Below are 54663 nucleotides of genomic sequence, written 5' to 3' on the forward strand. Positions count from 1 at the left end.
TCTCGCCACGTCCGCGAGCGTCAACACCTCCGGGCCGCCCACCTCGTAGGTCGCGCCGTCGTGCTCGCCGTCGAGTCCGTCCGCGATCATGGCCACCAGATCGCCGACCCAGAGCGGCTGGAAGCGCGTCTTCCCGCCCCCGGGCAGCGCCGTCACGTACGGCGTGGTCAGCGTCTCCGTGAACGAGACGAACTCCCCGCCGTCCCCGAACACGACCGAGGGCCGGAAGATCGTCCACGCGAGCTCCGAGTCGCGCACCACCTCCTCGGCTCGCCCCTTCGCGCGGATGTACGCCGTCTCCCCGTCGGGGTCCGCTCCGAGCGCCGACAGCTGCACGATCTTCCCGACGCCGTGCTCCTCGGCGGCGTTCACGACGTTCCGCGTCCCCTCGACGTGGACCGCGAAGTGCCGCTCGTCGCCGCCCCGCGGTTTGAACAGCGGCGAGAGCGCCACGAGGTTGACGACGGCGTCTTGGCCCTCGAAGGCGCCCGCGATGGAGTCGTACGCCGTCACGTCGCCGGTCGCGGTCTCGACGCCGTCGGCGATCCGCGCGTCGCCCGGCGAGCGCGAGAGCGCGGTCACGTCGTGGCCGCGTTCGTCGAGTTCGCGGCAGAGGTGCGTCCCGATGAATCCCGTGCCGCCCGTGACGAGGACCTTCATGTCCCGAGCGTTCGCACGACACCGCCCTAAAACTACCTCCGTTTCACACCGATACCCCGGCTCGTCGGCCGGCGGCCGAGACGGCACGCCTAAACCGGCCCGTCGGGAACGACGCGTATGCTCGTCACGCTCGAAGGGATCGACGGGAGCGGCAAGACGACCGCGTGGGGGGCGCTCCGGGAGGCCCGTGGCGACGGCTACGCGTTCACCCGCGAACCCACCGACTCGTGGTATGGCGAGGCCGTCCTTCGCTCCGTCCGCGACGACGACGCCGATCCGCTCGCCGAGGCGTTCCTCTACACGGCCGACCACGCCGCCCACCTCTCGCGGACCGTCCGCCCCGCGCTGGAGCGCGGCGACGTCGTCGTCTCCGATCGCTACTCCGATTCGCGCTACGCCTATCAGGGCGTCGCCCTCGACGGCGTCGTCGACGACCCGGTCGATTTCGTCCGCCGAATTCACGCGCCGTGGACTCGCCCCCCCGATCTCACGCTCTACTTCGACGTCGATCCCGAGGTCGCCGCCGAACGCGCCGGCGCGACGAACAAGTTCGAGCAGGTCGCGTTCCTCGAACGCGTCCGCGAGAACTACGAGGCCCTGATCGCCGCCGATCCCGAGCGCTTCGTTCGGATCGACGCCGAACGGCCCGTCCACGACGTCCGCGAGCGCGTCGAGTCGGTGCTCGACGAGCGCGTCGAGTGATCCCCTAGCCTCGGCCTCTCTCCGCTCAGAGCTGATCGGCTTGCGCGTTCCCGGCCGCTCGATCCCGGAGGTCCTGGACGCCCTCGCGGTAATCGTAGCCCGGGATGATCCCCTCGAACCACGTCCCTTCGACGTAGTTCACGACGGCGAGCGCGTCGTCCCCGGCGTTCTCCGGGCGCGCGTCGATCGTCGCCTCGAAGACGACGTCGCCGTCGTCGCGCTCGACCGTCGGGTCGCCCCGCGCTTCGGCGCGCGTCACGTTCGTCGCGTCGTCGAGGCGGAGCGCCAGCGTCTCGAACCACCCGTCCTCGACCACCGGCGCCACGTCCTCGCGTTCCGTTACCGACGCCGACAGCGTCGGGACGCGCACCGTCACCGTCACCGCCCCGTCCTCTACGACCACCGTCGCGTCCCAGTCGTTCGTCGTCGGCGCGTACGCGCCGTCGCCCGCGTCCTCGAACGTCGGGTGGGCCGCGAACGCCGCTCGGATGTCTCCGTCGCTCATACGGGGGGAACGGCCGCGACGGAAATGGGCGTTGCGCTACTCCGCCGGGCGTAAGTAGGTGCCCGACGACCGTCGACGTGACCGCGGCGATGGCGTCCGCCCGAACCGCCGGGTCCGCCGGCTGATGACGCCTTCTCACACAGCCATGTCCACCGGCACCCTCACTTCCGGCCCGCTCCTCGCACGCATCGAAGTCCTCGCGCTGGTCGCCCTCGGCGGGTTCGCCGGCGCGAACTGTCGGTACGCCGTGAGCCTCGCCGTCCCCGGTCTCGGCGGCACGCTGCTCGCCAACGTCGGTGGGGCCTTCCTCCTCGGGTTCGTCCTCTACGAGTCCCGCTACGCGGGGTCACTCTCCCCCGAGACGCGCCTCGCCGTCTCCACGGGCTTCCTCTCGTCGCTCACCACGTACAGTACGTTCGCCCTCCAGAGCGCGCAGTCCCCGCCGCTCGTCCTCGTCGGCAACGTCGTCGCCACCTACGCGCTCGGCTTCGCCGCCGTCGCCGCCGGCCGCGCGCTCGCCCGTCGCAGCACCCGGGGTGAGTCCGCGTGACCCCACTCACCGACCCCGCCTACCTCGTCGGAGTCGGCGGCGCGCTCGGCGCGCTCCTCCGCACGCTCGTCGGCGAACTCGTCACCGCCGACGCCTATCCCGCGAGCACGCTCGTCGTCAACGTCGTCGGGAGCTTCTGTCTCGCCGCGCTCACCGCCGCCGGCGCGGGCGACGATCTCGTCCTCCTCCTCGGGACCGGCGCCTGCGGCTCGTTCACCACGTTCTCCTCGTTCGCCGTCGAGACCGTGCGCCTCTGGGAGGACGGCGACCGTCCCCGCGCCGCCGTCCACGCGGGCGCGAACCTCGGCGGCGCCGGGGTCGCTATCGCGCTCGCGTGGCTCCTCGTCGGCTGAGCGTCACTCCCCGACCCGGACGACCATCACCGGGACCTCGGCGTGTCGGAGGACGCGCTCCGTCACGCTCCCGAGGAGGAAGCGCTCGACGCCAGAGCGGCCGTGCGTCCCCATCACGATCGCGTCGCAGTCCTCATCCGTCACGGTGTCGAGGATGACCTCGTGGGGCGATCCCTCCGCGACGATCTTCTCGACCGGGATGCCCTCCTCGTCGCCCCGCTCGGCGACCGCCGCGACCGCTTCCTCGCCCTCCGCGTACAGTTCGTCCTGCAGCGTGGTCCACTTCGCCTCGGGTAGCGCCGTGTAGTCGCGGGTGTCGACGGCGTACAGCGCGACGACCGTCGCGCCCGTCAGCTCGGCGAGCTCCATCGCCTCGTCGATCGCGTCCTCGCTCTCCGGGCTCCCGTCCGTCGGCACTAGAATCCGATCGTACATACACTCCGACTTCACCCCCCTCCTACAAGAACGTGATCCCCAAAGCGGGAGACGACGGCCCGGTCGACGGTCGTGGCGCGCCGTCGGGGGCGCGTCGTCGACTCGACGCGTCGCTCATCAGAGTGCGAGCGGTGGGGTTCGAACCAACGTGAGACGGTCACTCCCTCCGTTCGCGCTGCAACTCGCTGGGCCGCGAATCCCTCGTCTCGACTCACGACCCCCCTCCGGTCGTCGGAGTGCGAGAGGTGGGATTCGAACCACGGTCGTTCCGCTTCGCTTCACTCACTGATTCGAATCTCACAGTCTCGATTCACTGCTCGCGTCGCTCGCAGGAATGCGAGAGGTGGGATTCGAACCCACGTACCCCTACGGGAGCGGGTCTTAAGCCCGCCGCCTTTGGCCACTCGGCCACTCTCGCGGCCGTCCCTTCACGCGGCCGGCGCAAACCGTTTTCGTTTACGTCACCAGTCGACGGAGATCGTGCCGTCGCCCTCGGGATCGGGCGCGACCTCCTCGTCCGTCCGGCGGTTGACGACGTGGATGACGCCGCGGCCCTTCTTCGCCGGGCAGGCCTCGGCGGCGGCGACGTTGTGCGCGAGGTCATCCTCGCCGAAGAAGAAGGCCACGGGACGCGCCATCCCGCTCGTGAGGTCCATCTCCCAGTTCTCGGAGACGGCGGCGCACTTCCCCGCGCCGAAGCACTTGTTCGCCTCGAAGAGCACCTTGTACGGTGCCTCCTCGATCGGCGGGGCGTCCCCCTCGCCGATCACCGCGGGGTCGAGTCCGTCCGAGTCGCTCATGTCCCTTTCTCGTGTCGCGGGCGCTTGAGCGGTTCGCTCTGGACGCCGCTCTAAACGCCGAGACCCGAGTAGTCGACGTCGCGCGTGTCGCCGTTCATCGAGACGGACTCCAGCGTGACGTCCTCTCTGGGCTCGTCGTTGCGGTCCGTCGGGACGCTCCCGATCTCCTCGACGACGTCCATCCCGTCGATCACCTGCCCGAAGACCGCGTGCCGGTCGTCGAGGTGCGGTTGGGCGTCGAGCGTGATGAAGAACTGCGAGCCGTTCGTGTTCGGCCCGGAGTTCGCCATCGAGACGGTGCCGGCGTCGTCGTGGCGGAGGTCCTCGTGGAACTCGTCGTCGAACTGATAGCCCGGGCCGCCCCGCCCCGTCCCGGTCCGGTCGCCCGTCTGGATCATGAAGTCGCTGATGATCCGGTGGAACGGCACGTCCTCGTAGTACGCCTCGTTCTCGACGACCTCGCCCGTCTCGGGGTCCTCCCACGCGATCTTCCCGTTCGAGAGCCCGACGAAGTTCCCGACCGTCGTCGGAACCTTCTCCGGGTAGAGCTCGATCTCGATGTCGCCCTCGCTCGTGTGCAGCGTCGCCGTCAGCTCGCTCATACTCGGGGATGGGTGCAAGAACGGAAAACGCCACCGGTGCGATCCGCGCGGCGACGCGCGGCCGGTCGTTCGGTCGAGGCGTCAGGGCGAGAACGCCCGCAGGTCCGCGAGGGTCTCGGCGGCCGCGCCCGTCTCGATGGTCTCGCGCGCGACGGCGATCCCCTCCTCGATGTCCGCGACGTCCTCGGCCGCGTAGAGGCGCAGCGCGGCGTTGAGCGCGACGGCGTCCGCGAAGGCGTCCGTCCGCTCGCCCGCGAGCACGCCCGCCGTGATGCGCGCTGAGTCCGCGGCGACGTCCGCGACTTCGAGGTCCGCGTTCTCGACCGCCATCCCGTACGCCTCGGTCTCGATGGTGAAGTCCTCAAGGGCGTCGCCGTCCCACTCCGCGACCGTCGTCGAGCCCGGACGGACGTCGTCGTACCCCTCCAACCCCTGGAAGAGGAGTACCCGCGAGAACTCCGCGGTCTCGCTCGTCGCGACGGTCTCGGTGAGCTTCTTGGCGAACGAGAGGTGGTAGAAACTCCCGAGGTGGACGTCCGCCCTCGCGGGGTTCGCCAGCGTCTCGACGGTGTTGACGAACGTGCGGACGCCCATCTGCTTCCGACGGTCGAGCAGGCCGTGGACGCCCGGGTTGAAGTTCGGCTGGTAGTAGAAGCCAAAGCCCACGTCGTCCGTCATCGCCGCCGAGGCGGCGGGATCGAGGTCCGTCTCCACGCCGAGCTCGTCGAGGACGTGTTTGTACGCGACGCCCTCGCCCGACGGGACGCGGTCACCCGAGTGGACGACGACGGGCGTGCCCGCGCCGGCCGCGACGAGGCCCGCCGCGACGCCGAGCAGCGCCGTTCGTCCCTTCCCGTCGTAGTTCGCCCCGCAGTCCACGGGGTCGCACTCGGGGGCCATCGAGGCCACGGAGTCGCGCGCCATCACGTCGCGGTACGCCGCGAGCTCCGTCGGCGTGTTCTTCTTCCACCGATTCGCCAGCCAGAACGCCCCCAGCGTCGTCGGATCCGGCTCCCCGCGCAGGACGCGCTCGAACGCCCCCGTCGCCTGCGCGCGCGTCATGTCCTCCGCCGATTTCGGCCCCGACCCGACGACCTCGCTCAGCAGGCGCTTCAGCGGCCACTCCCCCGACTCCTGTTCGCTCGCCATGTACGGTCGATGTGGGGCGACGGCCGTAAACGCTCCCCTCCGCGCCGGCTCAGTTCGCCCCGATGTCGACGTGGCGGAGCCACCCGTGCCAGAGGAGGAACGCCACGCCGAGATAGCCGGCGACGAAGACGACGTCCGCCACCAGCGGATAGCCCGCGCGGTTGAGGTAGTAGTGCGCCATCCCCGGTCCGAGGATTCCCACGACGGCCAACGTGGCCAGCGTCCACCGCGAGTACCGTTCGCTCATGGTCGGGCTTGGGCGTCCGCGAGGGTCAACGGTTCGGTTCAGTTCGGGAGCGACGGAGACGTATCGGAGACGGCTGGCGACACGTCAGAAAAACGAGTGGGCCAGTGCGGATTTGAACCGCAAGCCTCCACCTTATCAGAGTGGCGCTCTACCTAGTTGAGCTACTAGCCCGCGCCCGCTGCGTCCATCACTTCGTTGCCGGGTGAGAAGGTTAAGGGTTTCCTTTCGGGGGAGCCCAGGGACGCCTTGCCACGCCGTCGGGCGATCCGCTCAGTCCGTCGTCCGGCCGTCCTCGTCGTCGAACTCTACGTCGTAGGCCTCCTCGTCGATGTCGACCGTGTCGCCGTCGCGGCGTCCGCCCGGACCGCCGGAGCCCCCCGGTCTGGGACCGCTCCCGCCCATCGGTCCCATCCCGCCGTCGCCGCTCGGGAAGCCGAACGTGTAGACGTTGCCGGTGGCGAACCCGCCGGTCATCTCGTCCATCTTTGGAACGACGAATCGGGATTTGACGACGCCCCGAACGAGGCGGCGCGTCGGCGGGAAGACGAGGAGGAAGCCGACGACGTCGGTGACGAACCCGGGCGTGAGGAGGAACGCGCCGGCGGCGACGAGGAGGCCGCCGTCGACGAGTTCGTCCGTCGGCGGCTCGCCCCGCGCGAGCGAGCGCTGGATGCGCCGCAGGGTGTGTCGGCCCTCGGCGCGCACGGCCAGCATCCCGAGGAGGCCGGTGAGCACGACGAGGGCGACGATGAGCCGCCAGTCGAGGAACGCGCTCGACGCCACGAGGAGGAGCGCGTCCGCGAGCGGGATCAACAGGAGTCCCGCGATGAGGCGCTTTGCCATCTCGTCACGGACTAGGCCGCTCGCGCGTTATGGGCTTTTCGAGGCGTCGCGGCGCGACGCTCGGGTCTCCGCCCGTCGCCGTCTCCGAAGCGCTTTCCCGCGGGCCGCGCGACCCGTCGGTATGGACGAGTCCGCCGAACGGACGAAAGTGGAGTGGCGGCCCTGGGGGCCGGCGGCGTTCGACGAGGCCGAGGCGTCCGATAAGCCCGTGTTGCTCTCGCTCGTCGCGTCGTGGTCGGCGCGCTGTCGGGAGATGGACGGCGGTGCCTTCTCGGTGCCGACGGTCGCCGCGAACGTCAACGAGGAGTTCGTGCCCGTCCGCGCGGACGCCGATCGCCATCCGCGCGTCCGCGAGCGGTACAACATGGGCGGGTTCCCCTCGACGGTGTTCCTCACGCCGACGGGCGACCTCATCGCCGGCGCGACCTATCTCGAACCCGAGAGCCTTCGGGGCGTCCTCGACCGCGTCCGCGAGACGTGGGCGGAGAAGGGTGCGGAGGCGGGTCGCGTCCCGCGCGCGCTCCGCGGACAGGCGCCGCCCGCCGGTCCCGTCACCGCGGACATCGAGGCGCTCGTCGCCGGCCAACTCGGCGAGCAGTACGACGAACGCTTCGGCGGGTGGGCGACGAACCAGAAGTTCCCGCTCCCGCGGACGATCGATTTCGCGCTGAAGCGCGAGCGCCAACAGGCCCTTCGGACCTTGGAGGCCGTGAGCCGGAACCTCGCGGACGACTACGACGGGGGATTCTACCGCTTCGCGCACGCCCGCGACTGGAGCGATCCCCAGCGCGAGAAACTGCTGGCGACGAACGCCGGCCTCCTCCGCGCGTTCGCGAACGCCTACCTCTACACGGGGCGCGAGACGTACGAGGGGCCGGCGTCGAACGCCGTCGAGTACCTCACGTCGACGCTCTGGACGGGCGAGGCCTTCGCGGGCAGCCAACACCCCGGCGACTACTTCGAGCGCCCCCCCTCGGAGCGCGCCGCGGACGACGAACCCGGCGTCGACGCGACCGCGTACGCCGGACACAACGCCCGCGCGGCCGACGCGCTCCTCACGTATTACGCGTACACGGACGACCGGACGGCGCGGCGCTACGCCGAGCGCACTCTCGACTACCTCGCCGAGACGCTCGTCGAGGACGGCGTCGTCGTGCGCTACGACGACCCGGACGCGCCCCGCGGCATCCTCACCGACCACGCGGCGCTCGCGGTCGCGTTCGCCCGCGGCGCGCAGACCGTCGACCCGGACTACCTGGACGTCGCCACGGCGGTCGCCGATCACGCCGTCCGGACGCTTCAGGACGCGGCGTTCCGTGACGGTCCCGAGGAGGCGGTCGGCCTGCTCGATAAGCCGCTCCACCCGATCGACGACAACGCGACGATGGCCCACGGCCTCCTCGACCTCTCGGCGCTCACGGGCGACGACACGTACCGCGACGCCGCCCGCGACGCCATCGGCGCGTTCGCCGGTGCGGCCGACCGGATGGGCGTACAGGTCGCGGATTACGCCGCGGCCGCCTCGCGGGCCGTCGAACGCCCCCTCACGGTCCGCGTGGGCGATGCGCCCGGAACCGACCTCCACCGCGCGGCGCTCCGCGTCGCCGACCACGAGAAGGTCGTCGTCCCGGACGCGGACGGCATCGAGGACGGCGCCGCGTTCGTCGCCATCGACGGCGAGGTACACGGCCCCGCGACCGACCCCGAGGAGCTGACGGCGCTCGTCGCGGAGCACGTCTGACCCGCGCCGCGCCCGCGTGCGAGTCGCCGCCGCGGTGCGCCGTCCGACACGAGTCCGACCGGCCGGAGCGGTGCGTTATCCCGGCGTCCCGCAAACGAAACACTCGATACGTTTAACCACGACCCGACCTAGTGTTCTCGCATGCCGGATCTGACGGATCTCGGACTCTCGAAATACGAGGCCGAGGCCTATCACGCGCTCGTCGACGCCGGACCGACAACTGCCCGGGAGTTGTCCGAGGTGAGCGACGTGCCGATGGGGCGGATCTACGACGTCCTCGGGAGCATCGAGTCCCGACAGCTCGCGCGCTCACAGGACGCCAGCCGGCCGAAGAAGTACGTCGCCGTCGACCCCGATGCCGCGCTCGATCGGCTCCTCGCCGCCCGCGAACGCGAGCTCGACGCCGAAGCCGACCAGTACGCGGCCGTCGCCGACGAGCTCCGGGGTGAGCTCACCGAGCCGCCGGAGCCCGACGAGGGGTACTGGACCGCCGAAGTCGGGGCGGACGACGCGGTCGAGCGCCTCGTCGAACAGATCGACGACGCCGACGAATCGATCTATAACGTCTCGCACACCGTTCCGACCAGCATCGACGTCGACGCGGCCTCGAACCGCATCGGCGACCACCTCGTCGACGCGCTCGAACGCGGCGTCACGATCCGATTCCTCGTCTCGCCGACGCTGCTTGAGGATGTCGCCGACGATCCGAAGCTTTCCCGGCTCGAAGCGTACGAGAACTTCGAGGCGCGCGTCGGCGACTCCGTCCACGGGGACGTCACCATCGTCGACGGTGTCGAGGTCCGCCTCGACCTCCCCAATCCCATCGCGCCCGACGAGGCCTTCGCCGTCATCGACCTCACCGATCCGTCGTTCGCCACGCGCGTCCGCGAGGCCTTCGACCGCGGCTGGGTCGCCGCCGACCCAATCGACGGATAGCGGCCCGCGGCTCCCCGTCCGTACCGCTCCCTCCGTTCGCGCTACTCCAATTTGTTCAGTGCTTGGAAGAAGTCGCTCTCGGGGCCGGCGACGCGCGCGGGCTCGTCGGCGCGCGTCAGCGTGATGATCTCCGGGATCTCGACGTGATAGCGGCTCGCGCCGTCCGCGGACACCACGACCTCGTCCGCGCCGTCGACGCGCACCGTGATCTCGGCGTCCAACGGAACGACGAGCGGCGGCATCGTGTCCGTCGCGCACATGTCGTTCACGATGAATCCCGGGACGCCGGGCTGGACGAGCGGGCCGTCCTCGCTCATGTTGTACGCCGTCGACCCTGTCGGCGTCGCCACGAGCAGACCGTCCGCGTGCCCCGCCGTGTAGAGCGATCCGTCGACGCGCACCTCCATCTCGACGCCCTGGCCGTGTCCGCGTTTCGGGCCCTGCACGACCACCTCGTTCAGCGCCGGCGTCAGCGACCACTCCTGTCCCCCCTCGGCCTGTACTCGCGGGACCTCGCGGGCGCGGACCGTGCCCAGCTCGGCGACGCGCTCGACCTCCTCGTGGACCGCTGCGACCGCGTCGTCCGGCGACACCGCGTTCAGGAAGCCGACCTCGCCGAGGTTCACCCCGAGGATCGGCGTCGAACCCGCGCCGCGGGCGGCGAAGAGGAACGTGCCGTCGCCCCCGATGCTCACCACGAGGTCGCACCGGTCGAACTCCTCGACGGGCGTCCCCGCGACGTCGATGGCGTCCGCTGTCTCCGTGTCGTACCATGTCTCCGCGTCCCGCGCTGCGAGCATCTCGCCGATGTCCGCGGCGAGGTAGGCCGCACGGGCGTTTCCCCGCTGAGCGACGATCCCGACGCGCATACGAACGCCGAGGGGGCGCCCACTGAAAAAGACACACGTGTGCGACGCCGCGGGGGGAACCTTCTTGCCGTCCGCGACTGTCCGAGTACGCAATGGTGGACGCCGCGATAACGCACGGGGGAGCGCGCTGTGTCAGGTGAGGACGACGGCGGGGACGAGTTCGCCGACGCCTTCGACGGCGAGAGCCCCGACGATTTCGAAGACGCCTTCGACAGCGGTGGGAGCGACGGCAGCGACGACGGCGGGGACGAGTTCGCCGACGCCTTCAGCGGCGGTGGCGGCGGTGGTGGAGGCGGCGGCTTCGGCTTCGACGCCAGCGACGAGCCCGACCCCGGCGAGTTCGGCTTCGGCGGCGGTGGCGGCGGTGGGGGGAGCGACGACTTCGCCGACGAGGCGTTCGAGTCCGACATTCCGCGCATCGAGTTCGGCGTCGACGGCCTCGATGAGATGGTTCAGGGAGGGATCCCCGAACGCAGTCTCCTCGTCACCATCGGCGGCGCCGGGACGGGCAAGACCACCTTCGGCCTCCAGTTCCTCCAGCACGGCATCGAGAACGGTCAGAAGGGCGCGTACATCACCCTAGAGGAGAGCTACGAGCGCGTCGTCCAGAGCGCCGGCGAGAAGGGGTGGCCCTTCGAGGAACACGTCGAGAACGGCGACCTCGCCGTCGTCGACCTCGACCCCATCGAGATGGCGAACAGCCTCTCCAGCATCCGCAACGAACTCCCCCAGCTCGTCGAGGAATTCGGCGCCGAACGCCTCGTCCTCGACTCCGTCTCCCTCCTGGAGATGATGTACGACGACCAGGCCACTCGACGGACCGAGATCTACGACTTCACGAAGGCCCTCAAGAACGCCGGCGTCACCACCTTCCTCACGAGCGAGGCCAACCAGGACAACCCCTTCGCCTCCCGCCACGGCATCATCGAGTACCTCACCGACGGCGTCGTCGTCCTCCGCTACGTCCGTCCCGAGGACTTCCGCGAGACGCGCCTCGCCGTCGAGATCCAGAAGATCCGCGACGCCAACCACTCCCGCGAGACCAAACCCTACGAGATCACGAACAGCGGGATCAGCGTCTACCGACAGGCGAACATCTTCTAGGACCTCGTGCCGCGTTCGCCTCGCTCGCTGGTAAAAGCGCCGTCAAAACCCCTCGTCGGAGCCGGTGGCCCCGCCTCGGCCTCGTGGCGAAACCGCGCGGAGATCGCTTCGATCACGCTCGCTCCGCCCGCGGGTGATCGGCGTGATGAGCGTCCGCCCGGGACTACCGCTGGCGCGCGACGCCGGCTGACCGTCCGATGTAGCCACCACCTTGAACTGTGAGACATGTGAACTGTTCTCTGTGAGGGGAGATCGTCGGAGGTTACATCAGTTCGTCGAGGAACAGGCGGGGGACACGTATCGGACGATGTTCTACTACGACGAAGACGATTGGACGACGATCTACGTTCGGGACGACTTGGCGACTGAGCGCCTGCGGGACTCCGTACCGAACATCGTCGAGCGGACGCGAGAGGCGCGCGCACTCGTGAGGGAGGACGATTACGAGCGGCTCGGTGAGACGACCGCGACGACCGAAGTCCACGACTCGGGCGTCGTACTCCACTTCCCACGAGAGGACCGACGCGGAGTCATCATCTCGCTCGATCGTGAGGCGGCACGACGACTGAGCGCTTTCGTCAGCCAGTGCGCCACCATCCTTCAGTCGCCTCCCCCTTCAGCTTTCGAGGCCCGATCGGCGACTGATTAGCTCCGGGCGTCGTCAGACCAGCTACACAGACGTGCGGACAGATGGCACGCAGACCGACGGCTCCCCGACGACGAGCGCCGACGAACCGCACTCCGATGACTCGCGTTCGCACGCGACCGGCTCGTTAGAGCCCGCTCGTGCCGCGATTCACTGTGGTGACGCCGCGAGGCCGAGGCGGGGCCACCGGCCCCGACCAAGGCTTTTGTCGTAGCTTTTGCCAGCGACGGCGCGCGTAGCGCGCCGAGCGCAGCAAAACGTCCTAGCGCACGATCGTGACGGGGACGTTAGAGCGCCGGACGACGCTCTCGGCGACGCTCCCGAGGAGAACGCGCGTGACGCCGCTGCGGCCGTGGCTCCCCATGACGATGTGGTCGTAGTCGTTCTCCTCGGCGTAGTCGACGATGGTCCGCGAGGGCCGCCCGACCTCGGTGACGGTGTCGAGGGTGACGCCGTACTCGTCGGCGGCGTCCCGGGCGTCCTCGAAGAGCGCTTGGGCCTCCTCCTCGGACTGCTCGTACCACTCCTCTGAGTAGCCCGGAACGGTGGCCTGGGCGGTGTAGCCGGCCTCGATGGGGTCGATGATGTTGATGACGGTGATGTCGTCGCTCTGGAACTCATCGAGGGCGTATTCGAGGGCGGCATCGGACTGCTCGGAACCGTCGATCGGAACGAGGATTCGCGTCATGTCCCGGGGTTCGACCGCGCCCGGCAAAAGAGTGGGGGCCGTCGCTGCGCGTCACCCGCGGCCGTGGCGCGTCAGGCAGGTGGGGAGTCCGAGGAGCTCGACGGGCTCTGAGTTGTCCGGCGAGTAGACGACCATCTGACCCGTCTCCATGTAGGGCACTTTCTCGGCGAGCGCCGGGGGGATGTTGACGCTCTTGATGGCGTCCTCGTCGCCGAGGTTGAGGACGACTTTCGTGTTCACCTGCTTGAAGACGCTCTCCGCGACGTCCTGGGGGTCCTGCGTGATGAGGAAGAGCCCCAGTCGCTCCTTTCGCCCCTGTTTGGCGGCGTCCGTGAACTTCCCGACGACTTGGCGGGCCTGAACGGTGTCGGCGTCCGCGAGGAAGTTGTGCGCTTCGTCCATCCCGACGAGCAGCGGCGTGTCGGCGATCCGGGGGAATCGCGGGTCGCTGGAGAGCTTCTCGTCGACGAGGAGGCTGGCGAGCGCGAGGACGACGGTCTCCGTCGCCCGCGAGTCGCTGACGTGGTACGTGGGGACGACGGAGAGGCGTCCGGGCTTCACGAACTGTTCGACGAGGTCCGTGATCGGACGCGCGTCCTGATCGAAGACGCCGTCCGGCATCCCGCGGACGCGTCGGAAGACGGCCTCGTAGGTCGCTTCGTGGATCCGCCCGGACTCGTCGAGTTCCTCTTTGAGCGCGGGATCGTCGAGGAACGAACAGAACTCGGCGTACGTGCCGCCATCCCCGTACTGCTCGAAGAAGCGCGACAGGAGGGTCTGGAGTGCGGGATACTGGTTGTCGTTGAGGCCCGCGGAGGCGGCCAGCCACGGCCGACTCCGCACCATGCTGAACGGGACGGTGAAGGGGATCTGTTCGGCGTCGTGGTGCGCGGCGGTGTACGTCGCGTTCCCCACCGTCGGGACGAACGCGACGGTGTCGTCGTGCCCGCCGTAGGCGACGCCCTCGCGCTCCCAGCGGCGTTCGTCTTCGGCGTCGGCCGCCGGGTTGTCGTCGTGCATCTGGGCGTACTCGTCCTGCGGGTCGAACTGGACGACCGCGGCCCGCACCTCCCGGTCGCTCCCGGCCTCCACCGGGTAGGTGCGCTCCGCGGAGAGGTACTGCCGGAGGACGTTCTTCGCGGTGTGGGTCTTCCCCGATCCCGTCCCGCCGGCGACGAGCGTGTGGCGGAAGGCGAGCGGGTCGCCCGTCGCGTAGTCGTCCGTGACGCGGTAGTCGATCGTCGGCGGCGTCGCGCCCGTCCGGACCTTCTCCCCGCCGACCGCGAGGTGGCCGAGGAACACCCCGTCGTCCGGAATCTTCAGCGCCGTCTTGATCTCCTCGTCGTCGTCCGCCTCGCGCACGATCGTCTCGGGTTTCGGCACGCGATCGGGCATCCGCCGGCGCAGTTCGCCGCCGTCGCGGTAGAGGACGCTCACGGGTTCGAGGTCCGCGATGAACGTGTAGTCGTCCTCGTCGATCCCGCGCTCGCCCATCGCCCGCCGGGCGTGGATCTCGTTCGCGTCGTCGCCGTGGAAGCGCTGGCCGTACTCGAGGCCGACGATCTTGCAGAACAGCGATTCGCCGTCCGGGTAGGGCGCGACGAGGTAGCGCCCGAGGCGGACGTTCGAGCGGTTCGCGCTCGTGACGTACGCCCGGAGGCGCGTCTCGTCCTCGCGCTCGCCGATGCGCAGCCCCTCGGAGACGGCGAGGACGCCGATGCCGTCCCCGTTCGCGCCCTCGTACGCGACGCGCTCGAAGGCGTCCTCCGCCTCGCTCGCCGCGTCGGCGGTCTCGGTGCGTTCGTACCCGCGTCCCGCGTCGACGTCCGCGCCCGTCCGGTCCGGCGCGCCGGTCGACGCGTCGTCGCCGTCGCCGTCGCCGTCGCCGCCGCTCCCCCCGAAGTCGGCGAAGCTCCCGAGGTCCTCGTCGGTCATGTCACGCGAAACACCGCCCGCCCCTAAACGTCTTTTCGTCGCGTGCATCCGCGCCCGCCACACGGTTTTTCGTCGTGCGTCCCCTAGAGGAGGGCATGCTACTCGTGCGCGGCTCGGCGGCGGGCACCACACTCACCGGCACGGTGTACGAGCGCGGCGAGGACGCCCCGTCGTTCAAGGGCGCGCCCGACGAGGACGCGCCCTACGTCTGGGTCTGCGACGAGTTCTACGCCGTCGAGAGCGGCGGTCTCGTCCAGCAGGTCGACGGCGAGGACGTCAACGTCGCCTTCGAGTCGCCGATGCCGCGCGGCTTCGACACCCGGGATCAGGCGCTCTCCGCCGCCCGCGAGCACGTCCGCACGCAGTTCGCGCGCATCGGGGTCGACCCCGACGAGGTCTCCATCACCGTCGAGCGCGACCACCCGCGCTAGGCGTCGATCCCCCAGCGATCCACGTCGTACCCCTCGCGGGGCTCGGTGTCCATCGCGTCGGCCATCGCGTCCACGAGGTGTCGTTTCTCACGGACGCTGATCCGCGCGAGCTCGTCCGCGCGTCCGACCGCCGCGGGCGGCCCGCCCGCCGCCGCGACGTCCCGCACCAACTGGTCGGTGACGCGTTCGCGCGTCGCCTCGTCCTCGGCGAATATCCGGGGCAGCTCGGCCTTGTAGACGGTGTCGGTCCGCGGGTCGTGGAGGACGCAGAACGCCACCTCGTAGGCCTCCGCGTCGAGTTCGAGGTCGAGATCGAGGCGCTCGCCGAGCGTCGAGAACTCCCGATCGTACCCCGCCCGGGAGAGGAACCAGTTCGTGTACGCGAGATCGTCCGTGACGCGCTCGCCCGCGTCGTCGCGTCGTTCGAGCAGCTGGCCGAACAGCTCGGCGTCGTCGAGCCACGGCGCGTGCGTCTTGGCGTCGAGCGCGCGGACGACCCCGCGCGCGGAGACGTTCTTCACGAACCCCCCGAGGACGGTGTCCGTCTCGACCGCGCGCTCGACGAGGCCGAGGTAGTTCCGGATGACGCGCCGCGTCAGCCCGTCCTCGGCGGGGAGCGTGGCCAACTCCTCGTCGCGGTCGAGCCAGTTCGTCACGACCTTCGGATAGAGCGGGCCGTCGAGCAGGAGGAAGTCGGAGACCGCCTCGAAGTGCTCGTGGGCGTGCTCGCTCTCCGCAAGGTAGAGCGAGAGGGCGTGGACGACGGCGCGCTCGTGGCGCTCGACGTGCGGGGCCTCGATGGCCTTCCCGCGCCAGTGCCCCTCGTCCTGTCGCGTCCACGGCGTCTCCTCGAACTCCGGGAGGGTCACCGTCCGGTCGCGCGCGTGAACGGTGGCGATCACGGTGCGCTCGCGGTGGAGCGCCGTGTTCCCGGGATCCGCGCCGAGCGCCGCCTGCGCGACGTCGAGGACGAGGCCGTTCTTGAACGCCCGGGGGTTGATCGTCCCGGAGTCCAGCCCGTGGACGGCGTCGAACGCCGGGTCGCTCGCGCCCGCCTCGGTCAGGTCGGCGAGATACCGTCCCTGGTCGCCGATGGGTCTGAGGACCGCCCCGTCGTCGTACAGCGGATCGAAGTACGTCTCCCACACCGCCTCGGCGTCAGCGCGGTGTTCGGCCTCGTCGACGTCGCCACCCACGCCGCGGACGAGCTCCGGGATGCCCGCGAAGTGGACGGGGTCGAGGGTCATACTCGCGGGTGGACGCGGACGCGCTTGAACTCGGCGGTGCGATCCCCCGACGGGCCGTTCGGTTCGTCGACTCCGACGACACCGCCGCCGGAGGCGCGAGTCGCGTCGGTCGCGTCCGCGCGCCGTCAGGCGACCGCACATCCCAAAGCCTAGTTACGCGTCGGGGTCGAGGGTAGCGTATGCGAGCGGCACTCGTCATCCTGGACGGCTGGGGACTCGGCGACCACGACAGACTCGACGCGGTGAAGGCCGCGGACACGCCGAACGTCGACCGCTACACCGCCGCGGGCGCGTCCGGGACGCTCACGACGCACGGCCGGGACGTCGGCCTCCCGGACGACCAGATGGGGAACTCGGAGGTCGGCCACCTCACCATCGGCTCGGGGCGCGTCGTCCTGCAGGAGTACACGCGGATCAACGACGCCGTCGAGGCGGGCGAACTCGCCGCGAACGACGCGATCCGCGGCGCGTTCGACTACGCGGACGAGCACGGCGGGCGCGTCCACTTCATGGGCCTCGTTTCCGACGGCGGCGTCCACGCGGACCACGAACACCTGCACGCGCTCATCGAGGCCGCCGCCGACTACGGCGTCGAGGCGACGACGCACGCCTTCACGGACGGCCGCGACACCTCGCCGAAGGGCGGCGAGGGCTACCTCCACACCTTGGAGGGGGTCGTCGAGAGCTACGGGACGGGCGACGTCGCCACGGTCTCCGGCCGGTACTACGCGATGGACCGCGACCAGAACTGGGAGCGCACGAAGCGGGTCTACGACGCCATCGTCCACCGCGAGGCCGACCACCGGGTCGAGACGGCCGTCGAAGCCGTCACCGACTCCTACGACCGCGGCGACACCGACGAGTTCGTCGAACCCACCGTCGTTCGGGGCGGCGACCGCCTCTCCGACGGCGATTCGGTGGTGTTCTTCAACTTCCGCTCCGATCGCGCCCGCCAGCTCACCCGCCTCCTCGCGGACATCCGCCCCGACGACTGGGGCTTCGAGACCCACCCTCCCGGGGTCCGCGTCTCGACGATGACGGAGTACGACCAGACGTTCGATCTCCCGGTCGCCTTCGAACCGCGACAGCCCGTGCACACGCTCGGCGAAGTCGTCTCGGCGGCCGGTCGGACCCAGTTGCGCATCGCGGAGTCCGAGAAGTACGCCCACGTCACCTACTTCCTCAACGGCGGGCGCGAAGTCGAGTTCGAGGGCGAGATGCGACGGATCGTCGAGAGCCCGGACGTCCCGACGTACGACCTCCAGCCCGAGATGAGCGCGCCCGAGGTGACGGACACCGCGATCGAGACCGTCGAGGCCGAGGATCCCGACCTCCTCGTCCTCAACTACGCGAACGCGGACATGGTCGGGCACACTGGCGACTTCGACGCCGCCGTCGAGGCCGTCGAGGCCGTCGACGAGCAGGTCGGCCGCCTCGTCCCCGCGCTCCGGGAAGCGGGCGCGCACGTCCACCTCACCGCCGACCACGGGAACGCCGACGACATGGGTACTCCGGAGGACCCCCACACCGCGCACACGTTCAACCCCGTTCCGTTCGTCTACCTCGCGCCCGACGGCGACGACGGCGGCCGCGAGGTCCGCGAGGGCGGTTCGCTGCGCGACGTCGCGCCGACCTTGCTCGAACACTGCGACGTCCCGACGCCCGACGAGATGACGGGCACCGACCTCCTCGAGTAGGAGGGGAGCAGTCGAGCGGCGGCGCGGAGTGCGTGAGCGCCCATCGAAATCACGTCCGCGCCCGCCGCCGCGTACGCCGGCACGTCCGCGACGCCGATGCCCCCGCTCGCCTCCACGAGCACGGACGGCTCGAGGCGTTCGCGCGTCTCGCGCACCGTCTCGGGCGTCGCGTTGTCCACGAGGACGACGTCCGCGCCCGCGCCGGCGGCGCGTTCGGCCTCCGCCACGGTCTCCACCTCGACGTCGAACACGCGCTCGGCGGCGTCCACGCCCGCGACGACGCCGCATCCCTTCGCGACGAGGCGCGCGGTCGACTCGCCCGGGAGATCGTTCGTCACGTCGTCGTGGCCGAGGTCCGCGCGGAGCCAGCGCTCGGCGTCCGCGCGCGTCACCGGCACGGGACCCCCTCCAGCGCGTGACAGCCCGCCGGCTCGGCCTCGCGGGCGGCGCGCGCGAGCAGGAGGCCGGCCGTCGCGGCGTTCCGGAGCTCCGCAACCTCGCGCGACGGGCGCGTCCGCGCGTAGGCGTCCGTCTCGCCCTTCAGTCGGCGGAGCGCCGCGCACGCCCGCCCGAGGCCGTCGGGGTCGCGTCGGAGGCCGACGTGCTCGCCGAGCACGCGACGCAGGCGCTCGAACTTCCCGTCGACGAAGCCGTCGGGGAGCGCGGGGTCGCGCTCGGGGTGACTCGGTATCTCGGGGTCGCCGGTGACGCGCTCGCGGGTCGCGGCGTCGCGTCCCGCGCGTCGGCCCCAGACGAGGCCCTCGAGGAGGCTCGTGGAGGCGAGGCGGTTCGCGCCGTGGACGCCGGTTCGCGACACCTCGCCGACGGCGTAGAGGCGGTCGAGGCTCGTGCGGCCCCGGTCGTTGACGGCGACGCCGCCGCAGAGGAAGTGCTCGGCGGGCGCGACCGGAATCGAATCGGGGTCGTGGCCGGCGTCGCTGACGCGCTCCCGAAGCGCCGGGAACGCGCTCGCGAAGTCGACGGGCGTCGTATCGAGGACGACGCCGCCGGTGCGCTCGCGCTCGTCCGCGACGGCGCGCGCGACCACGTCCCGCGGCGCGAGCTCGGCGTCCTCGTGGACGGCGGGCATGAAGCGCTCGCCGTCGGCGTTTCGCAACACCGCGCCCGCGCCGCGCACCGCCTCGCTGACGAGCACGGGGTCGTCGCCGACCGTCGCGGTCGGGTGGAACTGGACGTACGCGAGGTCCGCGAGGTCGGCGCCGGCGCGCGCGGCCATCGCGAGGCCGTCGCCGGTCGCGGTGTCGGGGTTCGTCGAGCGCGGGAAGCACGCGCCGACGCCGCCCGTCGCGAGCACCGTCGCGTCCGCGAGCTCGGCCGTCTTCGACCCGTCCGGGCCGTCGAGGAGCGCGCCGCGAACGCGGCCCTCGTCCGTGAGCAACTCGAGCGCCGCCGTGTCCGCGTGGACCGTCACGCGCGGGTGGTCGTCGAGGTGCGCGAGGAACGGCGCGAGGATGTGTCGCCCCGTCTCCGCGCCGACGTGCCGGATGCGGTCGGCGGAGTGGGCGGCCTCGCGCCCGTAGTCGTCCGCGAAGGGGACGCCGAGGCGCTCGACGAGCACCGCCTCGACGGCGTCGTCCGCGTTCTCAACGAGCGTCTCGACGGCGTGCGGGTCACAGCGGCCGTCGCCCGCATCGAGGACATCGGCGGCGAACGCGTCGGGGTCGCCCCGCGAGACGGCGATTCCGCCCTGTGCCCAGTGCGTCGTCGTCTCCGCCGGCCGCGTGGCCTTCGTCGCGAGCACGACCTCCGCGCCGTTCTCGGCGGCGGCGAGCGCGGCGCTACACCCCGCGATGCCGCTCCCGAGGATGAGCACCCGCGTCATAGTTCGAGCATCCGGTCGAGGGCGACTTCGGCGCTGCGCGCGACGTCGGGGTCGACGCTGACGACGTTGCGATCGACGCCGTCCGCGAGCCCCTCCAGTATCCACGTGAGGTAGTTCGGGTCGACCTGTCGCATCGCGTTGCAGTCCATGCAGGCGTCACCGCAGAGCGCGACGACGTCCGTCTCGTGCCACCGGTCGAGGTGCTCGACGAGGTGGATCTCGGTGCCGACGACCACCGTCTCCTCGCGGTCGGCATCCGCGACGGTCTCGCTGATGGTCGCGGTGCTCCCCGTCTCGTCGGCGGCGGCGACGACCTCGGGGCGACACTCGGGGTGGACGACCACGGTCGCGTCCGGGTGGGCGTCGCGGGCGTCCGCGACGTGGTCGGCGGTGAAGCGCTCGTGGACCTGGCAGTAGCCGTCCCAGAGGACGGCGTCGGCGTCGCCGAGGTCGCCGCTCGACGCGTCGGCCCACGGGTCGAACTCGACGACGGAGTCGAGGCCCATCGCGTTCGCGGTGTTCCGCCCGAGGTGCTTGTCCGGGAGGAACACCACGGTGTCGCCCCGGGAGAGCGCCCACTCGAAGGCGGCGTCCGCGTTCGAGGACGTGCAGACGAGGCCGCCGTGCTCGGCACAGAACGCCTTCAGGTCCGCGTAGGAGTTCATGTAGGTGATCGGGACGACGTCGCCCTCGGTCGCGCGCTCGATGCGCTCCCACGCGGCGTCGACCTGGAGGGCCTCGGCCATCCCCGCCATCGGGCACGAGGCCTCCATCGAGGGGAGGAGGATGGTCTGCTCGTCGTCCGTGAGGAGGTCCGCGCTCTCCGCCATGAACGTCACCCCGCAGAAGACGACGTGCTCGGCGTCGGAGTCGGCGGCGTACTCGCTCAGCTGGTAGGAGTCGCCGACGTGGTCGGCGTGCTCGACGATTTCGCGGCGCTGGTAGTTGTGTCCGAGGACGAGGACATCGTCGCCCAGCACCTCGCGCGCCGCCGCGATGCGCTGTCTGCGTTCCGTCTCCGAGAGGTCGCGGTAGTCGGACGGGAGCGCTTCGAGGTTGCCGTATTTGAACAAGCTCAGTTCGCTATCGACTTCTGTCGTCTCCATCTGGACCATGGTGGGGTGCTGTCTTGCTAGCGCCATAGAGATTCTTATGTGAAAAAGATTCGTCTTCAAGCCCGTATTGAAGGAGATATCTCTTCACGTCAGCGGCGTCCCGAAGAACGAACCAACCGCCCAGTCCTCTTTTCGGTCGTTCCGACGGCGCTCGACGCGTTCGCGGGTCTCCGCCTCCGCGACCTCGCGGTCCCTCCTCGGGCCTTCGCTGCTCTCGGCCCCGACGAGAACGTAGAGGAGGAGGGCGCCCGCGACGGCGAGCGCGAACGCGAGGACGATCAGGAGTGCGGGGGCGGCGCTCACACGACGGCTACACCCGCCAAAGAATTACTGGCGCGCGTCGTGGACGACCTCGCCGTCCACGACCGTCATCGCCACGCCGACGTCGGCGATCGACTCCGCCGCCCACGGCGAGCGATCGAGGACGACGAGGTCGGCCGCCCCGCCGACCGCGAGCGTCCCGTAGCGCGCCTCGTCGCCGCCCGCGTACGCGCCCCCGTCGGTCGCCGCGCGGAGCGCATCCGTCGTCCCCACGCCGCGCTCCACCGCCGCGTCGGCGGCCGCGAGCGGATCGTACGCGCCGCGCTCGCTCGCTCTCTCGCTATCCTTCCCCCGCCCGTCGTCGCTCTCGCCTTCGCCCGCACTTCGGCTTCCGCCGAACGCGACGCGCGCGTCGGCGCTGAAGAGCGTGTCGATGGCTTCCGACCCCGGCGGGACGACCGTCACGACGCCGGTCTCGGCGAGTCGCGTCGCTATCGCGGGCGTGACGGCCTCGACGCCGACGACGCGGTGGCGCGCCCCGCCCGGGTCCGCGGTCGCGCGCTCGTAATCGTCGAGGAGGCTCGCCACGCTCGCCGAGTCGGCGGCTCGCGCCGCGATCCGGAAGCCGGCCTCGTCGGCGCGGCGCAGGACGTCGCGGCGGATCGCCGGCGTGATCTCCCCTTCGTCGTCGCCGACCGCCGGGACCGCGAGCGCGCCCGTCCACGCCCGATCGCTCCCGTGGCCGGTGCGCGCGCCCAGCGTCTCTACGGCGTCGAGCGCCTCGTACCCGTAGTCGAACGCGACGCGGAGTGGGAGCGTTCCGTCCGCGTCCAGTTCGCGGTACGCGGCCGCCCTCTCCCCCTCGACGCGATCGTGGACGGTCGTCACGCCGCGCTCGGTCGTCCGGCGTGCGGCCGCGCGGAGCGAGCGACGCGTCCCACCGCCACCGACTGCGGCGTCGACGTCGACGAACCCCGGGAGCACGACGCGGCCGTCGAGGTCGATCACGTCCGTCTCGACGCCGACGCTGAACTGCATCTCGTAGTCGCTGTCCAGTCGCGCGATCCGGCCGCCCCGCACCGCGACGGCGTCGTGCGTCTCGTCCGACTCCCCGAGCGTGTGGACCTCGCCACCGGTCAGGACGACGTCCGCGTCCGCGTGCATACGCGATCAGGGGGCCGGCGGCGGCAAGAACGTTCGGAAACCCGGCTTCCTCACGCCCGCCGGCGGAACGCGAGCGCGTAGGCGAGCAGGGCGCCGACGAGGAGCGCCGCGAAGCCCGCCCACGGGCCCTCGACCCAGCCGACCGTCGCCCGCGCGAGCGTCTGGATGGCGACGAGCGCCGCGAACGCCGCGAGGTAGAAGACGACGAGCGCCCGCGCGAGCCGCTCCGGGGCGAGCGCGCGACGGACGGCGACGACGGCCCCGCACGCGCCGGCGAGCGCCGCGCCCGCGAGACCGTACGTGATGGCGGTGAACGGGTCCGGCGGGGCGAACGGCGCGGCGAGCGCGTAGCCGACGGGCGCGGCGGCGAAACAACCGAGCACCGCGCGGAAGACGGTGGTGACGTCCGGGCGACCCATACCGGTCCTATCGACGGCCGGGGGAAGTACGCACCGATACGCATAGGCGTGTGGCTCGCACACCGTCGGGCATGACCGACGACGCTGACGCCGCCGCGCTCGCGGAGCGGGTGCGGGCCGGCGACATCCGGCTCTACGAACTCGACGATCACGCGGACGCCGCGACCGCCGCCGCGGCCCGCCGTCGCGTCCTCGAACGCGAGACCGGCGCGGCCCTCGACGCCACCGCCGACTACGCCTTCGATCCTGAGCGCGCGGCCGACGCGAACGTCGAGAACCTCGTCGGCGGCACGCAGCTCCCGCTCGGCGTCGCGGGGCCGCTCGCCGTCGACGGCGACGCCGCGAGCGACGACTACCGCCTCCCGCTCGCCACGACCGAGGGCGCGCTCGTCGCCTCGATCAACCGCGGGTGCTCCGCGATCACCGCCGCGGGCGGCGCGAACGCCCGCGTGACGAAGCGCGGGATGACGCGCGCGCCGGTCTTCCGCGTCGCCGACGTCACCGAGGGCGCCGAGGTCGCCCGCTGGGTCGAGGACAACGTCGCCGAACTCCGCGAGGCCGCAGAGGCGACGACGAGTCACGGCACGCTCGACGAGATCACGCACTACGTCGTCGGCGACAACGTCTACCTCCGCTTCGCCTACGACACCGCGGACGCGATGGGGATGAACATGGTCACCATCGCCACTCGCGCGGCCTGCGAGGTCGTCGAGTCGGAGACGCCCGCGAGCCTCGTCGCGCTCTCGGGGAACCTCTGCTCGGACAAGAAGCCGGCCGCGATCAACGCCGTCGAGGGTCGGGGGCGGACCGTCACCGCCGACGTGCGCATCCCACGCGACGTCGTCGAGGAACGCTTCGGCGTCGCGCCCGAGGCCGTCGCCGAGGTGAACACCCGGAAGAACCTCGTCGGAAGCGCGAAAGCGGGGAGCCTCGGCTTCAACGCTCACGCCGCGAACGTCGTCGCGGCCGTCTTCCTCGCCACGGGTCAGGACGCCGCGCAAGTCGTCGAGGGCTCGAACTGCATCACGACCGTCGAGGCGCGCGAGGACGAACTCTACGCCTCGGTCAACCTCGCGTCGCTCGAAGTCGGCACCGTCGGCGGCGGGACGAAGCTCCCGACACAGGCCGAAGCCCTCGACGTCCTCGGGGTTCGGGGCGGCGGCGACCCCGCGGGGTCGAACGCCGACGAACTCGCCGAGGTCATCGCCGCGGGCGCGCTCGCCGGCGAACTCTCCCTGCTCGCCGCGCTCGCCTCCCGTCACCTCTCGAGCGCGCACGAGGAGCTTGGTCGCTGAAGGCGCCGACGGCGCGCACGACGCGTCACGCCCCGCGGAGCGCGCTTGCGTCGGGGATCGAGTGCGTCCGGTGACCGAGTGCGACCGCGCACCCGCCGGCGACGAGCACGACCGCGAACCCGACGTGCGTGGGCATCGGGTACGCCACCTGACGCCGCCGGTGATGCCCGCTCAGCCGCCGGTACGAGCGCGGCTCAGAGGAGGCGGTAGGTGCCGCCCGACTCGGAGGCCTCGCCGCGGCGTGCGAGCCGATCCAGCGCCTCGCGGGCGTACGACTCGCTCACGCCGTGCTCCGCGCAGTACGCGGCGACGGCGTCCGACGTCGGGTCGTCGAGTTCGCGGACGGCCTCCCGAACCCGCTCGGTCCGCGAGACCGACCCTCCGGACGACTCCGCCCGCTCGTCCGCCGCGCGCGTCGCCGCGGGGTCGACGCCCCTCGCTTCGAGGTATTCGTCGTCGCTCACCACGTCGTCGTCGGCGCGCTCGCCCATCGCCGCGTAGGAGTCGAGATCCGCGAACGCCTCGCCGTGCCCGGAGCGGGTCGCCAGCATCGACGCGCGCACCTCCGCGGCGTGCTCGCGGTCGTCCGTCGTCACGAACTGCTTGCGCTTCGCGTGCGCCTTGCTCGTCCCGCAGCGCGGACACTCCGTGCGCTCCGGTCGCCCCTCGACCACCCAGAGCATCGAACACTCGCTGCACCCGACGACCGCGTACATACCACACCCTCGCGCGCCATCGCGTAAAAACTCGTCCCCGCCGCGAGCGCTCGCCGCACCGCACCGCGCACCGCGCGCACGGGCGTTCCCCCGAGCGGTGTCTTCGCCGGCACCCGTACCGCTCGACCCCCGTCACTCCACGGTGAATCCCATCTCTTCGAGCAGGTCCGGCACGCGGTCGGCGTGATCACCCTGAATCTCGACCGTGCCGTCGCTCACCGTCCCGCCCGCCCCCACCCGCTTTTTCAGCTTCGTGGCGACGTCGCCGAGGTCCGTCGAGTCCTCGTCGAACCCCTCGACGATCGTGACCGGCTTGTCGTACGTGCGTCGCTCGACGCGCACCGACAGCACCTCCTCGGCGCGCGCGAGGTCCTCCTCGATACCCGGGATGTCCGCGAACGGATCGTCGTCGGCCATACGCGAGCGTAGGGACGCGACGACAAAGAAGCCGGTGGCAAACGCCGCGGTCGTCGCTTTCGGGGTCGGAAGAACGGGGAGAATCGGGAGTGAAGGTCGCGTACGCGAGGTCTTCGATTGCGTCGGGCGGGGCCCGACTACCCCACGACTCGCTTACGCGAGATCGTGGATACCACTGAACTCACGGGTGAGTTCGGCGGTGAGCGGAAAATCGGAGATTTTCCGCGGAGAAGAACGCGCCGTTCAGGCGAGGTCTTCGATACTGTCGGAACGCGTCCGCGCTCCGACCGTCAAACGATCCGGATTACGACAGATCATCGATGTTCTCGACGACGTTCTCCGCGAACTCGGTCGTGGAGAGCTTCACGCCGCCCTCGATCTGGCGTTCGAGGTCGTAGGTGACTTCACCGGCGTCGATGGACGCCTCGACGGCGTCGCGGACGAGCTTCCCGGCGTCCTCCCAGCCCATGTACTCGAACATGAGACGACCGGAGAGGATCATCGCGGACGGGTTCGCCTGGTCCTGACCGGCGCGCTTGGGGGCGCTCCCGTGCACGGGTTCGGCGAGACAGCGCCCCTTGCCGAAGTTCGCGCCGGGCGCGATGCCGAGGCCGCCGATCTGGGCGCCCGCGGCGTCGGAGAGGTAGTCGCCGTTGAGGTTCGGCATCGCCAGGATGTCGAACTCGTCCGTGCGGAGCTGCATCCACTGGAGCATCGCGTCGGCGAGGCGCTCTTCGACCATGACGGCGTCCTCCGGGATGTCGACTTCGTCCTGCTCCTCCCAGAGCGAGTCGGGCGCGGCGAAGACCTCCTCGTCGGGGTACTCCTCCTCGGCGACCTCCATGCCCCACTCGCCGAACTGGCCCTCGGTGAACTTCATGATGTTCCCCTTGTGGACGAGCGTGACCTTATCGCGGTCGTTCTCGATGGCGTAGTCGATGGCCTCTCGAACGAGGCGCTTCGAGCCCTTCTCCGTGATCGGCTTGATGCCGATGCCGATCGGGCCCTCGTGCATGACGTCGTCGAAGCCCATCTCGTCCTCGACGAAGTCCCGGACCTGCTCGACGTCCTCGGTGCCGGCCTCCCACTCGATGCCGGCGTAGACGTCCTCCGTGTTCTCGCGGAACGTCACCATGTCCATCTCCTCGGGCGCCTTCATCGGGGAGGGGACGCCGTCGAGGTAGTAGGTCGGGCGGACGTTGGCGAAGAGGTCGAGCGTCTGCCGGAGCGCGACGTTCAGCGAGCGGTAGCCGGCGCCGACGGGCGTCGTGAGCGGGCCCTTGATGGCGACGCGGTGCTCACGGATGGCCTGCACCGTGTCGTCGGGGAGGTTGACGTCCTCTCCGTATCGGTCGCGGGCCGCCTGTCCGGCGTAGACGCGCATCCAGTTGATCTCGTGACCGGTCGCCTCCGCCGCCGCGGTGAGGACCTTCTGCGTCGCCGGACCGACGTCGCGGCCGATACCGTCCCCGTGCAGGATGGGGATGATCGGATTCTCGGGGACGTCGAGCTCGTCGGCGTCCTCGTCGTACGTGATCTTCTCCCCGTCCTCGGGGACCTCGATCTGCTCGTACTCGTAGCTCATCTCGTTCGGAGCGTTCAAGCGAACGCGTAAAAGGACTGCTGTTTCCGTCTCTCCCGCCACGCTCGCGGGTCGCTCCCGCGCTCGGATCGACGCGGGGGCGATGATGACGCGGGGCGAGGAGTAGGGGCGAGATTACGCGGGGGTGACGATCTTCGACTCGCTGCGCTCCTCGTGGGTCGTCTCGGGGTCGACCGCGACGAACCGATCGCCTCGATAGTCGTAGGCGGTGAGCGCGCCGCCGTAGACGCAGCCGGTGTCGAGCCCGACGGCGTGCTCGCGGACGACGGGTTCGGCGTGGACCGTGTGCCCGAAGAAGACCCGGTGGGGCCCCTCGTAGTCGTCGTACCAGAACGGGCCGTCGTACCCGTCGCCGCGCGGCGCGCGCATCGTCAACAGCTCCTCGAGCGTGTGGGCCGCGAGCGGCCGTTCGGGGTCGACGCCGCCGTGGACGACGAGCGCGTCGTCGAAGGAGATCGCCACCGGGAGCGACGCGAAGTAGTCGTGATCTCCCTCGCGGAGCCAGTCGGGGTCCTCGTCGCCGCGGACGACCTTCTGCTCGTTGTTCCCGCGCACGCTCACGAGCCGGTCGTCGCCGCGTACGAGGTCGATCACGCCGGGGCTGTCCGGGCCCTTGCGGACGAGGTCGCCGACGAAGACGACCCGGTCGTCCGCGGCGAGGGCGAGCTCGTCGAGGAGGCGTTCGAGCGCCTCGCGGCTCCCGTGAACGTCGCCGACGACGTAGACGGACGCGTCGTCGGGGACGCTGAGTCGGTCGTGGTGTGGTTCTACGTCGTCGCTGAACCGTGGTGGCGTGCGCATGGTGTGGTCGGGGGTGTGTGGGTGGAGCCGTCCGCGTCGGGCCGGGACTGCCCCGCTTCCCGGGTGCTCGACCGTCAGTAGCCGGGTGCGGGGTTAATCGGTTACTAATAGGACACCGTACGGGTATATATCTCGTCGCCGATCCGGGCCGCCCCGCGAACGCCCGGGCGTCGCGGGGAGGACGGGCGCGCCGAGAGCGCTCCGGACGGCGGAGCGGGCGACGAGCGTGGGCGCGAGTTCGAGACGCTGACGGGCGCTCGCGGTGGACACGCGGCCCGCACGGGCGGTGAGCCGCCGAGCGCGCCCACCCGACACCGTAAAAAGACGGGCGCGCGAAGCCCCGAGCATGACCGACACCGTGGAGCCCGGAAGCGAGGCGTACGAGAAGTATCACGAGGCGGGCGAGATCCTCGCGCAGGTGCTCGACGAGGCCGCAGAGCGCGTCGAGGTCGGCGCGAGCCAACTGGACGTCGCCGAGTTCGCCGAGGCGCGCATCGTGGAACTCGGCGGGAAGCCCGCGTTCCCGGTGAACATCAGCGTCGACGAGGAGGCGAGCCACGCCTCGCCCCACGGCGACGACGAGACGGCGTTCGGCGAGGAGATCGTCTGCCTCGACGTCGGCGTCCACGTCGACGGCTACATCGCGGACGCCGCGCGCACGGTCGACCTCTCGGGCAACCCCGAGCTGAAGGAGGCGGCCGAGGAGGCGCTCGACGCCGGCCTCGACGTCGTGGAGGCGGGCGCGCACACGGGCGAGATCGGCGCGGAGGTCGCGGACGTCGTCACCGCCTACGGCTATCAGCCGATCGTGAACCTCTCCGGGCACGGCCTCGAACCGTGGGACGCCCACACGGACCCGAGCGTGCCGAACCGCGGGACGGACCGCGGGACGACGCTCGAGGCCGGCGACGTCCTCGCCATCGAGCCGTTCGCGACCACGGGCTCCGGGAAGGTCACCGAGGGGTCGAAGACGGAGATCTACTCCCTCGTCGACGACCGTTCGGTGCGCGATCGCGGGGCCCGTCAGGTCCTGGAGACGGTCCGCGAGGAGTACCGGGAACTCCCGTTCGCCAAACGGTGGCTCGACGCGCCGCGCGCGGACATGGCGGTCCAGCGTCTCGAGACGCAGGGCGTCCTCCGCTCGTACCCGGTGCTCCACGAGTCGGACGGCGAACTCGTCTCGCAGGCCGAGCACACGATCATCGTCACCGAGGACGGCTACGAGATCACGACCGACCGATAAGCGCCGCTGGTCGATCGTCCGAACGGGGGGAAGCGCTGACGCCGTCGATAAATCGTGAGGGGGATCGACGACGGATCGTCGCGTCGCGTTACGCGTTGTTCATCCGGGTAGACGACTTCGCACCGCAGACGCGACACTTCGAAACGCGGTACGGTTCGCGCGAGAACTCGGCGTTCTCTTCCTTGTCGGACTCGGTCTTGAGTTCGACGGAGACAGCGTGAGGCGTCTCTTCACCGCAGTTCGCGCACGTTTCCGCCATACCGTCGGAACGAGGAGTTTTGCTTGCCATCGGAACCACCCTCGTCGCATCCGATACGCTACGCACACAAAAACCCCGTCCTCTCTATTCAGCGCGCGTAACCGCCCTGTTCCGCCGTGCCCGGCTTTCCGAAAACTACCTCCCGCCGCCCGCCGAGCGTGCCCGTATGGAACAGGTGTTCGCTCCGTGGCGGATCGAGTGGGTGAAACGCGACGACAAGAACCCGGCCGTCGAGGAGTGCGTCTTCTGCGAACTCCCGGACCGCGACGACGCCCGCGAGAACCTCGTCGTCGCCGAGAGCGACCGCGCGTTCGCCCTCCTCAACAACGCGCCGTACAACCCCGGCCACCTGATGGTCATCCCCCGCGCGCACGGCGGCGACTTCGCGGCGCTCGACGACGCGACCCTCCTCGATCACGCTCGGTTGAAACAGCGCGCGTTCGACGCCCTCGACGCCGCCTTCGAGCCCGACGCCTACAACGCCGGGCTGAACATCGGCGGCGGCGCCGCCGGCGGAAGCATCGACGACCACCTCCACACGCACGTCGTCCCGCGCTTCGAGGGCGACACGAACTTCATGCCGGTCGTCTCCGACACGAAGGTCGTCGTCGAGGGGCTCGCCGAGACGTACGACGCACTCCACGAGGCGTTCGCCGCCCAACCGGACGCGCGCGTGCCCGACCCGGACGCCGCGGTCGCTCTCGATTTCGACTGAGTCGAACTTTCGCAACGCACTTACTCCGCGACGGTCAACCCCCGACGGATGGATCGGAAGACCGCGATGCGGCGGGCGGGCGTGGTCGTGCTCGCCGCGAACGTCGCCCTCGTCCTCGCCAAGGGCGCCGTCTGGCGGTACACGGGGAGCCTCGCCGTCGGTTCCGAGGCGGTCAACAGCGCGGCCGACGCCCTCTACAGCCTCGTCGTCCTCGGCGGCCTCTACCTCACGACGCGGCCCGCCGACTTCGAGCATCCGCACGGACACGAGCGCATCGAGCCGTTCGTCTCGCTGTTCGTCGCCGTCGGCGTGTTCGCCGCCGGCGCGGGCGTCCTCTACAACGCCACGACGGCGGTGCTCACCGGCGCCTCGGGCGGGTCGGCGGGTACGGCCGGCGTCGCCGTGCTCCTCACCTCCGCCGGCGTCAAGTACGGCCTCTATCGCTACTGTCGTCGGGTCGGCGAGGCGCACGACTCCCCGGCGCTGGTCGCCGCCGCGCTCGACAACCGCAACGACATCCTCACGGCGGCCGCCGCGCTCGTCGGCGTCGTCGGCGCCGCGGCGGGCTACCCGCTCCTCGATCCGATCGCCGCCGGTCTCGTCTCCCTCGGCATCCTCTACACGGGCTACGAGATCGTCCGCGACAACGTCAACTACCTCGTCGGCGCCGCCCCGCCCGAGAAGCTGCGCCGCGAGATCCTCGAACGCGCGCTCCGCCACGACCGGGTGCGGGGCGCACACGACGTCGTCGCCCACTACGTCGGCCCCGAGGTCGACGTCAGCCTCCACATCGAAGTCGAGGGGAACCTCACGCTCTTCGAGGCCCACGAGATCGAGTCCGCGGTCGTCCGCGACATCCGCGCGATGTCCGAGGTGGACGACGTCTTCGTCCACGTCGACCCGAAAGAGATCGGCGAGTGGAAGGAGGACCGCGACGCCGATCGCCTGCTCGGCGACCGCTGATAGCCGCGCTCAGACGGGATCGCCGAAGGCGTACATCGTCTGGTGGCCCGTCACCTCGACCGTGGCGAAGTCGCCCGGTTCGAGGCCGTGCTCGTCCGCGTTCTGCACGATGATCTGCCGGTAGGCCCCGTCGTAACACTTCACCGAGTCGCCGGTCCCCTCCTCGGTGACGAGCACGTCGCGCTCCGTGCCGACCATCGACTCGTAGGCCTCGGCGACGACCTCGCGCTTCAGCTCGCTCATCGCCTTCGAGCGCTCCTTCTTCAGCGTCCCGCCGAGGCCCTTCAGGTCCGCGGCGTCGGTGCCGGGACGCTTCGAGAAGCGCGTGACGTTGATCTTCTCGGGGCGCGTCTCGCGCAGGAGCGCCATCGACATCTCGTGGTTCGCGTCCGTCTCCGTGGGGTAGCCGACGATGAAGTCCGTGGCGAGCGTCCACTCGTCCAGGTAGTCGTCGAACGTCTCGACGATCTCGACGTACTGCTCGACACGGTGTTGGCGTCGCATGTGTTCGAGAACGTCGTCGCTCCCGGATTGGACCGGCGCGTGCAGGAAGTTGTAGAGCTCCTCGTGTTCGGCGAACACCGACGCCAGCTCCTCGCGGATGCCGTGTACGCCGCCGGGGTTCGCCATCCCCACGCGGACGCGGAAGTCGCCGTCGATCTCCGTGCAGATCCGATCGAGGAGCTCGGGCAACTTCCGCTCGCCGTCGTCCCAGCCGTAGACCCCCGTGTCCTGCCCGGTGATGCGGATCTCCTTCGCGCCGGCGTGGACGAGCGCGCGCGCTTTCTCGACGTTCTCGGCCACCGGCGGACTGTCGACGCGGCCCGTCGCGTGCTTCGTGATGCAGTACGAGCAGTTGCTCATGCACCCCCGCGCGATCGGGAGGATGCCGATGACGCCGTCGAGGATCGGCTCGGCGTCCGGGGTGGGCGTCGGGCACTCCCCGTTCGTGATCGCCTGTGGGACGTCGTCCCAGTGGAGCACCTCGGCGTCGACATCGCCGAACTCGTCGCCCTGCGCGAGCGCCATGCAGCCGGTCACGTAGAGGTCGGCGGTCTCGTCTGCGAGTTCCTCGGCCCGGCGGAGCATGTTGCGCTCCGTCTTCTCCACGACCGTACAGGTGTTGAGGATGGCGACGTCCGCCGCCCCGGCCCCCTCGACTTTCCGGTGGCCGGCGTCGCGGAGCCGTCGCTCGATCTCGCGGCTCTCGCCGCGGTTCGACGTGCACCCGTAGGTCTCGATGTGGTACCGGGCCATCTCGTCCGCGTTTCGCGTGGGACGGCCAAAAGCCCCGCGCTTCGCGCGGCGCGCGCACCCCAAGCGATTTGCCGCCGCCGGGCGGACCACCGGACAATGCCCTCCAGGCGACGCGTCCTCGCGACGACCGGCGCGCTCGGTGCCGCGGCGCTCGCGGGGTGTGACGCGGTCCGCGACGACGGCCCGACCGACGACGACTACCCCGAAGGCGTCCGCGTCCGCGCCGGCTGGCCCGCGCCGAACCGCGACGACGCCAACACGCGCGCCGCCCGCGACGGGAACGCGCTCGAGTCCCCGAAACGCGCGGCGACGCTCCCCGGGAGAGCCGGCACGACCGCCGCCGACGGGCGCGTCTTCGCGGCCCTGAAAAGCGGCGTCCGCGCGTACGACGTGACCGGAGAACGCCGCTGGTCCGCCCCCGGGCTCGACGACGCGCCCCCGCGCGTCCTCGACGGCACCGTCTACGCGCCCCACCCCGAGGACCCCCTCGTTCGCGGGTACGACGCGGCCACCGGCGAGGTGACGGCGACGTACGACCTCCCCGCGCGGGCCGTCACGTCGCCCGTCTGGAACAACGGGCGCGACCGCTTCGCCGTCGCGCTCGCGGACGGCCGCGTCGCCGGGGTCGCGACGGACCGCGACGCGACGTGGACCGGCGACCCCTGGGGGTCGGTGAACGCCCTCGCGGTCAACATGGGGAGCGTCGTCGCCGCCACCGACACCGGCGAGGTGTACGTCTACGGCACCGACGGGTCGCCCGCGTGGCGAGCGATCCTCGACGCGACGGACCTCGTCGCGCCCGTCGTCGGCGACGAGCGGCTCTACGTCGCCGGGTGGGACGGGACGATCCGCGCCCTCGACCGGACGGACGGGACGCCGGTCTGGACGCGCGAGCGGGGCTTCGTCGAGACGCCGCTCGCGCTCGACGGCCCGCGCCTCTACCACGGCCTCGGCGACCTGCGCGCGTACGACACCGCGACGGGCGCGACGCTGTGGTCGTACGCGCCGGACGCCACCGTCCGGTGCGCGCCCGCCGTCGTCGGCGACACCGTCTACGTCGGCCGAACCGACGGCGCGCTCGTCGCGCTCGATCGCGCCGACGGCACCGAGCGCTGGACGCTCGACCTCGGACGCTACGTCGGCCCCGCGGTCGCGGCCACCGACGGCGCCGTCTACGCCCGCGGGCGAACGGACGACGGACGAAGTGCGACGTTCGTCGTCACGGACGGGTGATGCCGCCCCCACTGACGGTCGACAGCGCCGTCACGGGCGTCGGACACGACCCTGCCGGCTTCGGTCGACGGACCGGTCGCGGCCGCGAAGAAGCCGGGTCCGCCCGTCACCGCCGCACGCCGGATGGTAACGCTTTCACGCCCGGCGTCCCGGTGTACGGCTATGGTGCTCCCGTCCGGGTTCACGGTGCCGCCGCTGCCCGCACTCGCCGTCCTGCTCGCCGGCGTCGCCGCCGCCGCGGTCGCCCTCGCCCGCGAGCGCCCGCCGCTGACCGACCGGACGGTCCTCGCGTTCGCGCCGTGGATGGCACTCGGTTCCGCCGCCTACGTCTGCTACCAGCTCGATCTCCTCCCCGCCGCGGTGACGCCGTTCGCGTCCGCGCCCGCCGTCTACGGCTCGACGTTCGTCGTCGCCGTCGCCGTCTGGCTCGGCGCGCGCCGCACGGACTCGCCCAAGCGCGTGCTCGCCGGCGTCGGCCTCCTTGCGCTCTCCGTTCCCGTCGCGCTCACCGCCCGCTACGGGACGATGAACGACTCGTTCGCCCCGCTGTGGCCGCTGTTCGCGCTCCTCGCGGGGTTCCTCCTCGGCGCCGTCTGCTGGGTCGCCCTCCGCCGCTTCCGCCCTGCGGACGCGCGCGCCGTCGACGGGGCGGGCGCGCTCGTGCTCTTCGGCCACGCGCTCGACGCCGCCACGACCGCCGTCGGCGTCGACGCCCTCGGCTTCGGCGAGCAGACGCCGCTCTCCCGCCTCGTGATGGAGTTCGCCGCCGGCCTCCCGACCGCCCCGACCCTCGGCGTCGGCTGGCTGTTCGTCCTCGTCAAGCTCGCCGTCGCCGTCGCCGTCGTCGCCCTGCTCGCCGACTACGTCCGCGAGGCCCCCACGGAGGGGTTCCTCCTCCTCGCGCTCGTCGCCGCGGTCGGCCTCGGCCCCGGCGCGCACAACCTCCTGCTCTTCACCGTGGCGACGCCCTGAGCCGGTCCGGACGCTTTTTGCCGCCGTCGCGCGACGTGCCACGTATGGCCAACCAACCCCACCTACTCGTCGAGCAGGGCGACGTGAACGAGATCGCGCTCGTCCCCGGCGACCCCGGACGCGTCGAGCGGATCGCCGACCACTGCGACGACCCCGTCGAGGTGTCGTCGAACCGCGAGTACACGCTCGTCAACGCCACCTACGAGGGCGTCGACCTCACGATCTGTTCCACGGGGATCGGCGGCCCGAGCACCGCCATCGCCGTCGAGGAACTGGCGAACGTCGGCGTCGAGACGTTCCTCCGCGTCGGCACCACGGGGGCGCTCCAATCCGAGATCGAGATCGGGGACATGATCGTCGCCACCGGCGCGGCCAAGGAGGAGGGGACGACGAAGCGCTACGAGTCGGCCGAGATCCCCGCCGTCCCGCACTACGACGCGCTCACCGCGCTCGTCGACGCCGCCGAGGCGCGCGGCGAGAACGTCCACGTCGGCCCCATCGTCAGCGACGACGCGTTCTACAACGAGACCGAGGACTACGTCGACGCGTGGAACGCCGCCGGCCTGCTCGCCGTCGAGATGGAGGCCGCGACGCTCTTCTCGCTCGCACGCCGCCGCGGCCTGCGCGCCGGCGCCATCTGCACCGCCGACGGGAACCTCATCGAGGGGACCCAGAAGGGCGCCGACGGGACGGACGAGCTCCCGGAGAAGGCGAAGAACAACGTCGCCCGCGCCATCCGTATCGCGCTCGACGCCACCACGACGCTCGCCTGAGCGTTCTCAGACCGGCGGCGCCTCGCCGCCCGCAGGCGAAAGACCGAAAGCCGCTCGCGCCGTCCGAACGCCACATGATCGAGTCGCTGCGGCGACGCCTGCGGACCGCCCGGAGGCGCGCTGTCGCGCTCGAACGCCGCCGATCGGACGACGCCCGCCACTGGCTCGCCGAGACGAGCAACCTCACGCACGCCTCCGTGCTCGTCTTCGTACCGCTGCTCATCGGCTTCGTCACGCTGCTCTCGAACGAACTCCAGCTCGTCTCCTTCCTGCTCTTCCCGCCGCTGGCCTCCGGGACGTACACGCTGTTCGCCCACCCCGAGGGGACGTACGCGAACCCGTGGAAGTTCGTCGGCGGGCTGAGTCTCGGGGCCTTCTGCGGGTGGGTCGCCATCGAGTTCACCGCGCTGCTCGTCGCGCCGACGGGGGGCGGTGCCGTCCTCTGGGAGGTCCACGCGTGGGCCGCCGCGCTCGCCATCTTCCTCACCGGCGCGCTCACGTGGGTCTTCGATCTCGAGGAGCCGAGCGCGTTCTCGACGGCGCTCCTCGTCCTCCTCACCGATCCCGGTCGCTTCCTCGACGTCGCCGGGATCGCCGTCTCGACCTCCGTCGTCTACGTCGTCACCGTCGCGCTCTCGACGAGCATCATCGCCGTCGTCTTCGTCGTCTGGCGCCACGAGTTCTACGAACGCCGGGCGCGCTACCTCTACTCGACCACGCAGGCCGACGACCACGTCCTCGTGCCGGTCCACGACGACGTCGGGGCGCAGGCCGCGATGTTCGGCGCGCGCCTCGCCGCCGCGCACGACGCCGGCAAAGTCGTGCTCCTCGACGTCGTCGACGACGCGGCCATCGCCGCCGCCGAGCGCCGTCTCCTCGACGAGGCCGGCGACGTCGACCTCGGTACCGGGAACCCCGACGTCGGCGACGACGCCGACATCCACGAGCTCGCCGAGCGCAGCGCCGCCGACGAGGCCGCCGCCGAACTGGAGCGTCGCGCCGCGCACATCGAGACCCGCGTCGGCGTCCCCTGCGAGGTGGTCGTCGCCGTCGAATCCGACCTCTCCGCCGCCGGACTCCTCGACGTCGCGCGCGACGCCAACTGCGACCTCATCGCCCCGCCGCTCGAACGCGAGGCCAACGGGACGCCGGCCCGCCTCGTCCGCGACCTCTTCCGCAGCGACGTCGATACCGTCGCCTTCGACGCGAAACACGACCGCACCGACTGGAAGCGCGTGATGGTTCCCGTCCGCCGCACCGGCCCGATCGCGCACGCCATGGTCGACTACGCCGAACGCCTCGCCGGCCGCGCCGGCACCGTCAGCGTCTGCACCTGCATCGGCGACGAGCGCTCGCGGCGCGACGCCGAGTCCATGCTCGCCGACCTCACCGAGACGACGAACGCGCGCTGTGAGACCCGCGTCTCGCGCGCCACTCTCGGCGAGTTCCTCGCGCGAAACGAGTCACACTACGACCTCGTGATCCTCGGTGAGCCGACCCGGAGCGCGCGACCCGACACGCCCGCCCCGTTCGAGCGTAGCCGCGACCTCGACACGGACGTCGCCGTCGTTCACACCCGCTAGACGACGCGTCCTCTCTCGCCGGCCGCCTCTCTTCTCTCGCTCTCGCCATCCGCTCGCGCTCGACTCCCGGTCCTCGCGCCGCCCGCCGGCCGCCCCGCCCACCCGACGTTCGTCCCGCGCCGCTCAGCTCGCGTTCCCGTCTCCCTTTCCGCTCTCGCTTCCGTTCCCGTTCCCGCTTCCGTCTTGCTCCTCGTCTCCGGTCACCTGCTTTGCGGTCTCCTCCGCGTCCTCGTCGCCGAGCGCCGACTGCACCAACAGCCGTCCGCCGATGACCGCGGGACTGATGACGGTGTTCGCGCCCGCCGCGCGGAGCTTCTTCTCGTTCTCCCGCTCGGTCGCCGCGGCGACGATCCGGACGTCCGGCTGGAGTTGGCGCGCGGTGAGGATGGCGAGGGCGTCCTGTCCGTCGTCGTTGGTCGCCGCGACGACCGCGTCCGCGCGGTCGATTCCGGCGTGTTCGAGCGACGCGGCGTCCGAGGGGTCCTCCGTGAGGACGTTGAAACCGCGTTCGCGGAGCGCCGAGCCGGTGGCGGGCTCCTTCACGACGACGACGAACTCGTGGTCGTCACCGAGTTCTTCGAGGATCGATTCGGTTAGCTCGCCGTAGCCGGCGACGATAACGTGGTGTTCGAGGGATTCGAGTTGTGATTGGGTCATGCGTCCGAGTGCTGAGGCGAAGCGCGCCTCGATGGCGGGCCCGAGGAGGGTGCTGAGCGCGATACCGAAGCCGGCGACGCCGAGGACGAGGACGGAGAGCGAGAACAGCGTCGCCATCTCCGTCTTCGGCGTGATGTCGCCGTAGCCGACCGTGCTGGCCGTGACGAGCGTGTAGTAGAAGGCGTCGAGCAGCGAGGAGACGCCGGGGAACCCATCGCGTAAGGCGTACGTTCCGACGGTGCCGTACGCGAGCACGCCCGCGAGCGCCACCGCCGCGGTGATCTGGCTCGTCGACAGCGAGAGCCCCCGATCGAAGCGCGCGCGCATCGATACGACGACCGGGAGCGAGAGGAGCGAGAGCACGACGAGCGGCACCGAGTAGACCGACACCTGCACGAGTCCCTGCGCCGCCGTCACGGGCAGGAGGACGACCGTCGACCACCACGCTGTGCGGAGGCCGCGGCGCATCCCGAGCGCCGAGACGACCATCAGGAAGCCCGTGAGCGTTCCCGTGAACCCCGCGACCTGCTGGACGGGGCCCGGAACGAACGGCCCGAACTGCGGGCTGAGGATGTTCACGACGCCCGTCACCACGGAGAGGACGGCGACGAGCGACGTGAGCAGGACGGCGGCGTGCGCCGACAACAGCCGCCGGTTCGTGCGAGCCATGTCGGGGCGGGGGGCGCACGCAGTATAAACGTAGCGCGACGCGTCCGCGACGCGCGGCGACGGACGGGCGGCGTCGTCGCCGACCGCGGGCCGCGACCGGGGAGCGCACACGGGGTGCGCGCCGCCGGGTCGAACCGCACTACGGCGTCGCATTCTCGACCCACCGCGTCACGCTTCCGCCCCACCGCCCCGCACTCCTGACCCACCGCTCCGCACCGACCGCTTGCCGCGACCGGGGACGCGCACACGAGGTGCGCGCCGCCGGGTCGCGGCGGTACCGATTTACCCACCCCGCACCACGGTCGGGGTATGCCGTTCGGTCTCTCCACGGGGTCGTTCCCGATGCAGGTCCTCCTCGGGGTCTATCTCGGCCTCCTCACGGGCGTGATCCCCGCGCTCGTCTGCTTCGGGTTCGGCTTCGGCTTCAAGTACATCACGGGACTCACGATCCCCGCGTTCGGTGTCGTCGTCCTCGGCATCGCCATCGCGGGCATCAACGGCGGGCTGATGGCGTTCAACGACGTCACGGTCGTCCAGTCCTCGAACAGCATCGCGCTCGTTACCGCCCTCGTCGTCGTCCTGATGGGGTGTTTCTACGCCCACGCACGCGGCGACGCGCTCGGGGCGAACCTCCCCAAACACTTCTCGCTCAAGCGCCTCCGCGAGCGCACCCTCTCGCGGGACGTCGTCGACCTCGTCGGCGGCATCGGGCAGGTCCGCGTCCCCATCGTCGGCGCGGTCGGCGACATGGAGGGCTACCCGCCGCTCCCCGAGACCCTGCGCACCGAGATCGCCGCGGTCGACTGGACGTTCCCCGCCGACCTCCCGATCGCCGAACTCGAACGCCGCTTCGAGGAGCGTCTCCGCGTCGAGTTCGACGTCGCGGACGCCGACGTCCGCATCGACGAGCGCGCCCGCGCGACCGTCGTCGTCGCCCCGCCGCTCTCCGGCGTCTCGAAGCGCGTCCCGCGCGGTGAACGCGCCGTCTCCGTCAGCGCGCTCGTCCCGACGGGCGTCGCGCGCGGCGACGTCGTCTCGCTCCACACCGACGTCGGGGACTGCACCGGCACCGTCGTCGCCGCCAAGAGCGCCGAACCGGACGAGGCGGACGCGGAGGTATCGCCGACGCCCGCCGCGACCGACGGCGGCACCGCCGTCGAGGTGCCCGCTCGTACCGCCGCGCCCGTCACTACCGGCGGCGAGGGACGGATCACCGTCGCCACCGACCGACCGAGCGCGGAGACGCTCGTCGCCGCGAGCCGGGGGTCGGTCGTCGTCACGGCACGCGGCACCCGCCGTGAGTTCGAACTCCTCTCCCTGCTCCGGCGCACCGGCAACCGCGTCCGACGGCTCACCCTCCGCGCCGATGGGCCGCTCGACGGAACGACGCTCGGCGACGCGGACGTCCGCGACGCGTACGGCGTCGCCGTCATCGCCCTCCGTCACGACGGTTCGTGGACGGTCGCGCCGCGGGGCGACACGGCCGTCTCGGGCGGCGACGACTGCTTCGTCGTCGGGACGCGCGAGAAGCTGAACGCCTTCGCGGAGGCGGCGGCGTGATGGCCGTCTCCGCGCCCGCGTTCGCGTTCGCGCTCGCCGGGAGCGCGCTCGCCTTCCCCCTCCAGAGCGGGGCCGTCGACTTCGTCGACGTACTGACCCGCGGCGCGCTCCGGATCGCCGGCCTCGGCGTCTTCTCCCTCCTCGTCGCGTTCGCCGTGAGCGCCGTCTACCGCTGGTACTTCCGGCAGAGCGCACACGCGGCGCTCGGGACGTTCGCCGGCGTCTCCGGCGTCGCGCTCTACTTGAACACGAAGACGGCGTTCGCGTCCGTCGTGGCCAATCAGGCCACCGTGTTCGACCCGACCGACATCGTGTTCAACCTCTCGGCGTTCGCCGTCGCGATCGCGCTCGGCGTACCCGGCGCGCGCGCCGGCGATCGCATCGCCGTCGAGACCTTCGCGTTCCTCGGCACCCGCGAGGTCGACGGCGAGGTCGGCCAGCTCGTCAAGGCCGTCGGCCGCGTCGTCACCGTGGAGATCCCCGACGAGATCGACGACGTCGACGGCTACGATCCGGTCTCCGAGGAGACGAAGGAGCGGATGGCGAACAAGACGCTGCTCTTCCCGCGCGGGCTGACCGTCGCGGACCTCGAATCCCGCCTCGCCGCTCGCCTCCGCGAGGACTACGACGTCGGTTACGTCGACGTCGACCTCGACGCGAACGGCGCGGTGAAGTACTTCGCCGTCGGCACCCGCCTCGCCGGCATCGGCCCGACGCTCGGGCCCGGGATGGGCGCCGTCGCCGTCCGCGCCGACCCGCCGAACGACGCCGGCCCGGGCGACGCCGTGCAGGTCTGGCGGACGGAGCCGTCGCCCGAGCGCGTTGCGACCGGCGAGCTCCGCGGCGTCGCGGACGACGTCGCCACGATCGCGCTCGACGCCGCGGACGCGGAGCGGATCGCCGGCGGCGACTATCGCCTGCTCACGCTCCCGAACGACCCCAGCGCCGACCGGCAGTTCGCCTCGATCCTCCGCGGGGCCGACGAGACGATGGCGACCGTCACCGTCCGAGAGGGGAGCGCGCTCGCCGGCGCGACGGTCGAGGACGTCGGAGCGACCGTCGCCGCCGTCCGCCCCGCCGACGGCCCGATCGACCCCATCCCGTCGCTCGCCCGTCCGCTCGCCGTCGGCGACGTCCTCTACCTCGTCGCTCGCCCGGAGGCCGTCCGGGAGGCCGAGGTGGCCGCGAGCACGGGCGTCCCCGGTGACGGCGAGGGCGACGCCTGACGACAGCCTGATACCGCGCGCGCTCCCACCGACGGTATGGAGTGGAAGCTGTTCGCGGACCTCGCGGAAGTCGCCGGCGACGACCGGGTCGACGTGACCGTCTCGGCGGACGCGACGGTCGGCGACGCCCTCGAGGCCCTCCTCGACGAGCGACCGGCGCTGCGCGAGCGCGTCCTCGCCGACGACGGGACGCTCTACGACCACGTCAACCTCCTGCGGAACGGCGCGGACGCGACGCTCGACGACGCCGTCGACGGCGGCGACGAGCTCGCGCTCTTCCCGCCCGTCAGCGGCGGCTGACCGCCTCACTCGTAGTGCTTGCCGACGAGCACGTGGAGCGCGCACGCCGACGTCGGCCGTCCGTCGAACGCGACGAACACGCCCGCGTCGTGATCGAGCGACCAGAAACGCGCGATCGTCCCCTCCTCGAAGTGCCGGAACGTCCCCCGAACGGCACCGAGGTCGTCGAACAACGTCTCGTGGTAGTCGCGGGTGACGTCCTGGAGCACGACGTCCCCGTAGATGGCGTCGAAGTCAGATCCGTCGTACGCCGCCGTGACGGCCTCGTTCCGGCAGTGGCGCTGTACCCGTCCCGGTCGTAGGTCGCCACCGCCCGCAGCCCGTCGCCGTACGCGTCCCGGAGGCGCCCGACGAGTCCCGGCGTCTCGTGCTCGGCCATGCGCGGTCGGCACGCGTGACGCGGGGATCACGTTCGTGCCCGCGATCACGTCGCTCGTGTCCGACTCGCACCGCCCGTCGGACGCGTCGCCGTCGACGCTACTGCGCCGACTCGGGCACCGAGCGCTCGCTCAGCTCGCCGGCGAGCGGCGTCCGTATCGCCTCCGCTGGGGAGTCCGTGTTGGCGAGCGCCCACATCAGCTTCGTCTTCGCCGTCCCCGGTAGGAGGTCCTCGCCCTCGATCACGCCGGCGTCGAGGAGGTCCCGCCCGGTGTCGTACACTCGATCGCAGACGCGGCCGCCGAGGCACTGGGAGGTCATCACGACCGTCGTGCCGGCGTCGGTGAGGTCGTCGATCACGTCCACGAGATCGGAGTTCACGTGTCCGAGCCCCGTCCCCTCGATGACGACGCCGGCGCGTCCCTCCAGCATCTCGAGGAACGCCGGATCCATCCCGGGGGTGAACGTCACGAGCTCGACGTCGGGTTCGAGCGCCGGGTCGAGCGAGAGGTCGGCGTCGCCGCGCTCGGCGAGGGCCGCCGCGTCGTCGTAGCTGACCGTCTCGCTCTCGTAGTCGACGTGGCCGATCGGGGTCCCGTCGACGGTCTCGAAGGCGTCGCGCCGCGACGTGTGGGCCTTTCGGACGCGCGTCCCGCGGTGGAGGGCACACCGGTCGTCGGACTGCGTCGCGTGCATGCAGACCATCACCTCGGCGACGTCGGACTTCGCGGCCTCGACGGCGCAGACGGCGTTCATCACGTTGTCCGATGAGGGCCGGTCCGCGGAGCGCTGACTCCCCGTGAAGACGACCGGGACCGGCGTGTCGAGCATGAACGAGAGGACGGACGCGGAGTACTGCATCGTGTCGGTCCCGTGCATCACGACGACGCCGTCCGCGCCGTCGGCGATCTCCTCGCGGACGGCCTCGGCGAGCTCGCGCCAGATCGAGGGGTCCATGTTCTCGGAGAGGATGTTGGCGACGACCCTCCCCCGGTAGTTCGCGCGGCCCGCGAGGTCGGGGACCGCGCGGAGGACGTCCTCGGCGTCGAACTGCGCCGTCACCGCGCCCGTCCGGTAGTCGACCGTGGAGGCGATCGTCCCGCCGGTGCTGATGAGCGCGATGGTGGGGAGGTCGTCGTCGAAGGCGACCTCGGAGCCCTCGCCGTCCCCCTCGCCCGCGTTGCCGTCGATGGCGTAGACGTCCGATTCGAGCACCTCGACGTCGGCGTCCTCGCGTTCGACGCCGACGTTGTAGCCGCTCTCCAGTTTCACCACGAGGTGCTCCGGCGTCGAAGACGGCAGGAGCACGCCCTCGTTCACCTGTCCGTCGCGCTCTACGCGGACGCGGTCCCCTGAGTGCATGAGTGAGAGTCGCGCGTCGCTACCCTTGAAACCATCCGTTCGGCGGCGGGGCAAGAGCCATACGGTTCGCCCGCGCACGAAGGGACATGTCGCGCGACGATCCGCTCGGAGATCTCGACGGGGCGGACGGAGCGAGCGCACGCGGTAGCGCAAACGCGAGTCGCGATCGCAGACGGGACGAGCGTCCCGGCGGTCTCCGTGCACGCGCCCGCACGTTCTTCTCACCGCGCCGGTTTCTCCTCGCGCTCGTCCTCGCCGCCGCCGGGCTCTTCGTCGGCGGACTCGTCCCGCTCGTTGGATCGCTGACGCGATTCGTCGGCCTCGCCGCCGCGACGTTCGCGCTCGGCGTCGCGTCCGCTCGGCGGTGTTACGTCGAAGTCGCACTCGCCGGGGCGCTCGCGGCCGTGGGGAGCGTCCTCCTCGGACTCCTCACCTCGGCCTTCCTTCCGATCACCGTGGACTTCCTCGCGCGCTCCGGCGTCGCGTTCGCGCTCGCCGTCGCCGGGATCGGCGCGCTCGCCGGGCTGCTCGGGTACTACTTCGGGCGCGACCTGCGCGCGGGTTTCACTCGGAGTCTGTGACGCGCCACCCGTCGTCGCCGTCGGGTTCGATGACGCCGCGTTCGAGCAGGTCGCCGATCGCGTGCTCGACGACCTCGGCCGGCGCGTCCACGCGCCGCGAGAGCGCCTCGACGGTTCCCGCCCCGTCCGCGACGGCCGCGACGACCTCGGCGTAGAGCCCCTCGTGGTCGTCCGCGTCGAGCGCGCCCGCGAGGTCGTCCCGGACGTCCGCGAGGCGGCCCTGCACCCAGCGCTGGGCGAGCGACAGCTCGCGCTCTAAGCTCTCCAACTCCGCGAGGTCCGCGGCGAGCGACGCGACGTCGCCGCTCGCGTCGTCGTCCGTCTCATCGTCCGCGTCCTCATCCGCCCCGTCGTCCACGCCGGCGGCGACGTCCGCCACGCCGTCGATCGAGAGGTGGTGACAGCGCGTCAGATCGAGGTCGCGGCTCGCCGGATAGGCGGATTTCGCGCCGAAGCCGTGGCGCGAGACGGTCACTTCGAGCCGGAGGTTCCGCGCGATGTGGAAGTACTTGCGGCGTTTCTCATCCGTTCGGCTCTCGACGACTCCGGCCTCCTCCAAGCGGCGGAGGTGGTCGATGACGGCTTTCGGGGAGACCCCGAGGTACTCGCTGATCTCGGTGACGTAGCAGGGCTTGCGCGCGAGCAAGCGCAGGATGCGACGCCGGTTCTCGTTGCCGAGGAGGTCGAGTAGTGCCCCGGAGTCCATACGGACGTGAGTTGGCGCCACGCGCTCAAAAGGGTAGCGCAGTGCCCGCCACCGCCGATGGGTTTTTCACCCACTGTGGCAGAGTATAACACACATGTTCGAGGTGTTCTCGACCGGCTACTACCTCGGACGGCTCTACGTCGAACCGTCCGACGACGGCACGGCCGCGCTCCAGCGCCGCCAACACGAACGCGTCAACGAGCAGGTGTACGCGGGCGAGGGGCTCGCGCGCACCGACTACCCCCTCGTCATGAAGGTCGGAACCCGACACTACCGCGTCGAGGGCGACGCGGACGTCCCCGCGGACACCCTCGTCGTCCCGCGCGAGACGCTCGATGAGGCCGGCGTCGACAACCCGCCCGCGCTCGCGGAGGTGCTGCTCGCCCGGCCCGACCACGCCCGTCGGCTCTTCGAGGTCGGCGCGGTGTAGTCCGGGCCGGAACCCCTAAGCGGCGCCCGACCCGCGTTCGGGGCATGCTGGATCGACTCCTCGGTCGGGCCTCCCTCAAAGAGCGGATCGCCGAACTGGAGGACGAGACCGAGAGCCTCCAAGCGCAGTTGGACGCGGAGAACGAGCGGCGCCGCGAGGCCGTCGCCGCGCGCAACGAGGCCGAAGAGACGATCAACCGCTTGGAAGACCGGATCACGGAACTGGAGGATCGCGCCGAGCGCGCGGAGGGCGACGACGGCGCGAACGTCGACTATCGCGCGAGCGAGGCGCTTCGCGGCCCCCGGCTCGACGACGTGCTCGATCGCCTCGCGGGCATCGAGACCGACCCGGAGGGCGCGCTCACCGCGATGGTGACCGACGAACACGCCGTCCCCGAGCCCGTGAGCGACGCCCTCGGCGAGCGCGCCCCGCTCGTCGAGCGCGCCGCCCCGTGTCTCGTCTGCGTCGACGACGCCTCGCTCGTCGCCGCGACGCTCGCCCCGCCGCTCGCCCCCGACGCCTTCTGCGAGTGGGGCGAGTCCTTTCGCCTCGATCGATCGTGGTTCGAGCCGACGGGGACGTACGCCCTCGCGCTCGTCCGCGCGGACCTGTTCGCCGTCGGGATCTACGACGCGACCGGCGACGGGGTCGAGCGCGTCCACGTCGAGGGGTTCGAGAGCGACGTGAAGAGCACGCATTCGAAGGGCGGATTCTCCCAGTCGCGCTTCGAGCGCCGCCGCGAGAGTCAGATCGACGAGCACCTCGACGACGCCCGCGCCGCCCTCGACGCCCTCGACGGCGAGTACGGCTACGACGCGTGCTACGTCACCGGACAGACGACGCTCTTCGGCGAGTTCGACGCCGACGCCAGCGCGCCCTCGGACGCGAGCGGCGAGCCGTTGGACGCCCTCGCCACCGCCGCGAGCGATTTCTGGACCGTTCCGTATCGCTCGCTCTGAGTCGGTCTGACAACCGTTAAATCGTCCTCCCACCACCGATACGGTATGCGTATCGCCATTCTCGCGCACGAGAAGTTCCCGGACGGGGCGAAGACGGCCACCGGCGTCCTCCGCTACGGTGCACACGACGTCGTCGCCGTGCTCGACCGCGACCGCGGCGGCGAGCGGGTCGCCGACTGCGACGCCTCGCTCCCCGACGCGCCCATCGTCGCGTCGCTCAGCGAGGTCGACGACCCGCTCGACGCGCTCCTCATCGGCATCTCGCCGATCGGCGGTGGCTTCGACGAGTCGTGGCGCCCCGACGTCCGCGCCGCGCTCGAACGCGGCTGCGACGTCATCTCCGGGCTCCACTACTTCCTCGAAGACGACAGCGAGTTCCGGACCCTTGCCGAGGAGCACGGCTGCGAGCTCTGGGACGTCCGCCGACCGCCGAACGGCCTCGGCGTCGCGGACGGCGTCGCCGACAGCGTCGACGCGACCGTGATCGCCACCGTCGGGACGGACTGCAGCGTCGGGAAGATGACGACGACGTTCGAACTCGTCGACGCCGCCCGCGAGCGCGGCGTCGACGCCGCGGTCGTGCCTACGGGCCAGACCGGCATCATGGCGGAGGGCTGGGGGTATCCGATCGACCGCGTCATCTCGGACTTCGCCGCCGGCGCCGTCGAGGAGCTGATCCTCGAACGCGGAAACGACCACGACTACCTCTTCGTCGAGGGCCAGGCGAGCATCGCCCACCCCGCTTATTCGGGCGTCTCGACCGCGATCCTCCACGGCTCGATGGCCGACGAGCTCGTGCTCTGTCACGCCACCGGCCGCGAGCGCTTCCACGGGTTCAGTCAGTCGCTCCCGTCGATCCCGGAGTTCGTCTCCCTCCACGAGTCGCTGGCCGCACCGGTCGGCGGCAGCGAGGTCGTCGCGGGCGCGCTGAACACACGGACCGTCGACGACGACGCCGCGGCCGACGCGGCCGTGGACGAGTACGCCGACGCGCTCGGCCGCCCGGCCGCCGACCCGATCCGGCAGGGGCCGGACGAGGTCCTCGACGCGGTGCTGTGAGCCTCACCACCGACTTCGAGCGGCTCACCCTCCCGCTCGAACACGAGTTCGGGATCTCGCGGGGCTCATCGGCGACCGCCGAGAACGTCGTCGTCCGCGTCAGCGACGACGGACACACCGGCGTCGGCGCGGCCGCGCCCTCCGCGCACTACGGCGAGACGGTCGAGACAGTCGAGGCCGTCCTCCCCGACCTCCTCGCGTCCGTCGAGCGCGTCGGCGACCCGGCGAACCACCAACGGATCGCCGCCGCGATGGACGACGTCGTCCGCGCTAACCCGGCCGCGCGCGCCGCCGTCGACATCGCCTGCTGCGACCTCGCCGCGAAGCGCGTCGGCCTCCCCCTGTCTCGCCACTGGGGGCTCGACCCCGCGAGCGCGCCCGAGACGTCGTTCACGATCGGTCTCGACGACACCGAGCGGATGCGCGCGAAGACGCGCGACGCCGTCGACGCGGGCTACGAGATCCTGAAGGTGAAACTCGGCACGTCGCGCGACGAGGAGATCGTCGAGGCCGTGCGGGACACCGCGCCGGACGCGACGCTCCGCGTCGACGCGAACGAGGCGTGGACGCCCCGCGAGGCCGTCTCGAACACCGAGTGGCTCGCCGACGCCGACGTCGAGTTCGTCGAACAGCCCGTCCCCGCGGAGAACCCCGACGGAATGCGCTTCGTCCGCGAACGCGGCGCGCTCCCGATCGCCGCCGACGAGTCGTGCGTCACGCTCGCGGACGTCCCGGAGGTGGCCGAGATCGCGGACATCGCCAACGTGAAGCTGATGAAGTGCGGCGGGCCCAGCGAGGCGCGCCGACTGATCCACGCCGCCCGCGCCGGCGGCCTCGACGTGATGCTCGGTTGCATGGTGTCGTCGAACGCCGCCATCGCCGCCGCGGCGCAGCTCGCACCGCTCGTCGACTACGCGGACCTCGACGGGTCGCTGCTCCTCGCGGACGACCCGTACGAGGGCGTGCCGATGCCCGACGGCGAGATCGACCTCGCGGCCGTCGACCGACCGGGGACGGGCGCGCGGCTGGCCGAGCCCGTGGCGAACGGGTAGCGCTCCTCGGTCCCGTCCGCGGCCGCGCCACCGTTTCGCGGTGGCCGCGGACGGGTCGCGTGATCAGGGCATACGCCGGGCTGTGCGCGCCATCGCGTTTCAACGCGACGCCGTCCCCGCTGGTTGATCGCCGTCGGTTCGCCGGGGGTGTCGCCGGACGGACACGCTTATGTGGGCCGTTGGCCGTATCACGGCCCATGAGCGAGATCACGGTCACGCTCCCCGACGGCTCCGAGCTCGACGCGGAGGCCGGGGAGACGGTCGAGGACGTCGCGTACCGAATCGGCGAGGGCCTCGGCCGCGACACGGTCGCCGGCGTCGTCGACGGGGAACTCGTCTCGAAGGACGACCCCCTCACCGAGGACTGCCGGATCGAGATCGTGACGGATTCCTCCGAGGAGTACCTCGACGTCCTCCGTCACACCGCCGCACACGTTTTCGCGCAGGCTCTCCAGCGCCTCCACCCGGACGCCCGACTCACCATCGGCCCGTACACGGACGAGGGCTTCTACTACGACGTCCACGGCGTGGACCTCGACGAGGCCGACCTCGACGAGATCCAGGCCGAGGCCGAGGCGATCATCGAGGAGGACCTCGACGTCGAGCGCGTCACGATGGATCGCGAGGACGCCTTGGAGTTCTACGACGACAACCCGTTCAAACGCGAGATCCTGGAGGAGGAGGCCGCGGGCGAGGACACCGTCTCCTTCTACCGGCAGGGCGAGTTCCAGGACCTCTGTAAGGGCCCGCACGTCGAGTCGACGGGCGAGATCGGCGGCTTCGAACTGCTGGAGATCTCTGCCTCCTACTGGCGCGGCGACGAGGACGAGGAGACGCTCACGCGCGTCTACGGGACGGCCTTCGAGACGCAGGCCGAACTCGACGACCACCTCGCCATGCTCGCCGAGGCCGAGGAGCGCGATCACCGCAAGCTCGCGCGCGAGCTCGACCTCTTCAGCATCCCGGAGCATTCGCCGGGCTGCGTCCACTACCACCCGAACGGGATGGCGATCCGCCGCGAGCTCGAGGAGTACGTCCGCGAGAAGAACGACGACCTCGGCTTCGAGGAGGTCCGTACGCCCGAGCTGAACAAGACGGACCTCTGGAAGCCTACGGGCCACTACGAGACGTTCACCGAGAACGGCGAGATGTTCGCTTGGAGTCAGGACGACACCGAGTACGGCCTGAAGCCGATGAACTGCGCGAACCACGCGCACATCTACGACTCGAACACTCACTCCTACCGGGACCTCCCGCTTCGCTTCTCCGAGTTCGGCAACGTCTATCGCAACGAGCAGTCGGGCGAACTCTCCGGCCTCCTCCGCGTGCGCGGCATGACGCAGGACGACGGTCACGCGTTCGTCCGCCCCGACCAGATCCAGGGAGAGATTCTCTCGATCCTCCAGTCCATCGAGGACATCTACGGCCACTTCGGCCTCGACGTCCTCTACAAGCTGGAGACGCGCGGCGAGGACGCGATGGGGAGCGAGGAGATCTGGAAGCAGGCCACGGACGCGCTCATCGACGCGATGCGCGAGGAGGACCTCGACTACGACGTCGAAGAGGGCGAGGCCGCCTTCTACGGCCCGAAGATCGGCATCAACGCCCGCGACGCCCTCGGGCGCGAGTGGACGATCGGCACCGTGCAGGTGGACTTCAACATCCCGCGCAACCTCGATCTGACGTACGTCGGCGAGGACAACGAGGAACACCACCCCGTGATGATCCACCGCGCCCTCCTCGGGAGCTTCGAGCGCTTCATGGGCGTGATGATCGAGCACTTCAACGGGAAGTTCCCGACGTGGCTCGCTCCCGAGCAAGTCCGCATCCTGCCGATCAGCGACGACAACCTCGATTACGCTCGCGAGATCGCCGCGGAGCTCGACGACTATCGGGTCGAGGTCGAGGACCGCTCGTGGACGATCGGGAAGAAGATCCAACAGGCCCACGAGGACCGCGTCCCGTACATGGCGATCGTCGGCGGCGACGAGGAGGCGGCGAACGTCATCAGCGTCCGGGACCGCATGGAGCGCGAGGCGAACGACGTCTCCCGCCCCGAGTTCCGCCAGCACCTCGAACGCGAGGTCGCACAGAAACACCTCGAACCGACGTTCCTCGCCGGCCGATGAACGCCTCGACGTGCGCGCGGCGGGCGCGGATCGCGGGTCGCTGACGCCGCATGGCGAGCGGTGACGAGTTCGGCGTCGGCCTCGGGGACGCCGCGTCGCTCGCCGTCCTCCTCGGCCCGCTCGCGTTGCTCGCGTGGGCGACGGGCCTCCCCGTCCTCCTCCCGAGCCTCGGCCCCTCCGCGTACGCCCTCGTCGTCCGCGACCGCCCGTGGCGGCCGCTCGCCCGCGAGTTGCTCCTCGGACAGGTCGTCGGCGTCGTCGTCGCGTTCGCCGCCGTTCGCACCCTCGTCGGTCCGCTGACCGGACTCGACCTCCTGGCGCACACCGCGACGGGCCTCCATCAGGTCGCGGCGGTCGTCGTCGCCGTGATCACCGCGACCGTCGGAATGACCCTCCTCGACGCCCGCCACGCGCCCGCCTACGCGACCGTCCTCATCTTCACGCTCGGCATCCCCGGGCGCGCGATCGACGTCCTCGTCTTCTGCGGCGGCGTCGTCTGCCTCCTCTGTCTCGACGCCGCGCGAACGCGACTCGCCGCGGCTTAATCCTCGACTTCGCGGCGCTCACCGCCCGCAGACCCCGTCTCGTCCCAATCGAGATCGTGCGAGCGGTCCGTCTCCCGGAGGATGAACGGACCGATCGAGAGCGTGCGCTTCGTCACCGTGACGATCCGCAGGACGTACGCGAGGAGGATGGCGAACGGCGTCAGCGTCACCGAGACCGTCAGCGCGGCGACGACGAGCGCGACCCGTCCCCGCGACACGTACGACGGATCGAAGAAGAGCAGCGCGCCGACCGCCACCGCGATCGCCGGCACCGACGCGTAGAGGACCGTCCGAGAGAGGTCCGTGAGCTCCCACTGGAAGTAGAGCGTCTTGAAGTGTTCGCGCGCCGGACCGAACAGTTCGAGCGCCTCGATGAGCTCGTCGAAGGCCTCCGCGGCGGACTCGCTCAGTGCGTCCGCGTGCGCCGCGCGGATGCGTCTGGCCGCGTAGAGCTTCCACGAATAGTTGTAGTTGAGCGCGGAGAACACGACGTCGAACTCGCCGAACTGCGATCCTTCGAGGTTCGACGCGACCGTCTCCGCGTTTCCTTCGAGGTTCTCGACGTACGTCGCGACCTTCGCGGTGAGGTCGTCGTCGTCGATCTCGCCCACGGCGTCCTCGAGTGCCTGCGCGCGCCGCTCCGTGAGTTTCACGAGCGAACGGAGGAACGCCGAGGGCTGTGCGGGGCTCACCGGTTCGCCGATGACGTCCTCGACGTCCGCTCGGAACGACATCGCCCCCTCCATGCGCTCGCGCTGATCGCCGATCGGCCCCTGCTCCTGTGAGAGGACGAGCTGGCTCAGCGTCAACACGAGCGTCACGCCCGTGATCGTCGAGCCGACGAGCGCCTGATACAGCGTCTCCAAGGGGTCGCCGTCGGTCAGGAGCGTGCGGACTGGCGTCGGGTGGAGGAGGCCCGCCGCGACGAGCGCGACGAACACGGCACCGACGATCCCCCCCGCGACGAGCCACCGATCGGCGTTGAGGAGCACCCAGAACTTCCGGCTGTTCTCGGGCACCCGCTCGCGCATCGTGTCGCTCGGCTGGTCGTCGGCTCCCGACATGGCGCACTCGACGGCCGGCGACGCCAAAAGCGGTGGTGGCCGGCGTTACGCCTTCGAGTCCTCCTCTTCTTCCGCTTCCTCCTCGCGGAGCGATTCGAGCTCCGCCTCGACGGCCGCCTCGTCGACGGCCGCGTCCGCCCCGGCGCTCGTCGCGTCCGCTTCGCGCGCCGATCCCTTCGACGCGCGCTCTCCCCCGTTCTCGGCGCGCAGCGTCTCCAGCTCCGCCTCCACCTCGCGGTTCGCGCGGCCCGCCGAGAGTTCGCGGTCGATGGCGTCCTCGTCGCTGAACTGGTCTTCGAGCACGCCGCGCTCGGTGAGCTCGTCCATCGCGGCCGCGCGGGCCTCCATCTCCTCCGTGCGCTCCTCGGCGCGTTCGACCGCGCGCCCGACGTCCGCCATCTCGTCGCCGACGCCCGTCATCGCCTCGGAGACGCGGTTCTGCGCTTCAGCGGCCTCGTAGCGCGCCTTCATCGTCTCCTTCTTCGTGCGGAAGCGCTCGATCCGCTCTTGGAGCTGGCTCTTCTTCTCCTCCAGGTCGGACTGGGTGGATTCGAGCGACGCGATCTGGTCTTCCATCTCCTCGATGCTCTCCAGCTTCGCTTGCTTTTTCTCCAGCGCGCGTCGCGCGAGGTCCTCCCTGTCCTGTCGCATCGCCTCGCGCGCCTGCTCGTTGTGTTTCTCGACGTTCTCCTGCAGGCGCCCGCGTTGCACTTCGAGGCGTTTCTTCTGCGCGACGAGGTCCGCGAGCCCGCGCTCGACGTCCTTCAGCTCGTCGCGCATCTGTTCGTACGAGTAATCGAGCGTCTCCGTGGGGTCCTCCGCCCGGTTGAGGATCGAGTTGAGCTTCGAGCGGACGACGTAGGAGGCGCGCGAGAGTAGACCCATAGCCCACCGTAGTGGGCCGAAGGGTAATAGTCCTCACCCGCCATCGTCCGACCGTGACCGATGCGACGGTGCTCGTGCCCGGCGCTCGGCGCGTCGTCGGGACGCTGGACGCCCCAGTTGAGGGGAGCGACGCCTGCGTCGTGGCGTGTCCGCCTCATCCGCGTCACGGCGGGCATCGCGGCGACGCGCGTCTCCGTGCCGTCAGCGACGCCCTCGCGGAGCGCGGCGTCGCGTGCCTCCGGTTCGACTACGGCGACTGGGACCGCGGCCGCGGCGAGCGCGAGGACGCGCGCAACGCTCTCCGGTGGGCGCGCGAGCGCTACGAGACGCTCGGGCTGTTCGGCTACAGTTTCGGTGGCGGGATCGCCGCCCTCGCCGCCGCGAGCGTCGACGTGCCGCTCCGCGGCGTCGCGCTCCTCGCACCCGTCGCCGCGCTCGATGCGGACGATGGTGACCTCGACGTCCCCGACGCCGTCACCGCTATCGACGTCCCGCTGTCCCTCGTCGTCGGGACCCGCGACGCGACGGCCGACTGGCGGCCCGTGGTCGCGGCCGCCGAATCGGCCGGCGCGAGCGTGACGACTCTCGACGCCGATCACGCGTTCGCGGGTGCGACGAGCGAGGCGGTCGAGACGATCGCGCGGTTCCTCGCCAATCGTCTCAGGGCGTGAGAACGGCGCGGAACCGAACGTCCGAGTCCATCATCCGCTGATACGCCGCTTCCGCGTCGTCGAGAGCGAACGTCTCGACCGCCGGCGTGATCGCGCGGCGCTCGCTGAACGCCAGCGTCTCCTCGGCGTCGAGCGCGGTCCCGGAGGCCCACCCTTCGACTGCGCCGCGCGTCCCGACGAGCGCGCCGACGTGGACGTCCACGGGCTCCTCCGGGACGCCGACGGCGACGACGCGACCGTCCGCCGCGAGGCCGCCGACGACGGACTCGATGGCGGGCGCGGAGGGCGCGGTGGCGAGGACGACGCTCGCGCCGCCGAGCGCGTGGAGTCTCTCGGCGGGATCCTCGCGCTCCACGTCGACGTAGTGGTCGGCGCCGAAGTCCAGTGCGTGCTCCTTCTTATCGGTCCCCCGGGAGAGAGCCACCGTCTCGAAGCCGGCCTCGTGGGCGTACTGGATCCCGAGGTGACCGAGGCCGCCGACGCCCTGGACGGCGACGAGGTCGCCCGGTCGGGCGTCGCTGTGTCGTAGCGCGTTGAACGTCGTGAGGCCGGCGCAGAGCAACGGGGCGGCCTCGACGGCGTCGAAGGACTCGGGGACGGCCGCGACGGCCTCGTGGGGAGCGACGGTGTACTCGGCCCACCCGCCGTCGCGCTGGACGCCCATCACGTCGGCGTGCTCGCAGGAGTGGAAGTCGCCGCGGCGGCAGGCCTCGCAGGTGAAGCAGTGACCGCCGTGCCAGCCGACGCCGACGCGTTCGCCCTCCTCCCACTCCGTGACGTCGTCGCCGACGGCGTCGACGCGTCCGACGACCTCGTGACCGGGGACGCGGGGATACTCCAATCCGCCGCCGTAGGCGTGCCCCTCGCGGGCGGCGTCGTCGCCGCCGCAGACGCCGCAGGCCTCGACGGCGACGCGGACCTCGTCGCTGTCGGGCTCCGGGACGGGGAGTTCGCGGGTCTCGAAGGCGGCACCTTCCTCGGGGACGACGACGGCGCGCATCGACTCGTCTGTCATACGCGGCGATGCGGGAGTCGCGAAAAAAGACCTCGGGGTAGGGGCGCGTCGTGCCTCCGCCTACGGTTCGAGGACGGCGCGGAATCGGACTTCGCTGGCGAGCATCTTCTCGTACGCGTCCTGCGCGTCGCCGAGGTCGAACGTCTCGATCTCGGGCGTCACGTCGCGCAGCGCGCTGAACTCGAGGGTGTCCTGCGAGTCCTTCGCCGTCCCGGAAGCCCACCCGGAGACGGAGCCCCGAACGCCGACGAGCGCGCCCGCGTGGACGCCGACGGGTTCGCCGGGGATGCCGACGGCGATGACCTCGCCGTCCGCACCGAGGCCGCCGACGACGGACTCGATGGCTGGCGCGGAGGGCGCGGTGGCGAGGACGACGCTCGCACCGCCGAGCGCTCGGAGCTCCTCGGCCGCGGCCGTCGCCTCCGTGTCGACGTAGTGGTCGGCGCCGAGTTCGAGGGCGCGTTCTTTCTTGTCGGTCCCCCGGGAGAGGGCGACGACCTCGAAGCCGGCCTCGTGGGCGTACTGGATCCCGAGGTGACCGAGACCGCCGACGCCCTGAACGGCGACGAGGTCGCCCGGCCGAGCGTCGCTGTTCCGCAGCGCGTTGAACGTCGTGATGCCGGCACAGAGCAGCGGTGCGGCG

Annotated in this window: 59 protein-coding genes, 2 tRNA genes, 1 pseudogene and 1 riboswitch (2 of these 63 running past the window's edge); of the genes and pseudogenes, 28 read left to right on the forward strand and 34 right to left on the reverse strand. The window is 71.1% G+C overall.

The features are described 5' to 3' along the window. Positions 1-660 carry the 5' portion of a complex I NDUFA9 subunit family protein gene (locus tag IEX91_RS01420; protein WP_188876676.1) on the reverse strand. Its footprint begins 228 nt before the window's first position, so the window shows 660 of its 888 coding nt (coding positions 1-660); it begins with the start codon at positions 658-660; the stop codon falls past the left edge of the window. 117 nt (positions 661-777) lie between these two features. On the opposite strand from IEX91_RS01420, the gene tmk reads away from it, so the two are divergent. Further along, complete coding sequence (tmk, locus tag IEX91_RS01425) at positions 778-1362, forward strand: dTMP kinase (protein WP_188876678.1); 585 nt, start codon at positions 778-780, stop codon at positions 1360-1362. A gap of 25 nt (positions 1363-1387) precedes the next feature. Here the strand turns inward: tmk and IEX91_RS01430 are convergent, their stop codons facing one another. Then, positions 1388-1867, reverse strand: a complete 480-nt coding sequence (locus IEX91_RS01430; protein WP_188876680.1) for a DUF5813 family protein — start codon at positions 1865-1867, stop codon at positions 1388-1390. Between the two features lie 76 nt (positions 1868-1943). Next, positions 1944-2008: riboswitch (Fluoride riboswitch) on the forward strand. Positions 2009-2012: 4 nt separating this feature from the next. Here IEX91_RS01430 and IEX91_RS01435 point away from each other — a divergent pair. After that, on the forward strand, positions 2013-2417 hold the full coding sequence (locus IEX91_RS01435; protein ID WP_188876682.1) for a CrcB family protein: 405 nt from the start codon (positions 2013-2015) through the stop codon (positions 2415-2417). Continuing rightward, the gene (locus tag IEX91_RS01440) at positions 2414-2770 is read left to right on the forward strand and encodes a fluoride efflux transporter FluC (protein ID WP_188876684.1); all 357 of its coding nucleotides are present in this window, start codon (positions 2414-2416) and stop codon (positions 2768-2770) included. The genes IEX91_RS01435 and IEX91_RS01440 overlap by 4 nt, the downstream gene beginning before the upstream one ends. Positions 2771-2773: 3 nt before the next feature. On the opposite strand, the gene IEX91_RS01445 is transcribed toward IEX91_RS01440, so the two are convergent. The 8 genes from IEX91_RS01445 to IEX91_RS01480 all read right to left on the reverse strand — a co-directional run bounded on the left by IEX91_RS01445 (position 2774) and on the right by IEX91_RS01480 (position 6846). Next, a complete protein-coding gene (locus tag IEX91_RS01445; RefSeq protein ID WP_188876686.1) occupies positions 2774-3205 on the reverse strand; it encodes a universal stress protein in 432 nt (143 codons plus the stop codon). A gap of 335 nt (positions 3206-3540) precedes the next feature. Next, positions 3541-3623, reverse strand: a tRNA-Leu gene (locus IEX91_RS01450). Positions 3624-3666: 43 nt separating this feature from the next. Beyond that, positions 3667-4005 (reverse strand): ferredoxin, encoded by a 339-nt coding sequence (locus IEX91_RS01455; protein WP_188876688.1) that lies wholly within the window; start codon positions 4003-4005, stop codon positions 3667-3669. A gap of 50 nt (positions 4006-4055) precedes the next feature. Then, the gene (locus IEX91_RS01460) at positions 4056-4607 is read right to left on the reverse strand and encodes a peptidylprolyl isomerase (protein WP_188876690.1); all 552 of its coding nucleotides are present in this window, start codon (positions 4605-4607) and stop codon (positions 4056-4058) included. An 81-nt stretch (positions 4608-4688) separates the two neighbouring features. Continuing rightward, entirely contained in the window at positions 4689-5756 is a 1068-nt protein-coding gene (locus IEX91_RS01465) for an anthranilate phosphoribosyltransferase (RefSeq protein ID WP_188876692.1), read from the reverse strand. 49 nt (positions 5757-5805) lie between these two features. Then, positions 5806-6003 (reverse strand): hypothetical protein, encoded by a 198-nt coding sequence (locus tag IEX91_RS01470; RefSeq protein ID WP_188876694.1) that lies wholly within the window; start codon positions 6001-6003, stop codon positions 5806-5808. A gap of 97 nt (positions 6004-6100) precedes the next feature. Beyond that, positions 6101-6174, reverse strand: a tRNA-Ile gene (locus IEX91_RS01475). Positions 6175-6273: 99 nt separating this feature from the next. Then, the gene (locus IEX91_RS01480) at positions 6274-6846 is read right to left on the reverse strand and encodes an FxsA family protein (protein WP_188876696.1); all 573 of its coding nucleotides are present in this window, start codon (positions 6844-6846) and stop codon (positions 6274-6276) included. 121 nt (positions 6847-6967) lie between these two features. On the opposite strand from IEX91_RS01480, the gene IEX91_RS01485 reads away from it, so the two are divergent. Both IEX91_RS01485 and IEX91_RS01490 read left to right on the forward strand, forming a co-directional pair. Next, entirely contained in the window at positions 6968-8587 is a 1620-nt protein-coding gene (locus IEX91_RS01485; protein WP_188876698.1) for a DUF255 domain-containing protein, read from the forward strand. Positions 8588-8728: 141 nt separating this feature from the next. Next, complete coding sequence (locus tag IEX91_RS01490; RefSeq protein ID WP_188876699.1) at positions 8729-9523, forward strand: TrmB family transcriptional regulator; 795 nt, start codon at positions 8729-8731, stop codon at positions 9521-9523. A 41-nt stretch (positions 9524-9564) separates the two neighbouring features. On the opposite strand, the gene IEX91_RS01495 is transcribed toward IEX91_RS01490, so the two are convergent. Next, positions 9565-10392 (reverse strand): NAD(+)/NADH kinase, encoded by an 828-nt coding sequence (locus IEX91_RS01495; RefSeq protein ID WP_188876701.1) that lies wholly within the window; start codon positions 10390-10392, stop codon positions 9565-9567. A gap of 129 nt (positions 10393-10521) precedes the next feature. Between IEX91_RS01495 and IEX91_RS01500 the strand changes: the two genes are divergently transcribed. Further along, positions 10522-11496: a KaiC domain-containing protein gene (locus tag IEX91_RS01500; protein WP_188876703.1), complete on the forward strand. Its 975-nt coding sequence runs from the start codon at positions 10522-10524 to the stop codon at positions 11494-11496. 241 nt (positions 11497-11737) lie between these two features. Next, positions 11738-12145 (forward strand): DUF7522 family protein, encoded by a 408-nt coding sequence (locus IEX91_RS01505; RefSeq protein WP_188876705.1) that lies wholly within the window; start codon positions 11738-11740, stop codon positions 12143-12145. Positions 12146-12404: 259 nt separating this feature from the next. On the opposite strand, the gene IEX91_RS01510 is transcribed toward IEX91_RS01505, so the two are convergent. Beyond that, positions 12405-12830: a universal stress protein gene (locus IEX91_RS01510; protein WP_188876707.1), complete on the reverse strand. Its 426-nt coding sequence runs from the start codon at positions 12828-12830 to the stop codon at positions 12405-12407. Positions 12831-12881: 51 nt separating this feature from the next. Beyond that, positions 12882-14765 (reverse strand): ATP-binding protein, encoded by a 1884-nt coding sequence (locus tag IEX91_RS01515; protein WP_188876709.1) that lies wholly within the window; start codon positions 14763-14765, stop codon positions 12882-12884. A 95-nt stretch (positions 14766-14860) separates the two neighbouring features. Here IEX91_RS01515 and IEX91_RS01520 point away from each other — a divergent pair, with 95 nt between their 5' ends. After that, the gene (locus IEX91_RS01520) at positions 14861-15196 is read left to right on the forward strand and encodes a DUF7113 family protein (protein ID WP_188876711.1); all 336 of its coding nucleotides are present in this window, start codon (positions 14861-14863) and stop codon (positions 15194-15196) included. On the opposite strand, the gene IEX91_RS01525 is transcribed toward IEX91_RS01520, so the two are convergent. Continuing rightward, a complete protein-coding gene (locus IEX91_RS01525) occupies positions 15193-16443 on the reverse strand; it encodes a DNA double-strand break repair nuclease NurA (protein ID WP_188876713.1) in 1251 nt (416 codons plus the stop codon). The genes IEX91_RS01520 and IEX91_RS01525 overlap by 4 nt on opposite strands. A 179-nt stretch (positions 16444-16622) precedes the next feature. On the opposite strand from IEX91_RS01525, the gene gpmI reads away from it, so the two are divergent. Then, positions 16623-18140: a 2,3-bisphosphoglycerate-independent phosphoglycerate mutase gene (gpmI, locus tag IEX91_RS01530; RefSeq protein WP_188876715.1), complete on the forward strand. Its 1518-nt coding sequence runs from the start codon at positions 16623-16625 to the stop codon at positions 18138-18140. Positions 18141-18144: 4 nt separating this feature from the next. Here gpmI and IEX91_RS01535 read toward each other — a convergent pair. From IEX91_RS01535 to IEX91_RS01560, 6 genes and pseudogenes are all read right to left on the reverse strand, one after another. Beyond that, positions 18145-18532: pseudogene (locus tag IEX91_RS01535) on the reverse strand (hypothetical protein); the annotation flags it as partial. Further along, positions 18529-19983 carry an L-aspartate oxidase gene (locus IEX91_RS01540; RefSeq protein ID WP_188876717.1) on the reverse strand — a complete coding sequence of 485 codons (1455 nt, stop codon included), beginning with the start codon at positions 19981-19983 and terminating at the stop codon, positions 18529-18531. The gene IEX91_RS01540 and the pseudogene IEX91_RS01535, both read right to left, overlap by 4 nt. Then, entirely contained in the window at positions 19980-21089 is a 1110-nt protein-coding gene (gene nadA / locus IEX91_RS01545) for a quinolinate synthase NadA (protein ID WP_188876911.1), read from the reverse strand. Before nadA ends, IEX91_RS01540 begins: the two co-directional genes overlap by 4 nt. Positions 21090-21182: 93 nt before the next feature. Further along, entirely contained in the window at positions 21183-21401 is a 219-nt protein-coding gene (locus IEX91_RS01550) for a hypothetical protein (protein WP_188876719.1), read from the reverse strand. A 24-nt stretch (positions 21402-21425) separates the two neighbouring features. Continuing rightward, complete coding sequence (locus tag IEX91_RS01555; protein ID WP_188876721.1) at positions 21426-22523, reverse strand: amidohydrolase family protein; 1098 nt, start codon at positions 22521-22523, stop codon at positions 21426-21428. A gap of 50 nt (positions 22524-22573) precedes the next feature. Continuing rightward, positions 22574-22942 (reverse strand): hypothetical protein, encoded by a 369-nt coding sequence (locus IEX91_RS01560; protein WP_188876723.1) that lies wholly within the window; start codon positions 22940-22942, stop codon positions 22574-22576. A 71-nt stretch (positions 22943-23013) separates the two neighbouring features. Here IEX91_RS01560 and hmgA point away from each other — a divergent pair, with 71 nt between their 5' ends. Further along, the gene (hmgA, locus tag IEX91_RS01565) at positions 23014-24237 is read left to right on the forward strand and encodes a hydroxymethylglutaryl-CoA reductase (NADPH) (RefSeq protein ID WP_188876725.1); all 1224 of its coding nucleotides are present in this window, start codon (positions 23014-23016) and stop codon (positions 24235-24237) included. Positions 24238-24431: 194 nt separating this feature from the next. On the opposite strand, the gene IEX91_RS01570 is transcribed toward hmgA, so the two are convergent. From IEX91_RS01570 to IEX91_RS01585, 4 genes are all read right to left on the reverse strand, one after another. Further along, positions 24432-24953, reverse strand: coding sequence for a DUF5817 domain-containing protein (locus IEX91_RS01570; RefSeq protein WP_188876727.1), 522 nt, complete (start codon positions 24951-24953; stop codon positions 24432-24434). A 132-nt stretch (positions 24954-25085) separates the two neighbouring features. Further along, the gene (locus tag IEX91_RS01575; protein ID WP_188876729.1) at positions 25086-25370 is read right to left on the reverse strand and encodes an SUI1 family translation initiation factor; all 285 of its coding nucleotides are present in this window, start codon (positions 25368-25370) and stop codon (positions 25086-25088) included. A gap of 304 nt (positions 25371-25674) precedes the next feature. Beyond that, positions 25675-26955: an isocitrate dehydrogenase (NADP(+)) gene (gene icd / locus IEX91_RS01580; protein WP_188876731.1), complete on the reverse strand. Its 1281-nt coding sequence runs from the start codon at positions 26953-26955 to the stop codon at positions 25675-25677. 132 nt (positions 26956-27087) lie between these two features. Beyond that, on the reverse strand, positions 27088-27774 hold the full coding sequence (locus tag IEX91_RS01585; protein ID WP_188876733.1) for a metallophosphoesterase family protein: 687 nt from the start codon (positions 27772-27774) through the stop codon (positions 27088-27090). Positions 27775-28120: 346 nt separating this feature from the next. Between IEX91_RS01585 and map the strand changes: the two genes are divergently transcribed. After that, positions 28121-29017 carry a type II methionyl aminopeptidase gene (map, locus tag IEX91_RS01590; protein WP_188876735.1) on the forward strand — a complete coding sequence of 299 codons (897 nt, stop codon included), beginning with the start codon at positions 28121-28123 and terminating at the stop codon, positions 29015-29017. An 88-nt stretch (positions 29018-29105) separates the two neighbouring features. On the opposite strand, the gene IEX91_RS16220 is transcribed toward map, so the two are convergent. Beyond that, the gene (locus tag IEX91_RS16220) at positions 29106-29306 is read right to left on the reverse strand and encodes a DUF7835 family putative zinc beta-ribbon protein (RefSeq protein ID WP_229772756.1); all 201 of its coding nucleotides are present in this window, start codon (positions 29304-29306) and stop codon (positions 29106-29108) included. A gap of 136 nt (positions 29307-29442) precedes the next feature. Between IEX91_RS16220 and IEX91_RS01595 the strand changes: the two genes are divergently transcribed. After that, positions 29443-29991, forward strand: a complete 549-nt coding sequence (locus IEX91_RS01595; protein WP_188876736.1) for an HIT family protein — start codon at positions 29443-29445, stop codon at positions 29989-29991. Between the two features lie 48 nt (positions 29992-30039). Further along, on the forward strand, positions 30040-30954 hold the full coding sequence (locus IEX91_RS01600; protein ID WP_188876737.1) for a cation diffusion facilitator family transporter: 915 nt from the start codon (positions 30040-30042) through the stop codon (positions 30952-30954). 9 nt (positions 30955-30963) lie between these two features. Here IEX91_RS01600 and IEX91_RS01605 read toward each other — a convergent pair whose 3' ends face one another. Next, positions 30964-32211 (reverse strand): tRNA (N(6)-L-threonylcarbamoyladenosine(37)-C(2))-methylthiotransferase, encoded by a 1248-nt coding sequence (locus tag IEX91_RS01605; protein ID WP_188876738.1) that lies wholly within the window; start codon positions 32209-32211, stop codon positions 30964-30966. A 96-nt stretch (positions 32212-32307) separates the two neighbouring features. On the opposite strand from IEX91_RS01605, the gene IEX91_RS01610 reads away from it, so the two are divergent. The 4 genes from IEX91_RS01610 to IEX91_RS01625 all read left to right on the forward strand — a co-directional run bounded on the left by IEX91_RS01610 (position 32308) and on the right by IEX91_RS01625 (position 36772). Next, a complete protein-coding gene (locus IEX91_RS01610; RefSeq protein WP_188876739.1) occupies positions 32308-33444 on the forward strand; it encodes a PQQ-binding-like beta-propeller repeat protein in 1137 nt (378 codons plus the stop codon). Positions 33445-33606: 162 nt separating this feature from the next. Next, positions 33607-34416 carry a DUF63 family protein gene (locus tag IEX91_RS01615; protein ID WP_188876740.1) on the forward strand — a complete coding sequence of 270 codons (810 nt, stop codon included), beginning with the start codon at positions 33607-33609 and terminating at the stop codon, positions 34414-34416. A gap of 44 nt (positions 34417-34460) precedes the next feature. Then, positions 34461-35189 (forward strand): nucleoside phosphorylase, encoded by a 729-nt coding sequence (locus IEX91_RS01620; RefSeq protein ID WP_188876741.1) that lies wholly within the window; start codon positions 34461-34463, stop codon positions 35187-35189. A gap of 74 nt (positions 35190-35263) precedes the next feature. After that, positions 35264-36772, forward strand: a complete 1509-nt coding sequence (locus IEX91_RS01625) for an HPP family protein (protein WP_188876742.1) — start codon at positions 35264-35266, stop codon at positions 36770-36772. A 123-nt stretch (positions 36773-36895) separates the two neighbouring features. Here IEX91_RS01625 and IEX91_RS01630 read toward each other — a convergent pair whose 3' ends face one another. Then, positions 36896-38098 carry an NAD-binding protein gene (locus IEX91_RS01630; protein ID WP_188876743.1) on the reverse strand — a complete coding sequence of 401 codons (1203 nt, stop codon included), beginning with the start codon at positions 38096-38098 and terminating at the stop codon, positions 36896-36898. A 309-nt stretch (positions 38099-38407) separates the two neighbouring features. Between IEX91_RS01630 and IEX91_RS01635 the strand changes: the two genes are divergently transcribed. The 3 genes from IEX91_RS01635 to IEX91_RS01645 are packed head-to-tail and all read left to right on the forward strand — an operon-like array spanning position 38408 to position 41184. Then, positions 38408-39658, forward strand: coding sequence for a potassium channel family protein (locus tag IEX91_RS01635; protein WP_188876745.1), 1251 nt, complete (start codon positions 38408-38410; stop codon positions 39656-39658). Further along, the gene (locus tag IEX91_RS01640; RefSeq protein WP_229772757.1) at positions 39658-40884 is read left to right on the forward strand and encodes a TrkA C-terminal domain-containing protein; all 1227 of its coding nucleotides are present in this window, start codon (positions 39658-39660) and stop codon (positions 40882-40884) included. Before IEX91_RS01635 ends, IEX91_RS01640 begins: the two co-directional genes overlap by 1 nt. A gap of 36 nt (positions 40885-40920) precedes the next feature. Further along, positions 40921-41184, forward strand: coding sequence for a ubiquitin-like small modifier protein 1 (locus IEX91_RS01645; RefSeq protein WP_188876746.1), 264 nt, complete (start codon positions 40921-40923; stop codon positions 41182-41184). 5 nt (positions 41185-41189) lie between these two features. Here IEX91_RS01645 and IEX91_RS01650 read toward each other — a convergent pair whose 3' ends face one another. Together IEX91_RS01650 and gatD are read right to left on the reverse strand one after the other, a co-directional pair. Next, positions 41190-41393 carry a hypothetical protein gene (locus tag IEX91_RS01650; protein WP_188876747.1) on the reverse strand — a complete coding sequence of 68 codons (204 nt, stop codon included), beginning with the start codon at positions 41391-41393 and terminating at the stop codon, positions 41190-41192. A 268-nt stretch (positions 41394-41661) separates the two neighbouring features. After that, positions 41662-42924: a Glu-tRNA(Gln) amidotransferase subunit GatD gene (gene gatD, locus IEX91_RS01655; protein WP_188876748.1), complete on the reverse strand. Its 1263-nt coding sequence runs from the start codon at positions 42922-42924 to the stop codon at positions 41662-41664. Positions 42925-43010: 86 nt separating this feature from the next. Here gatD and IEX91_RS01660 point away from each other — a divergent pair, with 86 nt between their 5' ends. Continuing rightward, a complete protein-coding gene (locus tag IEX91_RS01660) occupies positions 43011-43505 on the forward strand; it encodes a hypothetical protein (RefSeq protein ID WP_188876749.1) in 495 nt (164 codons plus the stop codon). Here IEX91_RS01660 and IEX91_RS01665 read toward each other — a convergent pair. Continuing rightward, positions 43489-44211: an ArsR family transcriptional regulator gene (locus tag IEX91_RS01665; protein ID WP_188876750.1), complete on the reverse strand. Its 723-nt coding sequence runs from the start codon at positions 44209-44211 to the stop codon at positions 43489-43491. The two genes, IEX91_RS01660 and IEX91_RS01665, sit on opposite strands and share 17 nt — an antisense overlap. 94 nt (positions 44212-44305) lie before the next feature. Between IEX91_RS01665 and IEX91_RS01670 the strand changes: the two genes are divergently transcribed. From IEX91_RS01670 to IEX91_RS01695, 6 genes are all read left to right on the forward strand, one after another. Next, the gene (locus IEX91_RS01670; protein WP_188876751.1) at positions 44306-44641 is read left to right on the forward strand and encodes a DUF5802 family protein; all 336 of its coding nucleotides are present in this window, start codon (positions 44306-44308) and stop codon (positions 44639-44641) included. Between the two features lie 44 nt (positions 44642-44685). Beyond that, positions 44686-45600 carry a Vms1/Ankzf1 family peptidyl-tRNA hydrolase gene (locus tag IEX91_RS01675; protein WP_188876752.1) on the forward strand — a complete coding sequence of 305 codons (915 nt, stop codon included), beginning with the start codon at positions 44686-44688 and terminating at the stop codon, positions 45598-45600. 45 nt (positions 45601-45645) lie between these two features. Then, positions 45646-46659 carry a DUF1611 domain-containing protein gene (locus tag IEX91_RS01680; protein WP_188876753.1) on the forward strand — a complete coding sequence of 338 codons (1014 nt, stop codon included), beginning with the start codon at positions 45646-45648 and terminating at the stop codon, positions 46657-46659. Further along, on the forward strand, positions 46656-47711 hold the full coding sequence (locus tag IEX91_RS01685) for a dipeptide epimerase (RefSeq protein ID WP_188876754.1): 1056 nt from the start codon (positions 46656-46658) through the stop codon (positions 47709-47711). Before IEX91_RS01680 ends, IEX91_RS01685 begins: the two co-directional genes overlap by 4 nt. Before the next feature lie 197 nt (positions 47712-47908). Beyond that, entirely contained in the window at positions 47909-49840 is a 1932-nt protein-coding gene (gene thrS, locus IEX91_RS01690) for a threonine--tRNA ligase (protein ID WP_188876755.1), read from the forward strand. Between the two features lie 50 nt (positions 49841-49890). Next, positions 49891-50385 (forward strand): HPP family protein, encoded by a 495-nt coding sequence (locus IEX91_RS01695; protein ID WP_188876756.1) that lies wholly within the window; start codon positions 49891-49893, stop codon positions 50383-50385. On the opposite strand, the gene IEX91_RS01700 is transcribed toward IEX91_RS01695, so the two are convergent. Beyond that, positions 50382-51449 (reverse strand): hypothetical protein, encoded by a 1068-nt coding sequence (locus IEX91_RS01700; RefSeq protein WP_188876757.1) that lies wholly within the window; start codon positions 51447-51449, stop codon positions 50382-50384. The two genes, IEX91_RS01695 and IEX91_RS01700, sit on opposite strands and share 4 nt — an antisense overlap. Positions 51450-51494: 45 nt before the next feature. Next, positions 51495-52334, reverse strand: a complete 840-nt coding sequence (locus IEX91_RS01705; protein WP_188876758.1) for a PspA/IM30 family protein — start codon at positions 52332-52334, stop codon at positions 51495-51497. Between the two features lie 53 nt (positions 52335-52387). Between IEX91_RS01705 and IEX91_RS01710 the strand changes: the two genes are divergently transcribed. After that, complete coding sequence (locus IEX91_RS01710) at positions 52388-53005, forward strand: alpha/beta hydrolase (protein ID WP_188876759.1); 618 nt, start codon at positions 52388-52390, stop codon at positions 53003-53005. On the opposite strand, the gene IEX91_RS01715 is transcribed toward IEX91_RS01710, so the two are convergent. Continuing rightward, the gene (locus IEX91_RS01715; protein WP_188876913.1) at positions 52995-54005 is read right to left on the reverse strand and encodes an alcohol dehydrogenase catalytic domain-containing protein; all 1011 of its coding nucleotides are present in this window, start codon (positions 54003-54005) and stop codon (positions 52995-52997) included. The genes IEX91_RS01710 and IEX91_RS01715 overlap by 11 nt on opposite strands. 75 nt (positions 54006-54080) lie before the next feature. Beyond that, positions 54081-54663 carry the 3' portion of an alcohol dehydrogenase gene (locus IEX91_RS01720; protein ID WP_229772758.1) on the reverse strand. 434 nt of this gene lie beyond the right edge of the window, so the window shows 583 of its 1017 coding nt (coding positions 435-1017); its start codon lies beyond the right edge, outside the window; its stop codon occupies positions 54081-54083.

It is taken from the genome of Halarchaeum nitratireducens (assembly GCF_014647155.1).
GTDB lineage: Archaea > Halobacteriota > Halobacteria > Halobacteriales > Halobacteriaceae > Halarchaeum > Halarchaeum nitratireducens.

Coding starts and splice junctions, on each gene's coding strand:
- IEX91_RS01640 (WP_229772757.1), top strand. CDS start 39,658: ATGGCCGTCTCCGCGCCCGCGTTCGCGTTCGCGCTCGCCGGGAGCGCG.
- IEX91_RS01570 (WP_188876727.1), bottom strand. CDS start 24,953: ATGTACGCGGTCGTCGGGTGCAGCGAGTGTTCGATGCTCTGGGTGGTC.
- IEX91_RS01695 (WP_188876756.1), top strand. CDS start 49,891: ATGGCGAGCGGTGACGAGTTCGGCGTCGGCCTCGGGGACGCCGCGTCG.
- IEX91_RS01595 (WP_188876736.1), top strand. CDS start 29,443: ATGGAACAGGTGTTCGCTCCGTGGCGGATCGAGTGGGTGAAACGCGAC.
- IEX91_RS01630 (WP_188876743.1), bottom strand. CDS start 38,098: ATGGCTCGCACGAACCGGCGGCTGTTGTCGGCGCACGCCGCCGTCCTG.
- IEX91_RS01645 (WP_188876746.1), top strand. CDS start 40,921: ATGGAGTGGAAGCTGTTCGCGGACCTCGCGGAAGTCGCCGGCGACGAC.
- IEX91_RS01465 (WP_188876692.1), bottom strand. CDS start 5,756: ATGGCGAGCGAACAGGAGTCGGGGGAGTGGCCGCTGAAGCGCCTGCTG.
- IEX91_RS01540 (WP_188876717.1), bottom strand. CDS start 19,983: ATGACGCGGGTGCTCATCCTCGGGAGCGGCATCGCGGGGTGTAGCGCC.
- IEX91_RS01480 (WP_188876696.1), bottom strand. CDS start 6,846: ATGGCAAAGCGCCTCATCGCGGGACTCCTGTTGATCCCGCTCGCGGAC.
- nadA (WP_188876911.1), bottom strand. CDS start 21,089: ATGGAGACGACAGAAGTCGATAGCGAACTGAGCTTGTTCAAATACGGC.
- IEX91_RS01585 (WP_188876733.1), bottom strand. CDS start 27,774: ATGCGCACGCCACCACGGTTCAGCGACGACGTAGAACCACACCACGAC.
- IEX91_RS01560 (WP_188876723.1), bottom strand. CDS start 22,942: ATGGGTCGCCCGGACGTCACCACCGTCTTCCGCGCGGTGCTCGGTTGT.
- IEX91_RS01435 (WP_188876682.1), top strand. CDS start 2,013: ATGTCCACCGGCACCCTCACTTCCGGCCCGCTCCTCGCACGCATCGAA.
- IEX91_RS01510 (WP_188876707.1), bottom strand. CDS start 12,830: ATGACGCGAATCCTCGTTCCGATCGACGGTTCCGAGCAGTCCGATGCC.
- IEX91_RS01635 (WP_188876745.1), top strand. CDS start 38,408: ATGCCGTTCGGTCTCTCCACGGGGTCGTTCCCGATGCAGGTCCTCCTC.
- tmk (WP_188876678.1), top strand. CDS start 778: ATGCTCGTCACGCTCGAAGGGATCGACGGGAGCGGCAAGACGACCGCG.
- IEX91_RS01575 (WP_188876729.1), bottom strand. CDS start 25,370: ATGGCCGACGACGATCCGTTCGCGGACATCCCGGGTATCGAGGAGGAC.
- IEX91_RS01705 (WP_188876758.1), bottom strand. CDS start 52,334: ATGGGTCTACTCTCGCGCGCCTCCTACGTCGTCCGCTCGAAGCTCAAC.
- IEX91_RS01620 (WP_188876741.1), top strand. CDS start 34,461: ATGGCCAACCAACCCCACCTACTCGTCGAGCAGGGCGACGTGAACGAG.
- map (WP_188876735.1), top strand. CDS start 28,121: ATGACCGACACCGTGGAGCCCGGAAGCGAGGCGTACGAGAAGTATCAC.
- icd (WP_188876731.1), bottom strand. CDS start 26,955: ATGAGCTACGAGTACGAGCAGATCGAGGTCCCCGAGGACGGGGAGAAG.
- IEX91_RS01625 (WP_188876742.1), top strand. CDS start 35,264: ATGATCGAGTCGCTGCGGCGACGCCTGCGGACCGCCCGGAGGCGCGCT.
- IEX91_RS01430 (WP_188876680.1), bottom strand. CDS start 1,867: ATGAGCGACGGAGACATCCGAGCGGCGTTCGCGGCCCACCCGACGTTC.
- IEX91_RS01445 (WP_188876686.1), bottom strand. CDS start 3,205: ATGTACGATCGGATTCTAGTGCCGACGGACGGGAGCCCGGAGAGCGAG.
- IEX91_RS01700 (WP_188876757.1), bottom strand. CDS start 51,449: ATGTCGGGAGCCGACGACCAGCCGAGCGACACGATGCGCGAGCGGGTG.
- IEX91_RS01715 (WP_188876913.1), bottom strand. CDS start 54,005: ATGCGCGCCGTCGTCGTCCCCGAGGAAGGTGCCGCCTTCGAGACCCGC.
- IEX91_RS01495 (WP_188876701.1), bottom strand. CDS start 10,392: ATGCGCGTCGGGATCGTCGCTCAGCGGGGAAACGCCCGTGCGGCCTAC.
- IEX91_RS01680 (WP_188876753.1), top strand. CDS start 45,646: ATGCGTATCGCCATTCTCGCGCACGAGAAGTTCCCGGACGGGGCGAAG.
- IEX91_RS01660 (WP_188876749.1), top strand. CDS start 43,011: ATGTCGCGCGACGATCCGCTCGGAGATCTCGACGGGGCGGACGGAGCG.
- IEX91_RS01555 (WP_188876721.1), bottom strand. CDS start 22,523: ATGCACGCGGACGCGGACGTCGTCCTGACCGGTGGCGAGGTCCACACG.
- IEX91_RS01665 (WP_188876750.1), bottom strand. CDS start 44,211: ATGGACTCCGGGGCACTACTCGACCTCCTCGGCAACGAGAACCGGCGT.
- IEX91_RS01455 (WP_188876688.1), bottom strand. CDS start 4,005: ATGAGCGACTCGGACGGACTCGACCCCGCGGTGATCGGCGAGGGGGAC.
- thrS (WP_188876755.1), top strand. CDS start 47,909: ATGAGCGAGATCACGGTCACGCTCCCCGACGGCTCCGAGCTCGACGCG.
- IEX91_RS01670 (WP_188876751.1), top strand. CDS start 44,306: ATGTTCGAGGTGTTCTCGACCGGCTACTACCTCGGACGGCTCTACGTC.
- IEX91_RS01490 (WP_188876699.1), top strand. CDS start 8,729: ATGCCGGATCTGACGGATCTCGGACTCTCGAAATACGAGGCCGAGGCC.
- IEX91_RS01485 (WP_188876698.1), top strand. CDS start 6,968: ATGGACGAGTCCGCCGAACGGACGAAAGTGGAGTGGCGGCCCTGGGGG.
- gpmI (WP_188876715.1), top strand. CDS start 16,623: ATGCGAGCGGCACTCGTCATCCTGGACGGCTGGGGACTCGGCGACCAC.
- gatD (WP_188876748.1), bottom strand. CDS start 42,924: ATGCACTCAGGGGACCGCGTCCGCGTAGAGCGCGACGGACAGGTGAAC.
- hmgA (WP_188876725.1), top strand. CDS start 23,014: ATGACCGACGACGCTGACGCCGCCGCGCTCGCGGAGCGGGTGCGGGCC.
- IEX91_RS01675 (WP_188876752.1), top strand. CDS start 44,686: ATGCTGGATCGACTCCTCGGTCGGGCCTCCCTCAAAGAGCGGATCGCC.
- IEX91_RS01525 (WP_188876713.1), bottom strand. CDS start 16,443: ATGACCCTCGACCCCGTCCACTTCGCGGGCATCCCGGAGCTCGTCCGC.
- IEX91_RS01605 (WP_188876738.1), bottom strand. CDS start 32,211: ATGGCCCGGTACCACATCGAGACCTACGGGTGCACGTCGAACCGCGGC.
- IEX91_RS01520 (WP_188876711.1), top strand. CDS start 14,861: ATGCTACTCGTGCGCGGCTCGGCGGCGGGCACCACACTCACCGGCACG.
- IEX91_RS01460 (WP_188876690.1), bottom strand. CDS start 4,607: ATGAGCGAGCTGACGGCGACGCTGCACACGAGCGAGGGCGACATCGAG.
- IEX91_RS01610 (WP_188876739.1), top strand. CDS start 32,308: ATGCCCTCCAGGCGACGCGTCCTCGCGACGACCGGCGCGCTCGGTGCC.
- IEX91_RS01470 (WP_188876694.1), bottom strand. CDS start 6,003: ATGAGCGAACGGTACTCGCGGTGGACGCTGGCCACGTTGGCCGTCGTG.
- IEX91_RS01515 (WP_188876709.1), bottom strand. CDS start 14,765: ATGACCGACGAGGACCTCGGGAGCTTCGCCGACTTCGGGGGGAGCGGC.
- IEX91_RS16220 (WP_229772756.1), bottom strand. CDS start 29,306: ATGGCAAGCAAAACTCCTCGTTCCGACGGTATGGCGGAAACGTGCGCG.
- IEX91_RS01600 (WP_188876737.1), top strand. CDS start 30,040: ATGGATCGGAAGACCGCGATGCGGCGGGCGGGCGTGGTCGTGCTCGCC.
- IEX91_RS01615 (WP_188876740.1), top strand. CDS start 33,607: ATGGTGCTCCCGTCCGGGTTCACGGTGCCGCCGCTGCCCGCACTCGCC.